This window comes from Candidatus Limimorpha sp. (assembly GCF_056203535.1).
This window is the reverse complement of record NZ_JBADWU010000114.1, coordinates 1-43,397: the sequence shown is the minus strand read 5'-3', so window position 1 is coordinate 43,397 and position 43,397 is coordinate 1. Positions and strand designations below refer to the sequence as shown.

Below are 43,397 nucleotides of genomic sequence, written 5' to 3'. Positions count from 1 at the left end.
TTGGTAAGTTGCTTGCGCTCCGTTGCAGACAGACTTACCTCGTACTTCTGGATAGGCATAATCGTATCGTGTTGTATGTGACGCGGCAAAGATACGATTATTCTTTGTTTTATGCAATATTTAGATATTACAAAGTACTAGTGATAACCTTATCAAAGATTCTGAACGAATAATATTCTGAGCATCTGCTAATCCGACATAAGATACGTTATATCCGTACTGTCTTGAACCATCGTTATAATTAAAACGCACTTTCCCTTTAAAATCATTGCGTTTCAACTGTCTATCGCAAATCCAAAAACATGTACTATAATCAGGTACATCTTCGTCATTAATATACAACGTGCCGTATTGTGTACATTTTAGTTTACCTTCAAAACAATTTCGGATAGTTCCGGAAAACACAGGTACTTTAAATTGACGTAAAAGTTTTGCAAATTCTGTTACATTCCTTAACTCATTTTTCAGAACGCCAAGTTTGTTTCTGCATAACACATTTACATCTTCGACATGAGGTGCCGGTCGTTGATTTGACGAACAATAATCAGTTTCCCAAACATCCCAAATTTCGTACGGGCATTCATCTCGTAATTCATGATACCCATTTTCATCCAGCAAACGAACTGAACGTTCATTCTCAATATCAACACCTCCAACACAAACATTATCGTTTGCCATCTTGGTCTTTGAAACAATTAATACTTTACTCATATCATAAATGTTCTATTTCAAAATTATAGCGTTGTTTGAGTTCTTCCGCGACGATAGAACGATGACACGCACTTGCATACTGTTCAACACAAAAGAAAACAACCTGACTTGCCCCTATTTCATCCAGATATGACACCAGAGCATCAAAATTATAGTCTTCGATGTGTTTCTTATATTCTCTAATAAAAGTGCTACCAAGTTGTGTCCTGTCACGTTTGCGTTCTCCATTCGCAAGATCTACAGCTTTCTGTTTCTCTCGTATTTCTGATGTTGGTGCTAAATCAATAATATGACCGTATCTTATATCCATTTCTGCGAGTTTCGCTTGTAAATACTTGCTATTCACAAATGCGTATTCGCTTCCTCGGACTCCTCGACGCTGACGAATATCACAGAACGTATCAATATTATTTTTACTTAACTTGTCGAAGAACTGCTGTTCTGTTGAGCCATAGACTCCGATTGTATATATTTTCATCACAAATATGCTTTTTCTGATACAAATGTTTCTTCACCAAACAATGTTAAAGTGCCAAGTCCTTTTGTCAAAATTGCCATAACTGTTTCTTGCGATTGTATTTTCTCAACGCCCACAATATGATTTAGAGAAATCCCATACTTCAGCAATTCCTGTCCAATTAGTTTACTGCGATGGCATTTTCCTGGCTCGGATTCGCTACACATAATGGCAACTCTTAACCCTTTTTCCTCGGCAGTCAGCAACCTCATTAACCCCGCCTTAAAAAAATCTTTTTCTTTCACTTTTGCATAATCAATATGACCATCTGTATAGCATGAGGTATCACTAGGCATACCTCCAATCGAATCTCCCATATAAACATAGACATAACCTTTCTCCTGAAGAAGAAACTTCAGCATATCCTGATTAAACGAAGGATTCCACTTGGAATACGGTTTAGATCTTACATCTATAAGATATTGAATATTAAATGATTTAAGTTCTTTTTCGAACTCATCAAATGCCTTATTCCCATGTCCTATTGAATATAATGTTGATATGTTCTCTATGTTTTCCATCGTTAGTTTATTCTAATCGCTGCAAAAATAACACTTATTTTCAAATCTCGCCACACAAAAAAATCCGCCTCACTTTCGCAAGGCGGATTTCCCATTTTATTTGCTCAGGCAAATTACTTGTTTTCGCTCAGCTCCTTGTAGCCTTCGTAGCGGAGCTTAGCAAACTGTTCGGTCTTGGCGAAGAGTTACTTAGCTTCTTCCGGGAAGGTCTTCAGCAGTGAGTCTATTTGGACTTCTTAGTCACCATCTATTCTTCAAGGAAAATTCCTTCTGTGACGAATCAAACAGAGTCTAAATTATTTAAATTACAGTCTCCTATCAATTCGGAATGAAAAAACTTACTTCAGGATATAGGTCTCGGCATTCTTGTAAAGAATCTTGGCCTTGTCCTCATCGCTGATTGGTAGGTCCTTGACAAATTTGACAGCATCCCTGAAGTTCTCGTAAGGGAAATCGGTACCCAGCATAATATGGTCAATACCTATTTTGTTGATGGCGAACATAACCACACTCGGATCGAATATTCCGCTGGTAGTCATCATTATGTTATGCTGAAAATAGTATGTGAATGACTGTTTGCTCTTGTCATAAGGGTCCATTCCCGTTTCTTTTGCGTTGCCGAACCTATCATCCATCCTTGTCAGACAATAAGGGAAGAATTCGGCCATGTGGCCCAGAATCATCACAAGATTAGGATATTTGTCAAATATTCCATTCATAATCAGAAGTGTGGCGGTTCTTGTCACGTCAACGCCGAATCCTAATCCCGCTCCTCCTATATTCATTCCGAAACTGTTCAGATATGGAGTTGAAGGGTACTGCGGGTGAAGATAGAACGGGACTCCCAATTCTGCACATTTGGCAAGAATTGGTTCGAACTGTTCCTCGAAAAGGTAATGCCCACCGTAATTCGAGTGAGTGTGCCAGTATTTGAGACCGAGTTCTTTGACGGCCCTTTCCAGTTCTGCAACAGACTCTTCGACATATAAGGCCGGAAGACAGATTGACCCCTGATAACGGCCCGGATGACGTTTGATTGCAGCGGCTACAGCATCATTGGTCGCTCTAGCCAATCTGACGGCCTCCTCACGCGGAAGTTCTTCAATGCCTTGACCGGCAGAAAGTACAGCAGTACTTACACCGGCATCATCCAGTTCGGCAATCCTGATGTCATCAAGGTCTGTAACGATATCTACCAATTTCCGACCCTTTGCAAGGTCCGATTGATTGAAGCTTTGAGGAATATCAATAGGAATGAATGAGGTTCCGGAATAGCAGATACCTAACCCTTCCTTATAATATGGATATTCCGTTCTGGATTTCACATAATCTATGTAGTCAGGATGAATGAAATGGTGCTCAAGGTCAATGGCCTTGCTGAGGTCAACATTTTCTGCAGATTTACATCCGGCAAATACACAAAGCGCAACACATAGCACTGGAGAAATGAAAATTGATTTTTTTGTCATAGTCATTAGTGTCCACTAAAAATTCACAAAAATTCTTTGAAAATAATGATGTCAAATTAATATGAAAAAAGAGGGTGCATAAGCACCCTCTTGGAGTTAATAATTCAAAATTATTCGCTCAGCTTCTTGTAGCCTTCGTAGCGGAGCTTAGCAAACTGTTCGGTCTTGGCGAAGAGTTCCTTGGCTTCTTCCGGGAAGGTCTTCAGCAGTGAGTTGTAACGGACTTCACCCATGATGAACTGCTGGAACTTGCTCCAGTCTGGTTCCTTGCTGTCGAGGTGGAAGCCGTTCTGGCCAGCTTCTTCCTCTTCTGGGTTGAAGTGCCACAGATGCCAGTAACCACATTCGACGGCGAGCTTCTCTTCGAGTTGTGAGTGGCCCATGCCAATCTTAATGCCGTGGTTGATGCAAGGTGCGTAGCAAATGATCAATGATGGTCCGTGGTAAGCTTCAGCTTCCTTGATTACCTTGAAGTACTGAGCCTGTGAAGCGCCCATAGCGACTTGTGCCACATAGACGTAACCGTAGCTCTTGGCAATCATGCCGAGGTCTTTCTTGCGAACCTTCTTACCTGAAGCGGCAAACTTAGCGACAGCACCAGCTGGAGTAGCCTTTGATGACTGACCGCCAGTATTTGAATACACTTCAGTATCGACGACGAGAACGTTGACATCTTCGCCAGAAGCCAAAACGTGGTCTAAGCCGCCGAAGCCGATATCGTAAGCCCAACCGTCACCGCCGAAGATCCACTGGCTCTTCTTGGTGAGGTGATCCTTGAGGTCGATGATTTGTTTGCAGTAGTCGCAGCTGCAAGCTTCGCAAGCAGCAACAATCTTAGGAGCCAGTTCCATAGTCTTGACGCCGTCTTCGCGGTTGTCAATCCATTCCTGGAACATAGCCTTCAGTTCTGCTGAGCAGCACTGGCAGTTGGCGATGGCTTCCTTCATGATGCGTTCAACGCGGTCGCGCATCTTGCGGGTAGCGGTAGCCATACCGAGGCCGAATTCAGCATTGTCTTCGAACAGTGAGTTAGCCCAAGCCACACCCTTACCGCTTCTGTTGTTCTTGCAGTATGGAGTTGCAGGAGCTGAACCGCCGTAGATTGATGAGCAACCTGTTGCGTTGGCAATCATCATTCTTTCGCCGAACAACTGGGTGAGGCACTTGATGTAAGGTGTTTCACCGCAACCAGCGCAAGCGCCTGAGAACTCAAACAGAGGCTGAGCGAACTGGCTGTTCTTCACGTTGGCGAACTTGTCAATCATGTTATCCTTGTAGGTGACTTTCTTCTGGCCATATTCCCAGTTCTCTACTTCAGCCATCTGGCTTTCGAGAGGTTTCATCACCAATGCCTTTTCCTTGGCAGGGCAGATGTCGGCGCAGTTGCCGCAACCTGTGCAGTCGAGGACTGAAACCTGCATACGGAAGTGCATGCCTGCCAATTCCTTAGGCATCTTCATGTCGGCTGCCTTCATGCCAGCAGGAGCTGCTGCCATTTCAGCATCGGTCATAACCACTGGACGGATAGCTGCGTGAGGGCAAATCAGTGAGCACTGGTTGCACTGGATGCAGTTGGCAGGATTCCATTCAGGAACCACGGTGGCGACGCCACGCTTTTCGTAAGCGGTGGTGCCAGCAGGGAATGTGCCATCGATGATTTCCTTGAAGGCGCTCACAGGCAGGTCGTTACCGCACTGAGCGACCATCGGACGCATCACCTTATTAATAAAGTCAGGATCGTTAGCGCTGTGCTGGAAGACGAAGTCGGTGCTGCAAGGCAGTTCAGCCCATTCAGCAGGGATTTCAACCTTCACGATTTCACCGCCACGGTCAACGGCTGCATAGTTCATGTTGACGATGTCTTCACCCTTCTTGCCATAGCTCTTCACGATGAACTTCTTCATCTGTTCAACGGCGAGGTCGTAAGGAATAACGCCAGAAATCTTGAAGAATGCGCTTTGGAGGATGGTGTTGGTGCGGTTGCCAAGGCCGATTTCAGCAGCAATCTTAGTAGCATCGATGATGTACATGTTGATCTTGTGGAGGGCGAGATACTTCTTCACGAAATCAGGCAGGTTGTTCTTGGTTTCCTCAACGCTCCATGGTGAGTTGTAAAGGAATGTGCCATTGTCTTTCAGACCTCTCAGGCAGTCATACTTGCTGAGGTATGAAGGAACGTGAACAGCGACGAAGTCAGGAGTACCGACGAGGTAAGGAGCCAGAATAGGCTGGTCACCGAAACGAAGGTGTGAGCAGGTGTAACCGCCTGATTTCTTCGAGTCGTAGTCGAAATAAGCCTGGCTGTATTTGTTGGTGTTGTCACCAATGATCTTGATGGAGTTCTTGTTAGCACCCACAGTACCGTCAGCGCCAAGGCCGTAGAACTTAGCCTCGAAGGTTCCCTTTGGAAGGATTGAGAACTCAGGAAGGATAGGCAGCGACTTGAAGGTAACGTCATCGACGATACCGACAGTGAACTGGTTCTTTGGCTCGGCAGCTTCCATGTTCTGGAACACTGAGAGGATGTGAGCAGGAGTGGTGTCCTTTGAAGAGAGACCGTAACGGCCGCCAACGATGACAGGCTTGTTCGGGCAGTTCTTGAAGGCTTCGACGACATCCAGATAGAGAGGATCGCCGTTTGCACCTGGTTCCTTGGTACGGTCGAGGACCGTAATCTTCTTGACGGTCTTAGGAAGAACGTCAAACAGATACTTCACGCTGAATGGACGATAGAGGTGTACGTTGACCATACCGACCTTCTTGCCTTCGGCGTTCAACTTGTCAACAACAGTGCGAACCACATCGTTGATTGAACCGATGGAGATGATGATGTTTTCAGCATCCGGAGCACCATAGTAGCAGAAAGGAGCATATTCACGGCCCGTGATCTTGCTCATTTCCTTCATGTACTTGGCAACGATGTCAGGAATAGCATCGTAGTATGAGTTCTGTGCTTCGCGTGTCTGGAAGTAGATGTCAGGATTCTGAGCAGTACCGCGTGTTACAGGGTGTTCAGGATTCAGGGCACGCTTGCGATATTCGTTCAAGGCTTCCCAGTTGACGAGCTTAGCGACTTCGTCCTGGTCGGTGGCTTCAACTTTCTGGATTTCGTGTGAGGTACGGAAACCGTCGAAGAAGTGCAGGAAAGGCACGCGGCCTTCGATGGCTGCGAGGTGAGCGACTGGAGCCAAGTCCATGATTTCCTGGACTGAGCTGGTAGCCAGCATGGCGAAACCGGTCTGACGGCAAGCCATGACGTCGGCGTGGTCACCGAAGATTGACAAAGCCTGAGCTGCCAATGCACGGGCCGAAACATGGAAAACGCCCGGGAGCAATTCGCCGGCGATTTTGTACATGTTAGGGATCATCAGCAAGAGACCTTGTGATGCTGTGAAGGTGCTTGTGAGGGCACCGGCTTGCAATGAGCCGTGGACAGCGCCAGCAGCGCCGCTTTCAGCCTGCATTTCGACAACGCGAACATTCTCGTTGAAGATGTTTTTTCTGCCGCCTGCGCTCCATTCGTCAATGTACTCGGCCATTGGTGATGAAGGCGTGATAGGATAGATGGCGGCGACTTCGCTAAACATGTATGCGACGTGCGCAGCAGCGCAGTTACCGTCACAAGTCATGAATTTTTTTTCTGCCATAATTATTTAAATATTTGAGAATTAGTTGTTTAATTGATAATTTATCTTTCTTGACACGTTTGTGGTCGAAATTTTCGACCGCAAATCACGCAACTCACTATTTATCAGTTGCTGTCCATTTCTTTTTTATATATCGCAATTCCTACTTAGGAATTTGGCGGCAAAGATAGGCTTTTCGCTGCAAATAGACAAAATAAAAGGTGTAAAAATCAAGAAAGACGTTTTTTCGATACTTTTTCCGAAGTTATTCCGATAATTTTTCCGAAATCACAAATTGCCACATATCGCAAGTGCTATCTATGGAATAAAATGATTCGCGAGATACATGGAGGCAAACAACTCCGTTCCCGCTCCGTACCAACTCCCTACTTCGTCCAATGCTTGACCAATGTTCGCCCAATGCTCGTCCAATCTAAGGAATTGGATGAGCTATGTATCAAGCAGATGCGATTATTGTTACAAACACAGCCTTGTCTGCTTTTATTCCGCTCGCATTGCTTGCGGAAACCATTAGATTCCGCCTCTCCGTGACGAAATGGAGAGAGTAAATTGGGAGTAAATTTCCCGAGTAAATTTCCCGAGTAAATTTTCTTCCTCCACGTATCACGCGTATCGCAAGTATCATTGTATAAAGATACGCGAGATACTTGGAGACAAAAAGTGGAGACAAAAAAGGCCTCACCCCGAAAACGAAGTGAGACCTTGACTTTGAGTTATTGCGTCGCTCCTCTGCGGCGCGTGAAGGGTAAGTGTGCAAACGGGCGACTAACGCACGAGGCGAACGGCGAAGCCGTTGATCCGAGCGTCGCCGTACACGGCCGCGTAGCCCGAACTGAAGTACACGCTGTACGCGTAGCCCTCGTAGCCCTCGTCGTCCTCGTAGCCCCCGCCGGGAGTACCCGACCAGTAGCTGCCGAACGAGCCGACATCGTGCACGAACGGCCCGACGCGGCCGCCTGCGGCGGGGAGGAAGACAGCGCCAGCATCCGCTAAAGCTGACCGCGTAGTGATATCGGAGGCAGTGGCAGACGAGCCGTCGGGAAGGATCACGAGGCCCGACACACTGACGTCCGAAAGGGTCACCAAAGCCCACAGGCTTGACGCATCGTCGCGGGTGTACAAAAGGTAGTCCCATTCCGCATTGCTGAGCGTGTGCCAAGTATTAGCCGCATAGTCGCCTATGGCAAGGCCGCCCCAGTCCTTGAAGTCGCCGGAATAGTCACTGTTGCCCTGCGAGGTGCTCATGCCGTAGGTGGCAGAACCCGTGCTGCCACTCCACCCGAACAGACCCCAGTGGCCGGCAGGAGTGCCGTCTGTCGTCACGCTGCCGGCGATGCAGCTGTTCTTGCCTTCGTACGTGCGGAAGTCCCACTGGTTGGCCTCGAACTGCCATGAGCTGCCGTCCCAGTACAGGTTGCCCGGCGCGAACTCGACGGTTATCGGTTTGTCGCCATCCATGCCGACGGTGAACTTCGGTGTGGTCGGTTCAATCACAATGGCATCGCCGGTTCCAGCTCCTTCGGCACCTGCTTTCGTGTAGAAGACGTTCTTTTCAAGCTTCCAGGTCTTCGTGGCGGTCTTGCCGTTGCAGGTGATGGTGTATTCCGTTGAGGTTTCGTTTGCCGGAACTGCCACGAACACGGCCTTACCTTCTGATGATGCAACGTCTGTCACCGATGCAACGGTTGCTCCATTGGCGGCTATGGTCATTGCGCCTGTTGTTCCCAATGCGCTCACGTCGAGCTTCAGCACGGCGTATTGGAGTTCCATGGTCACGTTGTAGTTACCGTCGTCCTGCCACTGTGACGTGCCTACAAAATGGTTGTTTCCCTTTATCCAAGCTGCACAGCCATCGGCGGCACCTGTCTGATTTGCATAACTTGAAGGAGCGCTGCCTATCGTGAACACGACGTCGCCGCTACCTTTCGTAATGTCGCCTTCAAAGGTAGCATTTGGGGTTCCAACGCCGCTTTTGTAGGTAAGCGTACCTGATGCGCCGCCCGAAACGGTAATGCTTTCATTGCCATCCCATGTGAGGTTCAGGGCTGCCGATGCAAATGCGCCGCTTACTTTCGAGCCGTCGTTGCCGTTGTTGGCCGTCAGCACGACGTGCTGCTTCTCGCCGCTCTGCACGGGTTCTTCCTGCTTCTTGCACTGTGAAAGTCCGAGCACCAGTGCCAATGCTGATAAAATCAAAGTTACTTTTTTCATCGTGATTAAAGTGTTGAGTTGTTGAGTTGTTTAATTGTTGAGTTGTTGAATAGTGTCAAGGCACATTAGAGGCCGCCAGAACCTACGCCGAGGCCGAAGCCTTTGGCTCCGCCGCCCGATGCGCAAAGCACGCCTTGGTTGATGATTTCGACGCTCTCCGTCTTGGGAGCTGCGTACACTTGCCCGCGAAGGGCGATTTTGTTTTCTACTTTCATAGTGATTAAAAGTTTGTTAATGAATAGGTTAATTGTATGTTGAACTGTTAGTTCGTTTATTCGTTTATCTGTTGACGCCTTGACTGTTTGACTGCGAGGCTGCGGTACATAGACGCAAAAAAGCCATACGCAAAGGCGCACAGCTTCGCTATGTAAGACAATTGGAAAAGCCTACGGCTTTCCGTAAAACATTGAGTATCAGTGATATATATATATATATATATGCTGCAAATGCTTGATATTCATCAAGTTATATCCGTTTTTGGAAATCAGGCAATTATTCGTCATGTCGCATTTGCAGGTTTTGTATTTGGGGTGCAAAGGTAAGGAATTAATTGATATGATGGAAAAAATATTTAGATTCCGCTGCGCTTCGCTTGCGGGAATGGAGCGAAATCATAATGCAAACAGCGGCGGTGGCTACTGTAAGCTATTAGAATGCCGTGTCTGCCGCCGCTTGCCATGTAGAGAGAAAAAAATCACTCGTCAGCGATGATGCCAGCCTGTTTCCATTCATCGATGGTGACAGCCGCATCGTGGGCTGCCTGTTCCCTGCCAATTTCGCACTCGTTCATCAGGAGTTCCGTCAAAGTCTCGGTAGAGAACTCACAATCCTGTACTTCCTGAAAGAGGAAGGCTGCCGTTGCGTTCATCGAGACCATTCGGTTAAAATCCACTTGTTTTACGCTTTCGGCCATGATAATGTATTGCTTTCCCAAAGGACGCAATCTCAATCCTTCAATTATTCTCATAAGTAACTGTTTAAAATTATACTACAATAAATGGGCACAGGATTTCGAGACTGCGAGGCTGCGGGATGCCTTGTATCCTCGTATTCCCGTGACCTCGATGTCTCGTTTTCAATATGTAAACTAATTTTGCCCACTTACTTATACCTATTAATCAAATCTTTAAAGTTTCCCCTTCAAATATTTTGGCAGCTTGCGCAGATAGAAACGGAATTTCTTGGCGGCTTCGCGACAGGCCAGTCCGAAAGAGACGCAACACAATTTTTCGGAATCAGAAAAAACGACGCGCAAGCCGTTTTTCACACGGGTAAAGACATTCACCTTGATTTTTTCCGATGGGTTCCATGCACCTGCGAAATTACCTTCCTTCCACACATACTCCAGCACCTTTAAGGCTTTTTTCTCAAACGAAGGGTCGAAAAACGGCATCTCTTCCTTTGGCAAGCCCAAAGCGGATACAGCTATGCAGCCGAAAGTCTTCCAAGGCTTCATCAGGTCAAGATTTTCGAGATAGGATTTCAGCTCATCCAAATCCAAAACTCCATAAAACGAATGAAGCAGCAGCGTCCAGTCGCAGAGCTGACGGAAGCCCACGCCTGTTTCCAAAAAATGATGCCAAGCATGGCGAAACACATAGAACGCATTGAACGTGTCGGATGGCAAACTGACATAAGTGCCATCGAAATCAACACGATGCAGATTTTCCGACAAGCCTTTCCGCTCAATCTCGCGATAGAAAGCATTATCTTTGGCATCGTGCAAAATGGCGCTCACCCGATGCAGTTCAATGATAAGGTCGCCCTTCTCAATATTATAATGCATCTGCTTTTCGTTCTCCATGCCCCAGTTCCAGAAATCGGTCATCTCGCGCATGGCGGCACAGCCTTCGTGATAATTCTTCTCACCCACATACAAATCGATATCGCCACACTGCCGAAATTCAGGAAAAGGATAGTTGAGTGCCAAACCGCTACCTTTAAGCAGAACCGGTTCAATGCCGCGGGCACGCAATAATCCGACAGCCCGTTTCATTGTTTCGTTCAAACGAGTGAACTGACTGCTGTTTTGTCCCATGATGCTGAGCAATGACAATCGCATTTCAGGCGAAGGCGCATTGACACCTTCCATCTGCATAGCCGACTGACAAATCATAGCGAGGGTTGACTGCTTCTCAGCCACGCTAAACACGTTCTCCCAATCCACTCGCCCATCCACCACGGGGAGTTCATCCCAAAGCGAAGCCCTGAGCAAAGCCAGATAAGCGTTACGAATTGAGATGTTGGTAGTATTTTTCATAATATGCATATTTCCCTATTCCTAACATCATGTAAGAAAATGCAAAAGTACGACAAAAAACAATAGTTCCTTCGCTTCCCGAAAACGAATTTTCAGGCCTTAGAATTCCACAAACGGATCGTTGACATATTTCACGAAATCGCCATGCTCGAAATAGATATACCTGTACCAGTTGATTGCTGCGTTTCTCTCGTAGTTTTCCTTTCCGATGAGGTCGGCGAAAAACAATTCATGAAGCTCGCTGCACTTGTCGGTGCCGTAATAACGCTCGTTGGCCACAAGCAAGGGATGCGACTTCAGGCTTCCGATTTGCGAGAAGCAATCCCAAAAGTATTCCGTTACCACGAAAAACTCCATGCCGTGCTCATCGCAAAAATACTGCATCGCACTCAAAGGATGGCAAGCATCAGCCGAGCAATGCGGATCCCAGTAATAGACAAGCACCTTGTCGTATTGCGTGATGCAGTTTTTCAGTTGTTCTCCGCTAACCGCATACACAAGACTGTCGTTCTCAAGGTCGCAAATCGATTTGTCTTCCGTTGTCCAAACCACTTTCTGTTGTTCTTCCAGGCTCAAATCCCGTTCAAAATGCATCTTATGGCCAACAATATTGACGAAGCAGCCATTAAGGCACGACAGGCAAGCCAACGACACAATGATTTTTGAGAAAGATTTCATGTCAAGATAACATTTGCCATCATTTTCTAAATTCCTACTTGGAAATTTGCTTGCAAAGGTATGCTTTTCGTGGGAAATAGCAAAGAAGAAAATGAGATTTTAAGGGGCTGTTTCGATTTGGATGGTTTTATGACGCATACATAGGTGACGGAAGTGAAAAACGTATGGAGAATTGCGAAATTGAATTCATTGCCAATTCTCCTTCCAGACACATATAATTCAAATCAGGGCAATGGCAAGTACGATAAAGACAATCGCTAAAACCACAAACACGCATATTAGCACATTGTCCCTATCCTTTGCATTTTTGAACATATTGGTCTTGTAGGCAATCAAGCGGCCAATAAAATAAGCTGCCATAACGAGCATGTACAGAAAGACAGTGAAGGTGAATTGCGTCCAATCGAACAACTTATCCTTGCCAAAAGCCAAACCACATAGCAAATTGGCAACAGCTGTGCTCACCAGAATCGTTCCCATTCCAATCAAGAAATGTCTGATTGGCTTTTCTTTCCCATTTTGTTTCATATCATTTCATTATAGATTACATTCCGATGATAATCATTGCCGTTACAGCAACAAATTCTATTGCAAAGGTATGCTTTTGGTGGGAAATAGCAAAGAAGAAAATGAGATATATGAAAAAAGTAGAGACGGTTGGTTTCGTCTCTACTTTCTCTGTGAAATGCCTGTTCGCAATAAGTCTTGTAAAACCGACCTAACCAAACTCTTGCATGCAATTATTGGATTGGCAGTTCGAATTCTTGCTCTACTTCTGAATCGATGGCATCCGTTGAAATGAGAATTTGCAGGGTGCCACTCGCTTCAGGATACTCTCTGCAAACCGCTTTCAGTATTTCCACCATCTCGGTCGCGTCGTCGGCATAGCATATTCTTTGGGCTTCAATTTCAACCATCTTTTCGTAAAGGGCTGATCTCAGATTCTCATAATTGATGCCGTTTTTAATATGACAGCCTCTCATTAATGGAGCAGGGTTTACTCTGCATGAGCCGACTTTAGTTGAAGTAAGGAAGCCATCTGTTGAAACCATCAGATTGCAACTGGTATTGATACAGCGGTTATTATAAACATTTACAATTGAATCCTCGGCATATTTCAGGGCTTCTTCGTCAGTGGCAAAAGTCTTGGCGGCCATTCCTGTTGTTGCCTCATTGAAAGCCTTGTTGATTCTGTTGAAGCCATAAACGAATGCTGGTTCCCGACGTTCCAGACGATATTGCTTTTTGGCTTCAATTGTCCATGTCTTCACTTCGGTAAAGGTCTTGCCGTAGTCGTTTGACTTGCTGACAGCAATGCTCCCGAAAAGATTCCAATTTGCATACTTGTCCATAAGCGAATTGACGGAATCAATTACAACATTATCAGTTAAATCAGCAATTCCGTCTAACCTTTCAACGACATCTATCAACTCTCTTCTAAAATGTGTTGAATCTTCTCCCCTAAGATCCGACAGATATTTATATGTGTTCTGTTGCAACGTGACTTTTATGGTTTCTGTTTTTTCTACGACATCGTTTTCATTAAGTTTTTTGAAGATGAGATCGCCGTGTAAAAATCCATTGCTAAACTTTTGGGCAAATGAATTGATTATGGCAAGCATTCTTTCCTCTTTGTCCTTTACGGCAATCGTGGAGTCTTTGATGATGATTTCACAGTCGTACCAAATACTATCAAGGTCATGTGAGTAAATGCTGCCATCAATGTAATCGTGGCCTTCGAGTTTCTGCACTGTGGATTCCAAAACGTAATGTAAGTATTCTTCTTGTTCTTGTGGTTGCGTTTCTTTGTCTTTCTTGCAACCTGCCGTCACTAATGCGAGGACGGCCATCGCGCATAATAATAATTTACGCATGTCTGTTTTTGTTTTTAAGTTGATAATTAATTTCGGGCGGCAAAAGTACAAAACTTTTCATTCAGCTTTTGAATTATCGTCCCCCCAAAAAAAACTCATAGCACAACTTGCTATCTGATTTTTTCATACTACCTTTGCACTTTCCAAAATTGGTTATGGGAACAGGAAATAAAAATCTGAGTAACAGACACATTCTCGTCATGGGCATTTTCATTGCCGTTGGCGTGGTTTATATCATCAAGTTGTTTTCACTGCAAGTCTTAGACAGGCACTACAAGCAGCTGGCCGACAACAACGCCTTGCGCTTTGTGACGCAGTATCCGGCACGCGGCAAAGTGTTTGACCGAAACGGTGAACTTCTGGTTTATAACGAAGCGGTCTACGACTTGCTCGTTGTGCCGAAGCAAGTCAAGGACATCGACACCATGTACTTCTGCCGCCTTTTGAGCATCAGCAAGGAATCGTATATCGAGCGCATTACGAAAGCCAGGAACTATTCCTTGCTGAAATCGTCGGTTTTCCTGTCGCAGATTTCCAAGGAGGATTATTCGCATGTGGCCGAGGTGCTCTATAAGTTTCCGGGCTTTTATTTTCAGACCCGAACCTTGCGCCATTATCCCAATTCGATTGCTGCCCACACTTTGGGCGACATCGGCGAAGTTGGGCAGGCACAGCTCGATGCCGACCCATATTACAAAATGGGCGACTATGTGGGCAAGTCGGGCTTGGAAAAATCGTATGAGAAAGAACTTCGTGGCGAAAAGGGGCTGAAAGTGGTCATGGTGGATGTCCATAACCGCGAAATGGGCAGTTTCATGGATGGCGAAATGGATGAGGACCCTGTGGCGGGCAAGGATATTTATTTAGGCATGGATGCCGAACTGCAGGCCTACGGCGAAAAACTGATGCACGGAAAAATCGGCTCCATCGTGGCCATTGAACCTTCTACGGGTCAGATACTTGCCTTCGTTTCCAGTCCGACCTATGACCCGAATCTTTTGGTTGGCCGTGAACGTGGCGCAAACTACAAGGCCTTGCAGGAAGACCCGATGAAGCCTTTGCTGAACCGTGCCATCAACGGAACTTATCCTCCTGGTTCCACCTTCAAGACCGTCATCGGCCTGATTGCCTTGCAAAGCGGCAGCATCACGCCGGCAACGCAGTTCCATTGCAGCGGACCGGGTTCGTTGCCTATCAAATGCACCCACCATCACGGCGGCTCGCCCGATTTCGCCAATGCCATCATGAATTCGTGCAACCCTTATTTCTACGAATCGTTCAAGGCAACCATCAACAATCCGAAGTTCGGCAACATTAAGAACGGCTATCAATATTGGAAAGACATGACCTACAAAATGGGGCTGGGGCATAAGTTCGACACGGATATTCCTTACGAACTTTCGGGCAACATCCCATCGCGCGAATACTACGACAAGATGTACAACGGGCAATGGAATTCAGTGACAATCCGCTCATTGGGCATCGGTCAGGGCGAAGTATTACTCACGCCTTTGCAACTGGCCAACATTGCAGCCACCGTTGCCAACGAAGGCTACTATTATCCGCCGCATCTCATCAAGTGTTTCGGCGACACCACAGCCATTCCCGAGGTGATGACTACAAAGGTTGAAACTGGCGTCGAGGCACGGCATTATAAAGTCATCAAGGCAGGAATGCGCACCGTGTTTTCGGGTCCGGCGGGTACAGCGCGACGCTTCGAGGTGCCTGCTTTGGAGCAATGCGGCAAGACGGGAACCGCGCAAAATCCGCACGGCAACTATCACTCTAATTTCGTGGCCTTTGCGCCGATGAGCAATCCGAAAATCGCCTTGGCGGTCATCATCGAAAACGGCGGTTACGGTGCCACTTGGGCGGCTCCTATCGCCAGCCTGATGATAGAGAAATACCTCACAGGCGAGACTACACGTCCCGACCTCGAACAACGCATGATGGAAGGTGTAATCAATTATAAGAACGAGAGATGAACGACGACAGAAACAGCATAATAGGAAAAATCGACTGGGTCACGGTGCTGATTTACCTGGCCTTGGTCCTGATTGGTTGGTTTAGCATTTTTTCAGCGAAATATGATGAACTGCACCCAAGCATTTTCGATATGTCGCAAGTGTATGGCAAGCAGTTGATTTGGATTGGCATTGCCTTGTTTTTAGGCTTTTTGGTCCTGCTTCTCGATGCAAAAGTCTTTACCGGATTTTCCATTTTCATCTACATAGCGGTGATGTTCGCCTTGGTCGCTGTATTGGTCTACGGCAAGGCCACCAAAGGCGCCACTTCGTGGATCGATTTGGGCGGCGGCATCAAGTTCCAGCCTTCCGAGTTTGCGAAATTGGGCACGGCTTTGGCGCTTTCGAGCGTGCTGAGCCGCTTGGATGCCGATTTGAGGAAGCCAAAGACCCGCTTTTTGGTCTATCTCGTCATCTTCATTCCGATGGCTTTGGTCTTGCTGCAAAACGATACAGGTTCGGCCATCGTGTTCGTTTCGTTCATTTTGGTTTTGTACCGCGAAGGCTTTCCGTTTGCCGGAATGATCATGCTGCTCGGCGTGGCAGCGGTCTTGCTGTTCATTTTCACCTTGCTTTGGGGACAAAAAGTGATGTACATCATTTTAGGCTCTCTTTTGGTGCTAACCATTCTGTTCCGCCTGATTTCGAAAAAACGCGGCATCTTGCAGGCCATCGCCATTTATGCTTGTCTTTTCGTTTTTGTCTTTTCGGTCAACTTCGCCTTTTTCGAGGTCTTGCAAGACCATCAGCGCACCCGTATCGAGGTTTTGCTTGGCATGAAGGAAGACCTGAAAGGTGCGGGCTACAATGTGCATCAGTCGAAGATTGCCATCGGTTCGGGCGGACTGATGGGCAAAGGTTTTCTTGAAGGCACGCAAACCAAATACGATTTCGTTCCCGAACAGCATACCGACTTCATTTTCTGCACGGTAGGCGAAGAAGGCGGTTTCAAGGGAACCTTGGTCGTGGTGCTGCTTTATGTCGCACTTTTGGTACGGATCATTTATTTGGCCGAACGGCAACGCTCCGATTTCGGAAGGATTTACGGCTACAGCATTGCCGGCATCATTTTCGTGCATTTCGCTATTAATATAGGTATGACCATCGGCCTGATGCCCGTCATCGGCATTCCCCTACCCTTCCTCAGCTACGGCGGCTCAAGCCTGATGGCATTTACCATCATGCTGGCCATTTTCGTGAAATTCGATGCCAGCAGGATGAAGAACTACTGATGACTTTTTTGCCAATTTGCAGCATATTTGCCTGCTGAAATTGGGATTTTTATTACTTTTGCCATTTATAAATCGTTTCGAAAACTCATAAAACATTGCCTTTATGAAGTGTAAACTGCTGTTAATTGGATTTTTGCTTTGTGTCGCTTCCGTGCTTTCGGCCCAGTCGGTCGATCCGGACAGCCTTAATTATTTGAATGAACAAGAAATCGAGGATTTGAATTCGGGCAAAGCCATCGTTGATGAATCAGCGGTGATGGAAATGCTTGAAATGGTGAGTAATATCAGTTATTTCCGCGATGTTTACCTTGATATAGACACGGCGAAAATGAACATTTACCGTTACGACAAAAACTATATTCCGTATTTCGACGACAGCATTTACATGAAACGCATCGAGGCCTTGGCGCACGAATCAACGATTCCTTTCACCTATAACAAGCATGTCAAATCGTTTATCGACCTGTATGCCAACCGCTTGCGCCAGCAGTCAAGCAAGATGTTAGGATTGTCATACGTCTATTTCCCGATGTTTGAGGAAATGCTCGACAAGTACAATCTTCCCCTCGAACTGAAATACTTGGCCATGGTTGAATCAGCCCTAAACCCGACGGCAGGCTCTAAAGCCGGTGCCAAAGGCTTGTGGCAGTTCATGTTGGGCACAGGAAAGGATTACAATCTGAAAGTCAACACTTTGGTTGATGAACGATTCGACCCTTTGAAAGAGACCGAGGCTGCCTGCCAGTATCTGCAGAGCCTTTACGCACGTTATGAAGACTGGTTTCTGGTTCTGGCGGCCTACAACTGCGGTCCGGGCAATGTGAACAAAGCCATCATGAAAGCCCGTGGCGTTCAGAATTACTGGGCCATCTGGCCTTATCTGCCCAAGGAAACGCGCGGCTACGTGCCAGCTTTCATCGCCGTGGCATACGTGATGAATTACGCCACCGAACACAATATTTATCCGCAGAATCCGGGCTTGCTTTTGCACGGCACCGACACCGTGACAGTTCACGATTACCTCACTTTCGACCAGCTGAACGAAATGCTTGGCGTAGCATCAGAAGATGTAAAGTTTTTCAATCCACAATACACGAAAAACATTATTCCTGCCACGAGAACCAACACTTATTCATTGCGCCTCCCGACGAAATACACCTTGCTTTTCGTTCAATTGGAGGACAGCATTTACAGCCACAAGTCGAAAGCTGAAGTGCGCGAGGAAATTGTCGAGGAAAAGGTCAAGGAGGTGAGCGAGAGCATCACACACACAGTGAAAAAAGGCGAGAGTTTAGGAAGAATTGCCAACAAATATCATGTCTCGGTCAGCAACATCAAGAAATGGAACAACCTGAAAAAAGACGTCATTTCCGCCGGACAAAAACTCGTGATTTACACTTCGGGTGCTCCTATGGCTCAAGTTGGAAAGAGTACAGGTAAGGGAACGGACGAATCGGCATCATCAAGCTCATCGAAGCCCAAGACCCATGTAGTGAAGAAAGGCGAAACCTTAAGCTCCATTGCCAAAAAGAACCATTGTACGGTCAATGAACTGAAGAAATGGAACGGCATTAAGGGCAACAACATTCAGGCCGGACAGAAATTGAAGATTAAAAAGTGATAAAGTGGAAAGTGTTAAAGTGATAAAGTGGAAAGGTGAATGGTGAAAAGTGGAAAGTGTTAAAGTGTTAAAGTGAAAAGGTGAAAATGGTGAATGGTTAACCGACAACTGATAACTGATAACTGATAACCGACAACTGATAACTGACAACCGATAACTGACAACTGACAACTAATTAATAAATCGAATATGAAAAGGAACATTATGGTATTGGCGGCTTTGCTTTTGGCTTTTGCCGTCACTTCTTGCGAAGAAAAGCAACAGACAAGCCGTAAGGACCGCTCGGCGGGCGGCACTTCCGAAATCCTTATCGTCACGCAGAATGACGAACAGTGGAACGGCATGATTGGCGATAGCATCCGCTATTATTTTCTTGATTATCAGTACGGCTTGCCACAGCCTGAATCGATGAACGATTTAGCTCATGTCAACGTGTCAGGTTTTTCCGATATGTTCAAGAAGCATAAATGCATTATTGAAGTTGAAATCAATCCTGAAATGGAAAAGGCCGTCACCGAAACGGCGGCTGACTTATGGGCGGCTCCGCAACGTTATGTGAAAATCGCGGCACCAAGCCGCACGGCATGGGTGGAACAGTTTGAAAGCCAGAAGGAAACCTTCAAACTATGGTTCGACCAAGTGGAACGCACACGCATCATGAATGTGTTCCGTCCGTCGGTAGATAATGATGTGGTGAACGCCATTGGCAAGAAATTCGGCTTCACGCTGACGGTTCCGCAAGGCTTCTATATCGGCAAGGATGAAACCGATTTCATGTGGATCCGCAAGGAACTGGAACGCTCGAGCGCCTGCATCTTGATTTATCAGACACCTTATTTGGATACGGCTCAATTCAGCAAGGAGAGCCTCGTGGCTTTCCGCGACCGCATGTTAAAACAGCATATTCCTGGCCCATTGGAAGGTTCATACATGAAGACGGAAACCGAATTTGTCCCGCCAATGCTGACATACGCCTCCGATTTCCCGACCGATTATGCCCTTGAGCTGCGTGGCATGTGGTGCGTTGAAAACGATTTCATGGGCGGACCTTTCGTGTCGTATTCCTTTGTGAATCCGAACACGAACAATTTGGTCACGGTGGAAGGCTACTATTACGAGCCGAACCAGAAAAAGCGCGACCAGATGTTGCAGCTTGAAGCTATTCTTTACAGCCTGAAGTTCACTGAATCTTCCGGTAATCAACAGTGATTTTGCCAAAAGGCGAGGCCTCCGCAGTGGTGATGCCGTTTTCGGTGATGGTGCCGAAAGCTTTGCCATTGAGCAGGATTTGTGCGCCTTCGACGGAGAATTTCCCCTTTATCGTGTCGCCTTGGCTGATGAAAGTCAGCGTGGAATCGGCTGCAATGATGAGCAGGTTTTCCTTTTCGATGATGCCGGTCTGTTTCACGATTTCGGGTGTGCTGAGCCGTTCATCGAAGTCGACGGCAACCTTTTCGGCTTTCCAAGTGCCTGTCAATGTGCCGTTATTCCTTTGGCATCCCAAGCAGGAAAGCAAAATGGCCGTGGCGATAAGAATGGATTTTTTCATGTGATGAAACTGATTGTTGCTGCAAAAATAAGAGTATTTCGCCATTATTGTTATTTTTGCACAGTTTTAATACAGATTTCCCATGCCCCAACTTCAATGGTATAAGACCAAGACGGAAAACGAAAGGACGCTCGTTTTTGACCCTTTGCGGAAAAAGTATGTTGCCTTGACGCCCGAAGAGGAAGTGAGGCAGCAGATCCTGCATTATTTGGTGGAAAACCTTTCGGTTCCGGCAGGTTTGCTGGCAGTGGAGTATTCCATTCAGGTAAACGGTCTGGATAAGCGTTGCGATGCCGTGGTTTTCAGCAACGACATGCAGCCGCTGATGATTGTGGAGTGTAAGGCTAAAAACGTGAAAATCACGCAAAAGACCCTCGACCAGGCTGTGTGCTATTATTCGGCCTTGCAGCCGCGTTTTCTTTTGCTTTTCAATGGTCAGGATTGTTTTTGCTTCAAAGTGCAGGATAATGCCCTACAAATCATGGATCATCTGCCGGATTATCAGGAAATGAAGCAATGAAAAAAGCCGCCGACTTTCGCCGGCGGCCACCATTATGAAGATAAAAAAACAACTGTTGTTTCCAAAAGTTTCTGATTGATTATCAGCCACATTTCGAGTGGCCGCAGTTGGTGCAGAGCATGCAGCCATCCTGATAGATGATGCTGTTCTGACCGCAGCTCGGACAAACCTTGCCAACCACCTTGGTGCCATCGGCCACATAGCGCTTCAGGGCGCGGGCGATGCCGTTCTTCCAAGTGTTGATGTTGTCTTCCTCAACGTTGAGGTTCTGCACCAGTTCGATGACATAATGAATCGGCATACCGTGGCGCAAGATGCCCGAAATGAGCTTGGCATAGTTCCAATATTCCTTGTTGAACGAGCGCGAAAGGCCTTTCATGATGACTTCGTAGCCGTCCTTGTCGAGATATTGGAAATCGTAACGCGAAGGTTTGCCTTGCGCTTTTTCCTTGATAATGATACCCTTCTCGACGTAAGGCGGCAGGTAGAAGTCTTCAGCCTTGCCGAGGAAGATTTCGTAAGGTCTGTTATGAAGAATGCCCACGAAGGCAATCCATTTTTCATTGTTGTTGAGGAAACGCACCACGTCGCACACCAGTTCTTTCGGACGCTGTGGTGCTGTGGTTTCCTTGATGTCGTCAGGACGTTTACCATTGCCGGTTTGTGCCTTGTTTTCTTTCTTTTCATCCTTTGAAATCAAGACGCCGTCGCGGGAGCCGTCACGATAAATCGTCATGCCTTTGCAGCCGCTTTCCCATGCCGTCTGGTAAATCTGGCTCACCAGTTCTTCGGTGGTCTCCTTCGGCACGTTGACGGTGACGCTGATGGAATGGTCGACCCATTTCTGCATACTACCCTGCATTTTCACCTTGCTCACCCAGTCGATGTCGTTCGATGTGGCTTTGTAATAAGGTGACTTCGCTATGATTTCGTTCAGTTTTTCGTCATCATAGTTCATCACTTCCTCAACGTTGTAGCCGTTCACTTCAAGCCAAGTGAGGAATTTGTGATGGAACACGTTGTATTCTTCAAACGAATTGCCCATGGCATCGGTGAATGCGATTTTCACATCCTTGTCGCTCGGATTGACTTTGCGGCGACGCTTGTAAGCCACCATGAAGACCGGTTCGATGCCCGAAGTGGTCTGGGTGCAGAGACTGACGGAACCCGTTGGGGCAATGGTCAGCATGGCGATGTTGCGGCGGCCTACGCGGCGCATCTTCTGATAGAGGTCTTCGTCCAAAGCGCGCAAGCGGTTGATGAAAGGATTCTTTTCTTCGCGATGGGCATCATAGATTTGGAATGCGCCTCTTTCCTCGGCCAAAGTGACCGATGAACGGTATGCATTGTAAGCCAAAAGTTTCTGGACCTCAGTCGAGAAAGTGATGGCTTCATCGGAAGCATAGCGTTTGCCAAGAGCGGCCAGCATGTCGCCTTCGGCGGTGATTCCGATACCCGTGCGGCGACCTTGCAGACACTTTTCCTTGATGTTTTTCCAAAGGTTGGTCTCGATGCGTTTCACTTCGGCATCTTCAGGGTCGGAGTTGATTTTATTCAGAATGGCATCCACCTTTTCGATTTCGAGGTCGACGATATCGTCCATCATGCGTTGGGCGATGGCCACGTGCTTGGTGAAAAGCTGGAAATTGAAACGGGCCTCCGGCGTAAACGGCTTTTCGACATAACTGTAAAGGTTGATGGCGAGCAAGCGGCAGCTGTCGTATGCGCAAAGCGGGATTTCGCCGCAAGGGTTGGTGCTCAAGGTCTTGAAGCCCAAATCGGCATAGCAATCCGGAATGGATTCGCGTGTGATGGTGTCCCAAAACAGCACGCCAGGCTCAGCCGACTGCCAGGCGTTGTGGATGATTTTGTTCCACAACTGGCGGGCGTTGATTTCCTTTTTATATAAAGGTGTATTCGAATCGATAGGATATTGCTGCACGAAAGGTTTGTCTTCGCGGACGCACTGCATGAACTCATCGGTGATGCGGACCGAAACGTTGGCATTGGTGATTTTGCCTTGCGTCATCTTGGCATCGATGAAAGCCTCCGAATCGGGGTGCTTGATGCTGATGCTCATCATAAGGGCACCACGACGGCCATCCTGTGCCACTTCCTTGGTGGAGTTGGAATAACGTTCCATGAAAGGCACCACGCCGGTTGAGGTCAGGGCGCAGTTCTTGACGGGGCTGCCCGTCGGACGGATGTGCGACAAATCGTGGCCGACACCGCCGCGGCGTTTCATCAGCTGCACCTGCTCCTGGTCGATTTTCATGATGCCGCCGTAGGAATCGGAACAGCCTTTGTTGCCGATTACAAAGCAGTTGGACAAGGATGAAATCTGGAAATTGTTGCCAATGCCAGCCATTGGGCTGCCTTGCGGCACAATGTAACGGAAATCCTTCAGCACTTCGTAGATTTCCTCTTCGCGCATAGGGTTCGGATAGTTTTTCTCGATGCGGGCGATTTCGCGCGCAATACGATGATGCATCTCGTCAGGGGTCAGCTCATAAATGTTGCCATCGCTGTCTTTCAAAGCATATTTGTTGGCCCATACGTCGCCAGCCAAAGCGTCGCCATGGAAATATTCCTTGGCTGCAGCCTTCACTTGGTCGGCGGGATAAATCGTGTATTCCATTTCGGTTCTTTCTTCCGCTTTCGGCGCAGTTTCGGTTGTTGCGTCGTCAGCAATTTCTTTTTCAACAAGTTGCACGTCCTCCTGTTGACCAAGCTTTTCTTCGTCAAAAGTAGTATTGCTTCTGTAATTCACCATTTTAGCATGATTGTCTTCGCTATCTGATTTATTATCAGCGTCTTGCATCATGTTAAATAGGTCAAGCTCATTGTCGACTTGAGTATGGTTTGCTTTCATTATGTTGAAAATTAGATTTTTACAAACAAAAATGAAGCGAGATTTTCCTTCCCGTTTCGGGTTGCTAAATTAGCAAACAAAGACCATATCGGGAGCAAAAAAAGCTGTTTTTGGGCAACAAGTTATCAACAATGGCTGTTGATAAGTTTTTATGATTTGACTATCAGCAGGATAATGTTCGCTGACTATCCTCCTTTCGGAAAAAAAGACATTTTGGCACGATGAATTTTATTTGGTGACAACATGAAAGCACTTGTTTCATGGAAACACCCGACGGCATAAGCACAACACACATTTTTGATTTACAATAATTTAAGCAGGTGAACAAAATCAGTTTTTACATATTGGGCAAGAAACATCGATATCAAGAGGATGCGAGAGACATCTCAAAATCAAATTGATGTTTAGTTTTGAGCGGTTACTTTTAAGCGGAATTTCTCGGCATCAATTCTACAAAGCTGTATTCCATTGGATTCTGAACAAACGCAACTCATCGACAATCACTGATTTCTTGCAAGAATCCGAATTCAACAACCCCTTTCATCACGGATTACCAAATTTTCATTGTTTTTAATTGCTATTATAGGGAAATTTCGTATTTTTGCAAAATTAATATAGGTATATGAAGTACATTAAGTTTTTATCATTTGCTTTTTTCGCTTTCATTCTTTGCAGCTGCAGCAACCCGGCAAAGGAAAGCAACGACCTGCTTTCAAGGTCATTCTTGAACGACAGTTGGGAGCGTTTTGATTTCGTGACAAACGACATCGAAATCGAAGGTGAAACCACTTACGATTTGTCGATGGACATCAGTTTCACCGAAACCTACCGATACAATGATTTTTCGATGGTTTTCTCGGTTTTCGATGCCTACGGCAACCCTTACCGCAGCAAGGCCTACAAGTTCGCCCTGAAAGACAGCCAAGGCAACTGGAACTCCGAACTCGTTGACGGATGCTACACGTTCAACCTGCCCATCAACAACGCTTTGATGCTCACTGACCCAGGAAAATATAAATTCCAAATCGAATACAGGATGCCCATCACTCCTATCGAGGGCATCAGAAGTCTGAAACTTTACAATAACTGATTGATATGAAAAAATTCAACATGCACAAGCCTTTGATTCTGGTCATTGTCATGGCCATTGTCTTTTCATCGTGCGTCCCGCAGAAGAAAATGCTCTTCCTCAAGGATGCCAAAATGCAAAATGAAAGCCTCTCGCAGAATTATGTGAACGACCGTTCAGTCGACTACAAGCTGCAACCCGGCGACAACCTCTACATCCGTGCCATCAACGTGGTTGACGAAAGAAGCGCCGTTATGTTCAACGGCGAAAGCGGATACCGCAGCAATACAATGTCGAACGATGCCAGCGTTTACCTTTCATGCTATACCATCGACGAAAGCGGCTGCATCGAAATGCCTCTGGTCGGCCAAGTGGAAGTGAAGAACATGACTGTCGAAGATGCCAAGAACAAGTTGCAGACCGCCATCAACCAATACATCAACGAGACCATGCTGATTGTGAAGATGGCCAACTTCAACCTGACCGTTACGGGCGAAGTGAACCGTCCGGGCATGTATAAAGTCTACCAATCGCAAATCAACCTGTTTGAGGCCTTGTCGATGGCAGGCAACGTCACCACGTTTGCGAAAAACGACGAAGTGAAAATCATCCGCCAAACCGATACAGGATCCGAAATCGTATCCGTCGACTTAGGGCAAGCCGACATACTTTCCTCACCTTATTATTATTTGAAACCTAACGATGTAATCTATGTGGAGCCGCTGAAAATCAAGCAATGGGGCTTCTCCACCTTCCCATATTCGACTGTCATTTCCGTCGTAACATTGGGCATCACCTTGTTCACCTTACTTAAAAAATAAGCTTTATGCAAAACGAACAAAACACTTATAGGAACACTAATAACGATGATCAAAGCATCGATATTAAAAAATTGATATACATCTGTTTAAGTCATTGGTATCTGTTTATCACCGGTGCTGTCATCGCTTTGGCCATCGGATTTGTCATCAACCGGTACACGACCAATATCTATCAAGTTTCGGGCACAGTTCTGGTAAAAGAAGACAAGAGCAGTTTCGACCCGACATCTATTATGACGGGTGTCTCATACGGCAGCATGCAAAACCTTGAAAACGAAATGGCCATTCTCAGGTCCTATTCGCTTTGCGAGCGCGTGGTGAAGAAAATGGACTTGGAAGTGAGCTATTTCGAAAAAGGCAGAATTGCCACTGCTGAAATGTACAAAACCTCACCTTTCACCGTCGAATTCGACCGCAGCGTGCCACAAACCGTCGGCTTAGTCTACGAAGTTTCCATCCTCGACAATGGGAAAATCAGTCTGAAAGCCCAGTCGGAATACCACAAGACCTACGATTTCATTCTTTGCCAGACACTTTCCAGCCAGCCTTCCCAAATTACGACAACAGGCGAATACACCCAAGGCGAATGGATCGATAACGGCTACAACCGCATCCGCATTGTGCTCAACGAAAGATACAACGAGGAGACCGAACCAACCCGCAAAATGATGTTTGTCATCAACGACTACCCGACCTTGGTCAAATCCATGAGTTCATATAGCGTCAACGCCACCAGCAAGCAGTCATCAATCACATCTATTGTAATGTCGGGCACCAACCGCCAGAAAATCGTCGATTTCACCAACCTGCTGCTGAACGAATATGTCACACGAGGGTTAGAAAAGAAAAATCAGGTCTCGGAAAACACCATCAACTTCATCGACAAGGAACTGAGCGGCATTCAGGACTCACTGAGCACAGCCGAAATCGACTTGCAGGATTTCCGCACCAGCAACGACCTCATGAACCTCGACGCACAGGCACAGCAAGTCTTGCTGAACCTGAAAGCCTTGGAAAAGGAAAAAGCCGAACTGGAAGTCAATCTGAAACTCTACCAAAGGCTCCAAAGCTACATCCAGATGCAAATCGACGACCCTGAAAACTTAGCCGCCCCAAGCACCATGGGCATCAGCGACCCCTTGCTTAACAAGCTCGTCGTCGATCTCGTGACTTTGTCGCAAACCAAAGCTGCACAAGTCGTCACCCTCACCGACCAGCACCCTACCATCATCAAGATGGATGAACAAATCATCACTTATAAGAAAACCCTTCTGGAAAGCGCCAACAACTTGGTCTCCAATGCCAAAATGAGCATCGCCGAAATCGACAAGCGCATCGCAAAAGCCGAAATAGAATCACGCAACATGCCGCACAAACAGCGTCTGCTCTTGGGCTACCAGAGAAAATTCGAGCTCAACCAAAACACCTATAATTATTTAATGCAGCGCCGTGCCGAAGCCCAGATTCTGAGAGCTTCCAACACGCCTGACAACGAAATCATCGACGAAGCATGCATCGACAGGATAGTGAAAGTCGCTCCTCGCTCATCGATGAACTACCTCATCGCCTTGATTTTAGGCCTGCTCATCCCGGCACTTTACCTCTTCCTGAAGGATTTCTTCAACGTTTTCATCCTCGACCGCAAAGATGTCGAAAAGCTCACACAATTCCCAATCATCGGACAAATAATCGAATCCAGCAGCAAAAACCCGCTGGTCGTCATCAATTCGCCCAAGTCGTCTATTGCCGAATCGTTCCGCTCAGTCAGGACCAACGTGGAGTACATCACGCAAAGCAAGCAGAAAAGCGTCATTCTGGTGACTGGCGACTCGCAAAACATCGGCAAGACTTTCAACAGCATCAACATTGCATCCATTTACGCCCTTTACGGCAAAAAGACCGTGCTGTTAGGCTTCGACATGCGTAAACCGAAACTCTTCCAGGAATTCGGCCTGAACAACAATATCGGCCTCAGCACATATCTCTCCAACAAGGATGAATTAGAAGACATCGTCCAGACATCAGGTAAAATTCCGAATCTCGACATCATCACCAGCGGCCCTATTCCGCCCAACCCAGCCGAACTGATTGCTTCGGAAAAGTGCAACACCCTTTTCGAAAAACTGAAAGAAATCTACGACTACATCATCATCGATACGCCTCCGCTTGGCCTCGTGACCGATGCCTTCCTCCTGATGCGCCACACCGATGTCAACCTCTACATCATCCGCCAAGGTGTCACCAACAAGAATATTTTCGGCAATATCATCAAGGATATTGAAAGTCGCGGCATCAAGGTCAACATCGTCCTCAACGGCATCAAGCAGGAAAACAGCTACGGCTACCGTTACGGCAGCTATAAGTACGGCTACAGTTATGCCTACAGTTATGGTTACAGTTATGGTTACGGCAAATACGGAAAGCACGACGGATACTACGGCAGCGGCTATTACGGCGAAGAGGACGACAAGAAAAAGAACAAGAAAAACAAATAGCATAATGTTTGCTAAAGACGAAAAACACTGGCATGCCATTTACGTCAAGTCGAGGTCGGAGAAAAAAGTCGCCGAACGACTTGATGAAATGGGCATTGACTACTATCTGCCTTTGGTCACCACCATCAAGCAATGGAGCGACAGAAAGAAAAGAGTAGAGGAACCACTATTCAAGTCGTATGTTTTTGTGCATTCCTCGCCAAAACAGCACATTCCCATTCTCAACGTCTACGGTGTACTTCATTTCGTCACCTTTGAGCATCAGCCGGTCATCGTTCCCGAAAACCAAATCATTGCCATCAGGAAATACATCAGCGACTATGACGAGAACAAGAAGACTCAGGAAACCTGCGATTTGCAGGAAGGCCAGATGGTGCGCATCATCAGCGGACCGATGATGGGATTGGAAGGCCGACTTGTTTCGGCAAAAGATGTCAGGAAACTCGTCATCTACATAGAGGCTGTAGGGCAATATCTGCCGGTTAGCATTCCGAGGACAAAAGTTGAGCCAATTGTTGAAAAGACATAAAACAAAAACACCTTGATTTACGTTATCAATCACGAAAAGCAAACAAGAACTCTGAAAATTTAAACCTTGTGCAATATGTCAGAAGAAAAAAAACAGAAAAACACAACATGGATTTACTCAGTCATCGCAATCCTTGTTGCCGCAATCATCGGCCTTTTGATTTGGATGTTCACATTAAAAGGCGACCTTTCGGCATTGGAAGCTGAAAAGGAATTGCAACGCGCCGATTTCCAAGCTGAAGTCGACAGTCTCATGCGTGTCCACAACGAACTGAAAGACAGCTATGGCGAACTTAGCCTTGAGCTGGCCGAAAAAGACAGCATCATCCAAGCCGATGCCGTCGAAATCAAGAAACTCCTTGATTCTCAATGGGATTACAACCGCATCAAGAAGAAAGTAAGCGCATTGCAAGTCATCTCACAGAAATATGTGAGACAGATGGATTCACTTTATACCGTCAACCGCGAGCTGGTGGCCGAAAACGAGCGCATCCGCGAAGAATACCAAGGCGAAGTGCGCAAGAACAACAACCTGACGCGCCAAGCCGAAGAGCTGACCGGCAAAGTGAATATGGCCTCCTCCATGAAGATTTACAACTTCAAGGCAACCGCTGTACGTTTCAAAGGCGGCAGAACCGAAACCGAGACCGACAGGGCTGCGAAAGCCGAGCGCATCAAGATCGACTTCACATTAGCTCAAAACGATTTGGCTCAAGCCGGAACCAAGGTGTTCTACATCCGCATTGCCGACCCGACAAAAGCCATCATCAGCAAAGGCAAAGGCGATGAATATGCCTTCGAATCGAATGGCGAAACGCTTCAGTACACTGAAAAAGTGAGTGTCAATTACGACAACAAGGATGCTGCTGTCCGCGCCTACTACATCAAGCCTTCGGAATTTGAAATGATGCCGGGCTACTATTTCATTGATGTCTACGAACAAAGCGGCAAGCTGGTCGGACAAACTTCTTTGGAACTGCGCTAAGACGAATCAATCCGTAAAAAAACGAAAAGCATCAGTTTCGGCTGGTGCTTTTTTTGTTGTCATCCCAACACCGACTGCAGCACCTCGTGCGATTGCAGGTTTTTCAAAAACGGCGCATGAAGCCGCATGAAGGTAATGATACCATCGAGCAGATTGCGACGTTGCACCACATTGAGTGGCAACTGCATGACTTTCTCCAAATCCCGATTGAGCATGGCCGACAGAATGGCTGCGGAATCGCCTTCCAGATAATACGGATGTATCGGAACTGTAGCCACAAAATGACCTTCCATCATGTCGAAAAAAGGCAAGGATGACTCATTGGTCTTGGGATAAAAACCTAAAAAACGGCTCATCTCCAAAGTGAAAAACAAGGGGAAATTGGCATAGTTTTCTTCGGTCAGGTCGATCCACTGCAGCGAATGGATAATGAAATCGTAAAGCGCAAGGTTCTGTTCCTGTTCGGTCAGCGACTTTGAAAGCAGTTCGGCCACATACATCAGAATGGCACTTTTCTTCATCTCCGAAAACAAAGTCTGGTAGAAAAACGCCATCTGAACATCCTTGATATAACCCAAAGTGCTGTGCAGGTTTTTGCCACTCACCACAAACTCGATGACATTGAGCGGTTGGAAGAAAGCCGCACGGCTTTTCGAGGCACGGCTGAACGCACCTTTTATTATATACGACTGCAAGCCGAAGCTGCGTGTATAGATTTTGACGATGAGACTTGTGTCGCCGTAGCGTATGCTTTGCAAGACGACACCCTGCAATTTGTCGTCCATCAATTCATTACAAGTATTTTGGTGGCAAAGCGATGTTCTCCTTCGTCGGTGCTGACGAAAATCAGGTAAACGCCAGGCGTTACCTTGCTGCCATCGGCAGAGGTGCAGTCCCAAACCGCCTGACCGCCTTCGGAATGCAGTTCCTTGACAAAACCGCCATCGACCGTGGTAATTCTCACCAAAGCATCATTGACCAACCCCTTGATGCCCACATAGCCATTGTATTCAGGACGGACAGGATTTGGATAAGCTATGATTTCGCTCGTTGTCGGATCAGGGTCAGCAGCCTCACCACGGAAAGAAATGATGCCATTGTCGCTGCCAAAGAACACTTCGCCATCCGAACGGATAGCCATCGTGTTGACAGCATTGTCGAGCATCGGGCTATTGCTGGTATTAAAGCCATGTTTCAACTTGACTTCGCTTGAATCGTCAACTACATAAACGCCCGATTCAAGGCCGAACCATTTGTTGCCGCCACCATCAATGGCCATCGAAAGCACATTGGAGCCATCGAACAAATAATCGTATTGGTGGGTGCCATCGTTTCGGTCGACCCTTGGACGGCTTGCCTTATAGCTTGGGTCGGTGAACAAACGGCGTGAATCGTCGAAACAGCAAGGTCCCACATCGGTTCCCAACCAAACGACACCTCTGTTCCTATCCACCGCAATGCAATTCACCCTATCGCCTGACAAGCCGCCAATCTGTTTGGTCAGCCCCATGACTTGGTCGTCGGAAGTGATGTCGAGCGTTCCGTTATCATTGAAGGCCAAAGTCTGGCAGTCCTGCTGACCGACACGGCGGAGAATCCACTTGATGTCGTGTGTGTCGACATAAAGCGAGCCGATGTCGAGGCTGCTAAAAGAACCTCCTAAACTATAGGAATGCCATCGCCCGTCAGGTTCCATGACCGAAAGCAGGTTGGGCGCTCCAGAGTTGGCCACCCAAAGATTGCCTTTGCTATCGAAAGCCAAGCCGCTGACCAGAATCAGCGACGGGTCGGCAGTCCAGTAATCGAGCGTGCTGTTGTCGGCATCGTACACTTCAACGAGCTGACCGTCTTTCAATTTCAGGAGGCCGTCGCCCCATGTGCCGACGTATGTCACCGAAGGATCGTTAGGATTGGTGGCCGTGCATACGAAATCGGAATAGTCTTTCAAATCAGGGAGCAAGGTGTGGTTGAAACTCGTCCACGAGCCATCGAAACGGAAGACGCCCTCTTTCATGTAGCGTTTGCTCCAGTTGGAGGCATGACCGCCCGTAGCCACCCACACCTGATCGCCGCATGCACTCAACTCAAACACATTCTTGGTATAGGGGCCATTCGGCGCAATGTCTTCGTTGTCCCAGCCACTCGTCTTCACCAAACCGCGCTTCAAATCACCAATCCAATAATTTTTGGCATCGAAGACGGCTGACAACGGTTCAATTTTCGCGCCAGGATTGTAAATGCTTATGATTTCCTGCATTTGGGAATCGTAGACAAAGACATTGTATTGGCTGGTAATCAAGAGACGGTCGTTGCAAGCACGCAACTCCTGCCTGACATCAGTGACCGATTTCTCAAAATAATCCCAGCGGTTGCCATCGAAAACGAAAACCGTATCAGCTTTGAAACCACCGTTGTAATTCAGGAAAAGCCTATCGGAGAAAGCCTCCATTTCGTCGTAGGCCAAATGCGGATGAATGAGGTCGCGTTCGAAATGCCATGAGGCGAAGTTGGCCAGATTCTGAGCATCGCGGGAAGCAGAATACAGACCATCGTCGGTGGAGGCATAGATGCGGCCATTATAGAAAGCGATGTCACGCACATCCATCATGCTGCCCTGACTGCCAATATAATACGTGTCTTTCACCTCGCAGCGTTTCAGGTCGAAGACCACGATGCCGAAGCCGCAGGCAACGTAGGCAAGATGCTCATCGAAAACGACATTGTTGATGCTCTTGTTTCCCATCAGATTCTTGTCCTTGATGTCGCTCATGTTCCTGATTTCGCCGTTGGCATAAATCAGGTCGACATTGGCGTCAGCATAGCCGACAAAAAGCAGGTTCTGCGCCTTGTTGTAGCGCAAAGTGCTGATGCCCACATCCGACAAGCCATTGATTTTATTCAATATGTTGATGGAATTGTCATCCTGATCGTAATAGAACAATTCAAAAGGTGTGGCGGCAAAAACCTTATTGCCAAACAGCTCTACATCAACTATTTGCTGAAAAGGCAGATGAGTACGCCAATGGCCGATGGCCACATCGTCCTGACCAAAAGCAGCGAATGTAATCGCAGAAAGTAGTATGATTGCAAAAGTCTTGATACGATTCATAGTGATAGGATTTGGGCGGTAAAAATACAAATAATTAGAGAATGAACGTAATGAAAGGCGAAATATTGTTTTTTAGAGCAGGTTCCCGACTTGCCGGACGCTGATATGATGAACCGCGAATCGGGCGAATCAAGCGAATGGGCCTTGCTACGCAAGCCCTTGCCTGCCGGACGGGGATATAATGAATCACGAATTGCACTATTCTGCACGAATGGGCCTTGCTGTCGCAAGTCCTTGCCTACCGGACGCTGATATGATGAACCGCGAATTGCGCGAATCTACACGAATGGGTCTTGCTACGCAAGCCCTTGCCTACCGGACGCAGAACAATAATCTCATAGCCTCTCGATGAAGTCAAAAGAATACGCGAAGCGGATTCATATTCGTGAGGATTAGTGAGATTCGTGGTCGAAAAAAAGACAATCGTAGTTAAGAAGCTGAATCAGAACGCGCAATACATATAACTTTGCCACGAGAGCATCGGAGATGCAAAACCCGATGACCGCCAATTAGGGAAAATCGGTTAGGAAAGGAGAAAAGAGATTAATAAAGATTTGTTTCAGATTTGTTTCCAAAAAACCGTATTTTTGCCAAAAATAAACCGTTATGGAGTCAAAGCCACGATACTTCACCGCAGGGATGGCGGATTTCGAGAACATCCGCAACGACGGACGCATCTATGTCGACAAGACCGGTTTGGTCTATCAGCTTGTGCACGAATCGAAATATGTGTTCCTGAGCCGTCCGCGCAGGTTCGGAAAGTCGCTGCTGTGCAACACCTTGAAATGCTATTTCGAGGGCAAGGAGGAGCTTTTCGAGGGCCTGGCCATTGCCGGCATGGAAAAGGACTGGAAGCAGTATCCAGTCTTCAAGTTCGACATCAGCGCGTGCAAAAACAAAGCAAATCTAGAAAACATCACCGATGAATTGCTTTGGGACCTGGGACAATACGAAAACATATACGGGCGAGACGAAACGGAACAGACTCCAGGTTCGAAATTCAAAGGTCTTCTGAAGCGTGCCCATCAGCAGACGGACCTGCCTTGCGTGGTCATCATCGACGAGTACGACTCCGTACTGCTCGAGCATCTCTACGATGACGACTTGGGCGAAGTGCGCCGCATCCTGCAGGAATTCTACCAGGTGCTGAAGATTGCAGAGGCAGACCTGCGTTTCGCCTTCATCACGGGCATCACCAAGTTCTCGCAGCTGAGCATCTTCTCGACCATCAACAACCTGACCAACATCTCGATGGATCCGCAATACGCCGACATTTGCGGCTTCACAAAAGAGGAAGTCCTTGACGTGTTTCGCGTTGACATTGAGGCCTTGGCAGAGGAATATTCATGCTCTTTTGATGAAATGGTTGCCATGCTCCAGCAGCAGTATGACGGCTATCATTTCGGGAGAAAATCGCCCGACATCTTCAATCCCTTCAGCATCACCAACGTGTTGAAGAGCAAGAGCCTCGAATATTTCTGGTTCAGCAGCGGCACACCCACTTTCCTTTTCGAGACCATGAAACGCTTCGGAACCAATTTGCTCAGCCTGCCGCAGCTGCAGGTCACCTCGTCGCAGTTCGACGTCCCGACCGAAGGCATGGAGTCGGCATTGCCTTTGCTTTACCAGAGCGGCTATCTCACGATAAAGGGGTATGATTTCGACAGCAACAAATACACGCTCGATTTTCCGAATGCGGAAGTGAAGACCGGCTTTTTGGAGAGTTTCACCGGAACCGTCCTGAAATTGGGCACTCACGACACGCGAGGTTTCGCCGGCGACATTTATGCCGCCTTGCTGCACGGCAATGTCGAAAAGGCCATGCTCGCACTGCAATCCTGCTTCAAGGCCATTCCATATCTCGACCACGGCGGCAAACTGTTGGACGACATCGCCAAATACGAAGCTTTCTACGAGGTCATCACTTTCATCGTGTTCGAGATGATCAACTGCCGCACCTACACCCAGGTGAAGAACGCCACCGGCCGCACCGACTGCATCGTCCATCTAACCGACACCATTTTCGTGATGGAGATGAAACTCGACGGCACCGCCGAGGAAGCCCTCCGCCAGATTGACGAGAAAGGCTACATGATACCCTACCAGGCCGACGGCAAGCGCATGGTGAAGATTGGCATCTCTTTCTCGTCGGAAACAAAGACGGTGGAAGACTGGAAGATTGCCTGAAAACCAGACATCCCGCTTTTGCGGTTTTGGTTTACGGTCGATAAAATGTTAAACTTTAAATCGTAACGTCTTTCGCTTTGTGAATCAGTGTTCGTTATTATTGACCGCGAATCAGACGAATCAAGCGAATGGGCCTTGCTGTCGCAAGCCCTCACCTGCCGGACATTGATATGATGAACCACGAATTCCGCGAATCTACACGAATGAGCCTTGCTGTCGCAAGCCATCGCCTGCCGGACGCAGATATGTTGAACCGCAAATCTACACGAATGGGCCTTGCGGTCGCAAGCCCTCGCCTGCCGGACGCAGAACGGCAAAGCCACTACCATCCCAATGCCAAGGCTGGGTTCTATACAGCCCATCTGGTTATCTTTTGAAGGTTTCCTCCGTTGCGCAACGAAGCGGAGTGGGAGCGGAGCGGCAGGAGACTGGATGCGGAGATAGCGTTGGTATAGCCCAGGTATAGCCTTGTATTCAGCATGGCAATTTTGTCATTTTGTCATTTGTCAAAAAATCACAATAAGCGATTTCGATGTTCCAACCTCTTTTCGCCTACTTATTATACCTAATTAATAATATATTATTAATATTTTATTAATAGGTGACAAATGACGAGGAGGTTGAATTTGCTTATTGTGACAAAATGACAAATGATTTTTTGACAAAATGAATTTTATCATATTATTGATAATGTGTTTGTTACACAAAAACAAGCATTATAATTTGTCATAAAAAGGTTGAAAAAACAATTTTCCTTTGTTTTGCCAACTTAGCGTATCTAATCGAGATGTGCCCGCCGACTTCCATGGCTTTGGCAATCAAAATGGGTCAAAAAGTATATAATCACCTTTACAAGTCACGTGGTGAGTTTCCGTTGCCAGCAGTCTGTCGCCTCCCAGGACCCCCACCGTACTTCTACTGTTATTTGTAATAACCTGATACACAGCTTGTCCAATCCCTTTGATTGGATGAGCATTGAGCGAAGTATGAGCAAGTATTGGACGAAGTATGGAGCGGGTATAGGGCGGGCGTAGTTTGAGATCTTCGAGCACTACATCGGTTGGTTTGTTCCAACAAATATGGGGCAAAAAGTATATTATTGCCATAAAAAAACCGCACTCTACATTACCTCATGAAAAACAATTGGAATGTGTACGGCTTTAGGGTTAACCCCAAAAATGAATCCGCCTAATTGGTTGCGGTTTCGTTTCAAGGATTTTCGGTCTGCAAAAGTACGACATTTTCAATATATCGCAACCAATTGATGTGGAATTTTCTCGCAGTCTGCAGAAGACAAAAACACTCTGCCCATTTTATTCCAAGGTAGACCAGCATAACAGGGCTCCCGAGCAATCAGGCGCCTTTGTTTTGGAGTGAGGGAAATTCAATGAATTTCGTATAGTTGTTGGGAAAATGATTTGAAATAGGTAAATTTGCATCTGCGAGTTTGGAAATTTGTTTATTTTTGCAGTTGGATTTCATCATTTTGAATGGCTAAAATGACATTTTATTTTGAATGGCAGACAATAATTCAAATACACGATTAGATTTAAAAGCTATCGACTTTTTCTGTGGCGGAGGCGGCATGACTTGTGGATTGCGGCAAGCAGGTATCGAAGTCATTGCTGGCGTTGATTTTGATAAAGATGCTAAAGAAACATACGAATACAACAATCCAGGAACTGTATATATTCAAACTGACATACGTAATTTGAGAACTAATTTTTTTGAACGCAAATTTGACATTCAAAAGGATGACGATTCTTTAATCCTTGTCGGTTGCAGCCCGTGCCAGTTTTATAGTATTATCAATTCAGACAAAAACAAATCCCTAAAATCAAAAGACCTGTTACGTAACTTTTCCCGTTTCATTGAATATTATAAACCAGGGTATGTTTTAGTAGAAAATGTTCCTGGAATTATCACAAACAAGGAAAGCATTCTTCCCTTTTTCTTATCCGAGCTTGACAGATTAGGATACAAATACGAGAAGAAAATCGTCAATATGAACGATTACGGCATTCCACAAAGTCGTCGGCGTTTTTCTTTAATTGCAACTCGTTTGGAAAATGTTGAAATAAAGTTTCCAGCACAAAGCAAAAAGAAATTGACGGTGCGCGATGTTCTTGGGGAGAAAAACGGCTTCCCTAAAATACAAGCAGGTCATAAAGATACGACTGATTTCAAACATACTGTTGCAGGTCTCAGTCCGAAAGGATTAAGACGAATGCAAAAGACCAGCCATGACGGAGGAAGCCGGTTAGATTGGGCCAATGACCCAGAATTACAATTGAAATGTTTCATTGACCACGATGACAGTTTCAAAGACACGTATGGGCGTATGTGGTGGGACAGACCAGCGCCGACCATTACAACAAAGTTTTTCAGCATTTCCAACGGCCGTTTCGGACATCCGGAAGAAGATCGGGCTATCTCTATTAGAGAAGGTGCTACTATACAAACATTTCCCAGGGACTATGTTTTCAAGACAAACAGCATCGCCACAGCGGCCAAACTCATTGGCAATGCGGTTCCTTGTGAATACGCAAGAAGATTAGGTGAAACGATAAAATCATTTTAAATGGCACAATTTAAAACCAGAGCAAGAGCATTAGACTTACTGGGAAGGCAACAGATTGCAGGTATTCCAACCGCAATTAATGAGCTTATCAAAAACGCATACGATGCGTATGCCGACCATTTCGATGCAAGCTTGATTCGCAGTAAGAATATGCTTGTTCTTCGGGATGATGGTATGGGGATGACTCGTGATGAATTTGAAAATAGATGGCTTGTTCTTGGAACAGAAAGTAAGTTCGTGAGTTCTTCACAACCGCCAAGAGACCCGTCAAAAGAATATCGTCCTGTTTCCGGTGAGAAAGGTATAGGTAGACTTGCCATTGCATCTATTGGCAAGCAGGTTTTAATTCTAACGAAATCAAAGTCAGAAGATAATGCAAAGATAATAGCAGCCCTAATAAACTGGGAAATCTTTGAAATTCCTGGTATCAATATGGAGGATGTTGTCATTCCTATTTGCGAATACGATGGTTTCCCTTCTTTCAATGACATAGAAAACATTAAAGCTGAAGCAATTGCTCCATTAGAAAATTTGGCAAAGCAGGGGAAAATATCCAAACAATCCTGTGACAAGATTTGCGATACAATCCGATCATTTTCATTAAACGCCAATGTCTTATATGAAAAGATTTCTGGACCGTTCAATCTTGACGAAAAAGATTGTGGAACTCAATTTTATGTTTCTCCTGTTGATGACATACTATACTCCGATTTATTAAAAGAGAGCGGCCAAAACGAGCTTACAAAAATGGAAAAGATGTTATTGGGGTTTCACAACACGATGATTCCAGAGCATCAAGCCCCCGCTGTTGATATATCTTTTCGTGATTTTAGAAATGATGACGGTTCCTTCACTAGTATAATCGACAAAGAAAGCTTTTTTACTCCTGAAGAATTTGAATTAGCAGATCATCATATCAAAGGTGAATTTGATAAATACGGCCAATTTAAAGGACAAATTACTATTTATGGAGACAAGACATACGATTATTCTTTATCGTGGCGAGAAAACAATTTCAGGGAATTGAGTTGCGGCCTGTTTTCCATAGATATTGCGTATATTCAGGGTGAAGAAAAAGCTTCTCGAATGTCAAATCGTGACTACATAAGAGTGAAAGATAAAACAAATCGAATGGGAGGGTTGTACATCTATAGAAACAACATTCGGGTTCTTCCTTACGGAGATTCTGACTATGATTTTATAGATATTGAAAAAAGCCGATCAAAAAGATTTGGTTCCTTTTTCTCATATCGAAGAATGTTTGGAACAGTAGAAATAAAGGGGCTTGAAGAAAGTGAGCTCCGTGAAAAAGCTGGACGAGAGGGCTTTATTGAAAATTCAGCTTATCGACAATTCCAATCTGTTCTAAAGAACTTTTTCTTTCAACTGCAGCAAGATATTTTTTCTGATCAGGCAGATAGTATCCAGTCTGAATTCTTCCAAGAGAAAAAGACCGAATTCGAACGAACCCATAAGATTTTAGAGAATCAATCGAAAAAAGCCAAAGCCAAGAAAGACAAATTCCTTAAACAATTGGATGATTTCTTCAACAAACTGGAAAATCATATTTTTGAACAGGAGTTGAATGACATAGTGAATCAATTGGCAGAAGAACTGAACGTCATACCTTACATTAAAGACCCAGATGCAGCCAGCCAAAAGATTGTGGACTTGGAAAACGAAACACGAAAAAAATTAGCTGATTATAAGAAAACCATCGCCGTTCCTTTTCCGAAAGGTTTTGTCATTTCTAAGGCTTCGCGTTCTGATTATGATGTATATTGCAAAAATTATCAGGATTTGTGTAATGGAGTGATTGCAAATACGGAAACACGTATTGACACTTTGATAGCTGATTGTATCAAAAAACTCAATATTGAAATTAGCAAACGAAAACGACTGGTGCAGGCAGTTGATTTGATTTCAGAAGAAGCTCTTTCCTTAAATAAAAAGAAAAAAGAGGAAACTATTGATATTGTTAAGTCCGTATCTGAACATATCAAAGAGATAACCAACCAGCTCATGCTGGACCTTGACGGACAAATTAGAGGCGTGAAAGATCAAATGAACACTTTGGCAACGCAACAGGCTGATACATTTGACTTGGTAAAAGAACGTAAACGTTTAGGTGATGAGATTGACTCTATTAGCAATCGAAACACAGAAGTCATGGACCGCATCATCAGGCAATTCACCAGTTTTTATGTGGAGAAAGAAGAAAATGGCGATATTGTCACCAACGACCAGATTGTGGACACTATGTCCGAGGAATTAGAAGACTTAAGAACCCGTTTGCAGTCAGATATTGAATTGAGTCAGTTAGGCTTGGCTGTTGGCATCATTCACCACGAATTTAATGGAACTATCAATTCTATCCGACATAGTATCCGTGATTTAAAAGCATGGTCTGATATGCACGAAGACCTTGATTCCATTTACAAGAATATTAAAATAAACTTTGAACATCTGGATAACTACATGAATCTGTTTACACCTTTAAACAGACGTTTGTATAGAAACAAAGAAGAAATTCCGCTACTTGATGTCAACTCGTTCCTTCTTGATTTGTTCAAGTCTCGGCTTGAACGGCATAATGTCCAGCTCAAACATACTAAAGGTTTTGCACAAGGAAAACTTTTCGGATTCCGTTCCACATTTTACCCTGTGTTTGTAAACATAGTGGATAATGCCATCTATTGGTTGTCACACTCCGAAATTCCTGAAAAAATCATTCGTCTTCATGCAGATGAAGTAGGTAATGTTTTCATTTCTAATAATGGACCAGCCATAAAAGAGACGGATAAAGAAAGGATATTTGAATTACGGTATTCAAAGAAACCTAATGGACGAGGATTAGGGTTAAGTATCAGTAAAGAGGTGCTGAATGATGAAAACTACGACCTCAAACTTGATACTCCAAGAGAAGGAAGCACAGTTACATTTAGAATCTTTAAACAGCAATAATATGGAAGAGACTCAACATACATTCACCGAAATATCGCAAAGAATAGCAGATGACTTTTTGAGTACAATTGTATTCATTGATGAATGTGCATATAAACAAGTACCGGAAAACGATAATGACTTTGACGCAAAAGCCGTAACGGATGCTTTTGCTAAAAAAGGAAAAATATGTTCAGTGTTTGCTCCAGAAAAGGCTTCTGATTTGGATAACATTTGCTCTATGCTATTTAAGGCAGATGCAATCGTGTTGGATTGGCGACTAAATATCCCAGATGACAAATTGCAACCAAGCACTGATCTTGAAACTGATTCCGATTCAGATGATGAACGAGGGCAATACACTATCCCACTCATTCAGCAAATTGTGAAAGATGCTGGAAATGGGAAAGTCAAGTTGATTGTTGTATATACTGGAGAGACAGACTTGAATAATATATGTCATAACTTGTTTGATCGGATTCAATCAGCAAACAAACAACAATTAAATGACAGGCTTGAGGTCAGAATAAATAATGTTAAAATTCTTGTAAGAGCCAAATACAAAGAAGGGAAATATAGCCATTCTGGAGATGCACTAAAGCAATTTATGGTGAAATACGAAGAACTTCCAGATTTCATTGTCAATGAATTTTCTTTCTTAACAGCTGGATTGCTACCGAATTTTGCACTTCAGGCAATAACGGAAATACGCAATAGCACATCAAAGATTTTGGGCGTGTTTTCTAAAGATTTGGATCCCGCATTTTTGGGGCATTGCAGTTTAACTTGTATAGAAGACGGGGCCGAACTTTTATCAGAAGTTTTTGGCACAGCAATAACAGAATTGGTAGATGCATCTTCTATTGATTTGAATGAATTTGTCAACCGTTGGCTTAACGGAATTCCATCCACAGGAAAGGAGATTGATTTAATTGATACAACAACGAAACAGATTCTTGTCACTAAAGACTTGCTGAAACAAGTTATAAGTGGGTGCTTTAAGAATATTAAAGACAAAAGCAATAATTCATATTCGGAAAATAATGCCAAAAAACATTCTTCGGGATTTTACTGTTTGAACGGTGAATCTGAAGATGAAACCAACCTGTTATTTGCCCAACTGACTCAAAACAGGGATTTGTTTTCAATCAAACCAGTTGCTCCAAAATTAACTCAAGGAGCAATTTTAAAAGATGAACAGAATTGTTATTGGTTGTGTGTATCACCCGCATGTGATTGTGCCAGAATAAGTACAAATGGAAAGAATTTTATTTTTGTTCCAATAAATAAAGAGATGTCAAATGGTATCCCTATTGTTTTAGACCAGAAAACGATAAAAAGTGTTGACATCCATCCATATAGCATAAATATGTGGCGTTTCAGCTCTAAGGAAGAAAATAAACCGGTAAAAGCCGAAAATGACAACGAAACGTATGTGTTTACTGATGCTGAAGGCAATAAATATCAGTGGGTCCTTACCTTAAAAAGATTATATGCACAAAGAATAACAGAAAAACTTTCCTCGCAAATGTCAAGGGTAGGGCTGAATATTTCTGAATGGCTGCGAACAAAGGGAAATGATAAAGATTAAATTTTATTAAAAAAATTGGAGGAGGATATACATTTATTTGTTCACAAGAAATGGAATATAGCCACAATGCAGTTGAAAGTAGTAATAAGATTATGGCAGATAAAATAATAAATATTTTTTCATTCTTTTCTGGAGCTGGTTTTTTGGATTTGGGATTCGAGTTAGAAGGACATTTTGATATTGTCTATGTCAATGAATTCCATAAAGCCTTTGATGACATATACAAACATTCAAGGGAAAAGATGGGTTTGCACTTTCCTAAATATGGGCATCATGTTGAAGATATTACAAAATTGATGGAATCAAAGGCGATGAAGGAACTTTCAGTACAGATTAAAGAGTCAAAAAGTCAAACATTAACAGGAATTATTGGAGGTCCTCCATGTCCGGATTTTTCTGTTGCAGGAAGGAATAAAGGCAAAGAAGGTGAAAACGGTAAATTGTCAGGAATCTATGCAAACGTGATATGTAAAACGCGACCAGATTTTTTCCTTTTTGAAAATGTAAAAGGATTATACAGGACTGCTAAACACAGAGCGTTTTTTGAACAATTAAAGGAGCAATTTAGAAACAACGGATATTCTCTAACAGAAAAACTCATAAATGCTATTGAATATGGAGCACCTCAAGAACGAGAGAGAATAATTCTTATCGGATTTCACAAAACCGCTATAAAAAAACTAAAACTAAAAACGCAGCACAACGAGCTATTAGGTTTTAATTGGGACAAATACAAACAATACACGATAGAAGATATTAAAAGTCGTCCATGGCCAAAGATATCCCCTTGTCGTCTTGACACTCCTATTCCCATGCCTGAGGGTATTATACCAGAACTTACTGTACAATACTGGTGGGACAAAAATGATGTTGAGCACCATCCGAATGCTAATATGTATTTTCAGCCTCGTGCAGGATTATTGAGGTTTGAAACAAAGGATGAAGGAGACGACATAAAGAAATGTTATAAGAGATTGCATCGTTGGAGATATTCGCCAACAGCTGCGTATGGAAATAACGAAGTTCACATTCATCCTTATAAAGCAAGAAGAATTTCCGTGTCGGAAGCTTTAGCCATACAATCTTTGCCTAAAGAATTTGAATTGCCAACAAATATTACTTTGTCCGATGCCTTTAAAACAATTGGTAATGGTGTGCCATTCTTGGCAGCCAATTGCATAGCAAAATCTTTGTATGATTTCATTAATTCAAATAGCAATGAATAATATTACAGTTGAACATTATTACTGGTGCGTTAATTTTAGGTCTAAAATAAAGTTAGTTCTTTGACATTTTGCTTTGAATTCAAGTAGCCGAGTTTATCGTTTGGTAAGGCAAGCAGTTCTTTCAAATCAGCCTTTTCAAACAGGGAGACACTGACA

General features: G+C 45.3%; 32 protein-coding genes. 15 read left to right on the top strand and 17 right to left on the bottom strand.

Annotated features, from left to right (window positions below; genetic code table 11):
* Positions 1-120 precede the first annotated feature (120 nt).
* The 12 genes from AC06MN_RS14230 to AC06MN_RS14175 form a co-directional block, all read right to left on the bottom strand.
* Positions 121-711, bottom strand: coding sequence for a dual OB domain-containing protein (locus tag AC06MN_RS14230; protein WP_475673036.1), 591 nt, complete (start codon positions 709-711; stop codon positions 121-123).
* A 1-nt stretch (position 712) separates the two neighbouring features.
* Positions 713-1,189, bottom strand: coding sequence for a DUF488 domain-containing protein (locus AC06MN_RS14225; RefSeq protein WP_475673035.1), 477 nt, complete (start codon positions 1,187-1,189; stop codon positions 713-715).
* The gene (locus AC06MN_RS14220; RefSeq protein ID WP_475673034.1) at positions 1,189-1,749 is read right to left on the bottom strand and encodes a DUF488 domain-containing protein; all 561 of its coding nucleotides are present in this window, start codon (positions 1,747-1,749) and stop codon (positions 1,189-1,191) included. The genes AC06MN_RS14225 and AC06MN_RS14220 overlap by 1 nt, the downstream gene beginning before the upstream one ends.
* A 338-nt stretch (positions 1,750-2,087) precedes the next feature.
* Complete coding sequence (locus tag AC06MN_RS14215) at positions 2,088-3,218, bottom strand: amidohydrolase family protein (RefSeq protein WP_475673033.1); 1,131 nt, start codon at positions 3,216-3,218, stop codon at positions 2,088-2,090.
* A 110-nt stretch (positions 3,219-3,328) separates the two neighbouring features.
* Positions 3,329-6,865 (bottom strand): pyruvate:ferredoxin (flavodoxin) oxidoreductase, encoded by a 3,537-nt coding sequence (gene nifJ / locus AC06MN_RS14210; protein ID WP_475673032.1) that lies wholly within the window; start codon positions 6,863-6,865, stop codon positions 3,329-3,331.
* A 765-nt stretch (positions 6,866-7,630) separates the two neighbouring features.
* Positions 7,631-9,076: an Lcl C-terminal domain-containing protein gene (locus AC06MN_RS14205; RefSeq protein ID WP_475673031.1), complete on the bottom strand. Its 1,446-nt coding sequence runs from the start codon at positions 9,074-9,076 to the stop codon at positions 7,631-7,633.
* Between the two features lie 65 nt (positions 9,077-9,141).
* Positions 9,142-9,291 (bottom strand): hypothetical protein, encoded by a 150-nt coding sequence (locus AC06MN_RS14200; RefSeq protein WP_475673030.1) that lies wholly within the window; start codon positions 9,289-9,291, stop codon positions 9,142-9,144.
* A 479-nt stretch (positions 9,292-9,770) separates the two neighbouring features.
* Positions 9,771-10,043: a PqqD family protein gene (locus tag AC06MN_RS14195; RefSeq protein WP_475673029.1), complete on the bottom strand. Its 273-nt coding sequence runs from the start codon at positions 10,041-10,043 to the stop codon at positions 9,771-9,773.
* Positions 10,044-10,202: 159 nt separating this feature from the next.
* Positions 10,203-11,336 carry a nucleotidyltransferase domain-containing protein gene (locus AC06MN_RS14190; protein WP_475673028.1) on the bottom strand — a complete coding sequence of 378 codons (1,134 nt, stop codon included), beginning with the start codon at positions 11,334-11,336 and terminating at the stop codon, positions 10,203-10,205.
* Between the two features lie 99 nt (positions 11,337-11,435).
* Positions 11,436-12,014, bottom strand: coding sequence for a hypothetical protein (locus AC06MN_RS14185; protein WP_475673027.1), 579 nt, complete (start codon positions 12,012-12,014; stop codon positions 11,436-11,438).
* A gap of 219 nt (positions 12,015-12,233) precedes the next feature.
* Positions 12,234-12,542, bottom strand: a complete 309-nt coding sequence (locus AC06MN_RS14180; RefSeq protein ID WP_475673026.1) for a hypothetical protein — start codon at positions 12,540-12,542, stop codon at positions 12,234-12,236.
* Positions 12,543-12,754: 212 nt separating this feature from the next.
* Positions 12,755-13,888: a hypothetical protein gene (locus AC06MN_RS14175; RefSeq protein ID WP_475673025.1), complete on the bottom strand. Its 1,134-nt coding sequence runs from the start codon at positions 13,886-13,888 to the stop codon at positions 12,755-12,757.
* A 155-nt stretch (positions 13,889-14,043) separates the two neighbouring features.
* On the opposite strand from AC06MN_RS14175, the gene mrdA reads away from it, so the two are divergent.
* The 4 genes from mrdA (at position 14,044) to AC06MN_RS14155 (ending at position 19,974) form a co-directional block, all read left to right on the top strand.
* On the top strand, positions 14,044-15,873 hold the full coding sequence (mrdA, locus tag AC06MN_RS14170) for a penicillin-binding protein 2 (RefSeq protein WP_475673024.1): 1,830 nt from the start codon (positions 14,044-14,046) through the stop codon (positions 15,871-15,873).
* Positions 15,870-17,144 (top strand): rod shape-determining protein RodA, encoded by a 1,275-nt coding sequence (gene rodA, locus AC06MN_RS14165; RefSeq protein ID WP_475673023.1) that lies wholly within the window; start codon positions 15,870-15,872, stop codon positions 17,142-17,144. Before mrdA ends, rodA begins: the two co-directional genes overlap by 4 nt.
* Before the next feature lie 103 nt (positions 17,145-17,247).
* The gene (locus tag AC06MN_RS14160; RefSeq protein ID WP_475673022.1) at positions 17,248-18,765 is read left to right on the top strand and encodes a lytic transglycosylase domain-containing protein; all 1,518 of its coding nucleotides are present in this window, start codon (positions 17,248-17,250) and stop codon (positions 18,763-18,765) included.
* Positions 18,766-18,954: 189 nt separating this feature from the next.
* A complete protein-coding gene (locus tag AC06MN_RS14155; protein ID WP_475673021.1) occupies positions 18,955-19,974 on the top strand; it encodes a DUF4837 family protein in 1,020 nt (339 codons plus the stop codon).
* Here the strand turns inward: AC06MN_RS14155 and AC06MN_RS14150 are convergent.
* Entirely contained in the window at positions 19,946-20,314 is a 369-nt protein-coding gene (locus AC06MN_RS14150; RefSeq protein WP_475673020.1) for a hypothetical protein, read from the bottom strand. The two genes, AC06MN_RS14155 and AC06MN_RS14150, sit on opposite strands and share 29 nt — an antisense overlap.
* Before the next feature lie 82 nt (positions 20,315-20,396).
* On the opposite strand from AC06MN_RS14150, the gene AC06MN_RS14145 reads away from it, so the two are divergent.
* The gene (locus AC06MN_RS14145) at positions 20,397-20,834 is read left to right on the top strand and encodes a type I restriction enzyme HsdR N-terminal domain-containing protein (RefSeq protein ID WP_475673019.1); all 438 of its coding nucleotides are present in this window, start codon (positions 20,397-20,399) and stop codon (positions 20,832-20,834) included.
* An 82-nt stretch (positions 20,835-20,916) separates the two neighbouring features.
* On the opposite strand, the gene AC06MN_RS14140 is transcribed toward AC06MN_RS14145, so the two are convergent.
* The gene (locus AC06MN_RS14140; protein WP_475673037.1) at positions 20,917-23,472 is read right to left on the bottom strand and encodes an adenosylcobalamin-dependent ribonucleoside-diphosphate reductase; all 2,556 of its coding nucleotides are present in this window, start codon (positions 23,470-23,472) and stop codon (positions 20,917-20,919) included.
* 856 nt (positions 23,473-24,328) lie between these two features.
* Between AC06MN_RS14140 and AC06MN_RS14135 the strand changes: the two genes are divergently transcribed.
* The 5 genes from AC06MN_RS14135 (at position 24,329) to AC06MN_RS14115 (ending at position 29,604) form a co-directional block, all read left to right on the top strand.
* On the top strand, positions 24,329-24,796 hold the full coding sequence (locus AC06MN_RS14135) for a gliding motility lipoprotein GldH family protein (protein ID WP_475673018.1): 468 nt from the start codon (positions 24,329-24,331) through the stop codon (positions 24,794-24,796).
* A 5-nt stretch (positions 24,797-24,801) separates the two neighbouring features.
* Positions 24,802-25,596, top strand: coding sequence for a polysaccharide biosynthesis/export family protein (locus AC06MN_RS14130; protein ID WP_475673017.1), 795 nt, complete (start codon positions 24,802-24,804; stop codon positions 25,594-25,596).
* A 5-nt stretch (positions 25,597-25,601) separates the two neighbouring features.
* Complete coding sequence (locus AC06MN_RS14125; RefSeq protein WP_475673016.1) at positions 25,602-28,091, top strand: GumC family protein; 2,490 nt, start codon at positions 25,602-25,604, stop codon at positions 28,089-28,091.
* A 4-nt stretch (positions 28,092-28,095) separates the two neighbouring features.
* On the top strand, positions 28,096-28,620 hold the full coding sequence (locus AC06MN_RS14120) for a UpxY family transcription antiterminator (RefSeq protein ID WP_475673015.1): 525 nt from the start codon (positions 28,096-28,098) through the stop codon (positions 28,618-28,620).
* Between the two features lie 75 nt (positions 28,621-28,695).
* The gene (locus AC06MN_RS14115; protein ID WP_475673014.1) at positions 28,696-29,604 is read left to right on the top strand and encodes a Z-ring associated ZapG family protein; all 909 of its coding nucleotides are present in this window, start codon (positions 28,696-28,698) and stop codon (positions 29,602-29,604) included.
* A gap of 59 nt (positions 29,605-29,663) precedes the next feature.
* On the opposite strand, the gene recO is transcribed toward AC06MN_RS14115, so the two are convergent.
* Together recO and porZ are read right to left on the bottom strand one after the other, a co-directional pair.
* Positions 29,664-30,389 carry a DNA repair protein RecO gene (gene recO, locus AC06MN_RS14110; RefSeq protein WP_475673013.1) on the bottom strand — a complete coding sequence of 242 codons (726 nt, stop codon included), beginning with the start codon at positions 30,387-30,389 and terminating at the stop codon, positions 29,664-29,666.
* Positions 30,389-32,713: a type IX secretion system anionic LPS delivery protein PorZ gene (gene porZ / locus AC06MN_RS14105; protein ID WP_475673012.1), complete on the bottom strand. Its 2,325-nt coding sequence runs from the start codon at positions 32,711-32,713 to the stop codon at positions 30,389-30,391. Before porZ ends, recO begins: the two co-directional genes overlap by 1 nt.
* A 606-nt stretch (positions 32,714-33,319) precedes the next feature.
* Between porZ and AC06MN_RS14100 the strand changes: the two genes are divergently transcribed.
* The gene (locus AC06MN_RS14100; protein ID WP_475673011.1) at positions 33,320-34,900 is read left to right on the top strand and encodes an ATP-binding protein; all 1,581 of its coding nucleotides are present in this window, start codon (positions 33,320-33,322) and stop codon (positions 34,898-34,900) included.
* Here the strand turns inward: AC06MN_RS14100 and AC06MN_RS14095 are convergent.
* Complete coding sequence (locus AC06MN_RS14095) at positions 34,813-35,262, bottom strand: hypothetical protein (protein ID WP_475673010.1); 450 nt, start codon at positions 35,260-35,262, stop codon at positions 34,813-34,815. The two genes, AC06MN_RS14100 and AC06MN_RS14095, sit on opposite strands and share 88 nt — an antisense overlap.
* Before the next feature lie 1,154 nt (positions 35,263-36,416).
* On the opposite strand from AC06MN_RS14095, the gene AC06MN_RS14090 reads away from it, so the two are divergent.
* The 4 genes from AC06MN_RS14090 (at position 36,417) to AC06MN_RS14075 (ending at position 43,241) form a co-directional block, all read left to right on the top strand.
* Complete coding sequence (locus AC06MN_RS14090; RefSeq protein ID WP_475673009.1) at positions 36,417-37,481, top strand: DNA cytosine methyltransferase; 1,065 nt, start codon at positions 36,417-36,419, stop codon at positions 37,479-37,481.
* Positions 37,482-40,445 carry an ATP-binding protein gene (locus tag AC06MN_RS14085; RefSeq protein WP_475673008.1) on the top strand — a complete coding sequence of 988 codons (2,964 nt, stop codon included), beginning with the start codon at positions 37,482-37,484 and terminating at the stop codon, positions 40,443-40,445.
* 1 nt (position 40,446) lies between these two features.
* Positions 40,447-42,015, top strand: coding sequence for a response regulator receiver domain (locus AC06MN_RS14080; RefSeq protein WP_475673007.1), 1,569 nt, complete (start codon positions 40,447-40,449; stop codon positions 42,013-42,015).
* A gap of 92 nt (positions 42,016-42,107) precedes the next feature.
* Positions 42,108-43,241, top strand: coding sequence for a DNA cytosine methyltransferase (locus AC06MN_RS14075; RefSeq protein ID WP_475673006.1), 1,134 nt, complete (start codon positions 42,108-42,110; stop codon positions 43,239-43,241).
* Positions 43,242-43,397: the final 156 nt, after the last annotated feature.

Coding starts and splice junctions, on each gene's coding strand:
- AC06MN_RS14180 (WP_475673026.1), bottom strand. CDS start 12,542: ATGAAACAAAATGGGAAAGAAAAGCCAATCAGACATTTCTTGATTGGA.
- AC06MN_RS14150 (WP_475673020.1), bottom strand. CDS start 20,314: ATGAAAAAATCCATTCTTATCGCCACGGCCATTTTGCTTTCCTGCTTG.
- nifJ (WP_475673032.1), bottom strand. CDS start 6,865: ATGGCAGAAAAAAAATTCATGACTTGTGACGGTAACTGCGCTGCTGCG.
- AC06MN_RS14205 (WP_475673031.1), bottom strand. CDS start 9,076: ATGAAAAAAGTAACTTTGATTTTATCAGCATTGGCACTGGTGCTCGGA.
- AC06MN_RS14085 (WP_475673008.1), top strand. CDS start 37,482: ATGGCACAATTTAAAACCAGAGCAAGAGCATTAGACTTACTGGGAAGG.
- AC06MN_RS14225 (WP_475673035.1), bottom strand. CDS start 1,189: ATGAAAATATATACAATCGGAGTCTATGGCTCAACAGAACAGCAGTTC.
- AC06MN_RS14155 (WP_475673021.1), top strand. CDS start 18,955: ATGAAAAGGAACATTATGGTATTGGCGGCTTTGCTTTTGGCTTTTGCC.
- AC06MN_RS14125 (WP_475673016.1), top strand. CDS start 25,602: ATGCAAAACGAACAAAACACTTATAGGAACACTAATAACGATGATCAA.
- AC06MN_RS14095 (WP_475673010.1), bottom strand. CDS start 35,262: ATGGGCTGTATAGAACCCAGCCTTGGCATTGGGATGGTAGTGGCTTTG.
- AC06MN_RS14195 (WP_475673029.1), bottom strand. CDS start 10,043: ATGAGAATAATTGAAGGATTGAGATTGCGTCCTTTGGGAAAGCAATAC.
- rodA (WP_475673023.1), top strand. CDS start 15,870: ATGAACGACGACAGAAACAGCATAATAGGAAAAATCGACTGGGTCACG.
- AC06MN_RS14230 (WP_475673036.1), bottom strand. CDS start 711: ATGAGTAAAGTATTAATTGTTTCAAAGACCAAGATGGCAAACGATAAT.
- AC06MN_RS14190 (WP_475673028.1), bottom strand. CDS start 11,336: ATGAAAAATACTACCAACATCTCAATTCGTAACGCTTATCTGGCTTTG.
- AC06MN_RS14130 (WP_475673017.1), top strand. CDS start 24,802: ATGAAAAAATTCAACATGCACAAGCCTTTGATTCTGGTCATTGTCATG.
- AC06MN_RS14135 (WP_475673018.1), top strand. CDS start 24,329: ATGAAGTACATTAAGTTTTTATCATTTGCTTTTTTCGCTTTCATTCTT.
- AC06MN_RS14220 (WP_475673034.1), bottom strand. CDS start 1,749: ATGGAAAACATAGAGAACATATCAACATTATATTCAATAGGACATGGG.
- AC06MN_RS14175 (WP_475673025.1), bottom strand. CDS start 13,888: ATGCGTAAATTATTATTATGCGCGATGGCCGTCCTCGCATTAGTGACG.
- AC06MN_RS14100 (WP_475673011.1), top strand. CDS start 33,320: ATGGAGTCAAAGCCACGATACTTCACCGCAGGGATGGCGGATTTCGAG.
- AC06MN_RS14120 (WP_475673015.1), top strand. CDS start 28,096: ATGTTTGCTAAAGACGAAAAACACTGGCATGCCATTTACGTCAAGTCG.
- AC06MN_RS14185 (WP_475673027.1), bottom strand. CDS start 12,014: ATGAAATCTTTCTCAAAAATCATTGTGTCGTTGGCTTGCCTGTCGTGC.
- AC06MN_RS14160 (WP_475673022.1), top strand. CDS start 17,248: ATGAAGTGTAAACTGCTGTTAATTGGATTTTTGCTTTGTGTCGCTTCC.
- AC06MN_RS14140 (WP_475673037.1), bottom strand. CDS start 23,472: ATGGAATACACGATTTATCCCGCCGACCAAGTGAAGGCTGCAGCCAAG.
- AC06MN_RS14200 (WP_475673030.1), bottom strand. CDS start 9,291: ATGAAAGTAGAAAACAAAATCGCCCTTCGCGGGCAAGTGTACGCAGCT.
- mrdA (WP_475673024.1), top strand. CDS start 14,044: ATGGGAACAGGAAATAAAAATCTGAGTAACAGACACATTCTCGTCATG.
- AC06MN_RS14215 (WP_475673033.1), bottom strand. CDS start 3,218: ATGACAAAAAAATCAATTTTCATTTCTCCAGTGCTATGTGTTGCGCTT.
- recO (WP_475673013.1), bottom strand. CDS start 30,389: ATGGACGACAAATTGCAGGGTGTCGTCTTGCAAAGCATACGCTACGGC.
- AC06MN_RS14090 (WP_475673009.1), top strand. CDS start 36,417: ATGGCAGACAATAATTCAAATACACGATTAGATTTAAAAGCTATCGAC.
- porZ (WP_475673012.1), bottom strand. CDS start 32,713: ATGAATCGTATCAAGACTTTTGCAATCATACTACTTTCTGCGATTACA.
- AC06MN_RS14080 (WP_475673007.1), top strand. CDS start 40,447: ATGGAAGAGACTCAACATACATTCACCGAAATATCGCAAAGAATAGCA.
- AC06MN_RS14145 (WP_475673019.1), top strand. CDS start 20,397: ATGCCCCAACTTCAATGGTATAAGACCAAGACGGAAAACGAAAGGACG.
- AC06MN_RS14115 (WP_475673014.1), top strand. CDS start 28,696: ATGTCAGAAGAAAAAAAACAGAAAAACACAACATGGATTTACTCAGTC.
- AC06MN_RS14075 (WP_475673006.1), top strand. CDS start 42,108: ATGGCAGATAAAATAATAAATATTTTTTCATTCTTTTCTGGAGCTGGT.